Annotated in this window: 78 protein-coding genes, 1 tRNA gene and 1 pseudogene (1 of these 80 running past the window's edge); 17 read left to right on the forward strand and 63 right to left on the reverse strand. The window is 70.3% G+C overall.

Features of this window, described 5'->3' with window-relative positions; all coding sequences use genetic code 11:
• The 3 genes in view from ACIBF5_RS09420 to ACIBF5_RS09430 are tightly spaced (at most 25 nt apart) and all read left to right on the forward strand, a layout consistent with a single transcriptional unit that may run on beyond the window.
• Nucleotides 1-187 carry the 3' portion of a hypothetical protein gene (locus tag ACIBF5_RS09420; protein WP_396809780.1) on the forward strand. 8 nt of this gene lie to the left of the window's left edge, so 187 of the gene's 195 nt are visible here — the last part of the coding sequence; its start codon lies off the left edge, out of view; it ends in the stop codon at nucleotides 185-187.
• Nucleotides 184-393, forward strand: coding sequence for a hypothetical protein (locus tag ACIBF5_RS09425; RefSeq protein ID WP_396809782.1), 210 nt, complete (start codon nucleotides 184-186; stop codon nucleotides 391-393). The genes ACIBF5_RS09420 and ACIBF5_RS09425 overlap by 4 nt, the downstream gene beginning before the upstream one ends.
• A gap of 25 nt (nucleotides 394-418) precedes the next feature.
• Nucleotides 419-1123: a PP2C family protein-serine/threonine phosphatase gene (locus ACIBF5_RS09430; protein WP_396809783.1), complete on the forward strand. Its 705-nt coding sequence runs from the start codon at nucleotides 419-421 to the stop codon at nucleotides 1121-1123.
• 122 nt (nucleotides 1124-1245) lie between these two features.
• On the opposite strand, the gene ACIBF5_RS09435 is transcribed toward ACIBF5_RS09430, so the two are convergent.
• The 52 genes from ACIBF5_RS09435 to ACIBF5_RS09690 all read right to left on the reverse strand — a co-directional run bounded on the left by ACIBF5_RS09435 (nucleotide 1246) and on the right by ACIBF5_RS09690 (nucleotide 32193).
• The gene (locus ACIBF5_RS09435; protein ID WP_396809784.1) at nucleotides 1246-2697 is read right to left on the reverse strand and encodes an ASCH domain-containing protein; all 1452 of its coding nucleotides are present in this window, start codon (nucleotides 2695-2697) and stop codon (nucleotides 1246-1248) included.
• A gap of 2 nt (nucleotides 2698-2699) precedes the next feature.
• Entirely contained in the window at nucleotides 2700-3278 is a 579-nt protein-coding gene (locus ACIBF5_RS09440; protein ID WP_396809786.1) for an AAA family ATPase, read from the reverse strand.
• A complete protein-coding gene (locus ACIBF5_RS09445; RefSeq protein ID WP_396809788.1) occupies nucleotides 3275-4003 on the reverse strand; it encodes a hypothetical protein in 729 nt (242 codons plus the stop codon). Before ACIBF5_RS09445 ends, ACIBF5_RS09440 begins: the two co-directional genes overlap by 4 nt.
• Nucleotides 4004-4527: 524 nt before the next feature.
• Complete coding sequence (locus ACIBF5_RS09450; RefSeq protein WP_396809790.1) at nucleotides 4528-4770, reverse strand: hypothetical protein; 243 nt, start codon at nucleotides 4768-4770, stop codon at nucleotides 4528-4530.
• Between the two features lie 13 nt (nucleotides 4771-4783).
• Nucleotides 4784-5215: a hypothetical protein gene (locus ACIBF5_RS09455; protein WP_396809792.1), complete on the reverse strand. Its 432-nt coding sequence runs from the start codon at nucleotides 5213-5215 to the stop codon at nucleotides 4784-4786.
• Between the two features lie 3 nt (nucleotides 5216-5218).
• The gene (locus ACIBF5_RS09460) at nucleotides 5219-5422 is read right to left on the reverse strand and encodes a hypothetical protein (RefSeq protein ID WP_396809794.1); all 204 of its coding nucleotides are present in this window, start codon (nucleotides 5420-5422) and stop codon (nucleotides 5219-5221) included.
• A 9-nt stretch (nucleotides 5423-5431) separates the two neighbouring features.
• Nucleotides 5432-6016, reverse strand: a complete 585-nt coding sequence (locus ACIBF5_RS09465; protein ID WP_396809796.1) for a hypothetical protein — start codon at nucleotides 6014-6016, stop codon at nucleotides 5432-5434.
• Nucleotides 6016-6648, reverse strand: a complete 633-nt coding sequence (locus ACIBF5_RS09470) for a hypothetical protein (RefSeq protein ID WP_396809798.1) — start codon at nucleotides 6646-6648, stop codon at nucleotides 6016-6018. The genes ACIBF5_RS09465 and ACIBF5_RS09470 overlap by 1 nt, the downstream gene beginning before the upstream one ends.
• 17 nt (nucleotides 6649-6665) lie before the next feature.
• Nucleotides 6666-7352 (reverse strand): hypothetical protein, encoded by a 687-nt coding sequence (locus tag ACIBF5_RS09475; protein ID WP_396809800.1) that lies wholly within the window; start codon nucleotides 7350-7352, stop codon nucleotides 6666-6668.
• A 77-nt stretch (nucleotides 7353-7429) separates the two neighbouring features.
• On the reverse strand, nucleotides 7430-8494 hold the full coding sequence (locus ACIBF5_RS09480) for a DUF5047 domain-containing protein (RefSeq protein ID WP_396809801.1): 1065 nt from the start codon (nucleotides 8492-8494) through the stop codon (nucleotides 7430-7432).
• Between the two features lie 47 nt (nucleotides 8495-8541).
• A complete protein-coding gene (locus tag ACIBF5_RS09485; protein ID WP_396809803.1) occupies nucleotides 8542-9333 on the reverse strand; it encodes a hypothetical protein in 792 nt (263 codons plus the stop codon).
• Nucleotides 9330-11972, reverse strand: a complete 2643-nt coding sequence (locus tag ACIBF5_RS09490; RefSeq protein WP_396809805.1) for a hypothetical protein — start codon at nucleotides 11970-11972, stop codon at nucleotides 9330-9332. The genes ACIBF5_RS09485 and ACIBF5_RS09490 overlap by 4 nt, the downstream gene beginning before the upstream one ends.
• On the reverse strand, nucleotides 11972-12427 hold the full coding sequence (locus tag ACIBF5_RS09495; RefSeq protein WP_396809807.1) for a hypothetical protein: 456 nt from the start codon (nucleotides 12425-12427) through the stop codon (nucleotides 11972-11974). The genes ACIBF5_RS09490 and ACIBF5_RS09495 overlap by 1 nt, the downstream gene beginning before the upstream one ends.
• 168 nt (nucleotides 12428-12595) lie before the next feature.
• Entirely contained in the window at nucleotides 12596-12865 is a 270-nt protein-coding gene (locus ACIBF5_RS09500) for a hypothetical protein (RefSeq protein WP_396809809.1), read from the reverse strand.
• Between the two features lie 12 nt (nucleotides 12866-12877).
• On the reverse strand, nucleotides 12878-13384 hold the full coding sequence (locus ACIBF5_RS09505; RefSeq protein WP_396809811.1) for a hypothetical protein: 507 nt from the start codon (nucleotides 13382-13384) through the stop codon (nucleotides 12878-12880).
• Nucleotides 13385-13423: 39 nt separating this feature from the next.
• Entirely contained in the window at nucleotides 13424-13840 is a 417-nt protein-coding gene (locus ACIBF5_RS09510) for a hypothetical protein (protein ID WP_396809813.1), read from the reverse strand.
• Complete coding sequence (locus ACIBF5_RS09515) at nucleotides 13833-14192, reverse strand: hypothetical protein (RefSeq protein WP_396809815.1); 360 nt, start codon at nucleotides 14190-14192, stop codon at nucleotides 13833-13835. The genes ACIBF5_RS09510 and ACIBF5_RS09515 overlap by 8 nt, the downstream gene beginning before the upstream one ends.
• Complete coding sequence (locus tag ACIBF5_RS09520; protein ID WP_396809817.1) at nucleotides 14189-14440, reverse strand: hypothetical protein; 252 nt, start codon at nucleotides 14438-14440, stop codon at nucleotides 14189-14191. The genes ACIBF5_RS09515 and ACIBF5_RS09520 overlap by 4 nt, the downstream gene beginning before the upstream one ends.
• Nucleotides 14441-14445: 5 nt before the next feature.
• Complete coding sequence (locus ACIBF5_RS09525; RefSeq protein WP_396809819.1) at nucleotides 14446-14784, reverse strand: phage head-tail connector protein; 339 nt, start codon at nucleotides 14782-14784, stop codon at nucleotides 14446-14448.
• Entirely contained in the window at nucleotides 14784-14966 is a 183-nt protein-coding gene (locus ACIBF5_RS09530; RefSeq protein WP_396809821.1) for a hypothetical protein, read from the reverse strand. Before ACIBF5_RS09530 ends, ACIBF5_RS09525 begins: the two co-directional genes overlap by 1 nt.
• Before the next feature lie 3 nt (nucleotides 14967-14969).
• Nucleotides 14970-16307, reverse strand: coding sequence for a phage major capsid protein (locus ACIBF5_RS09535; protein ID WP_396809822.1), 1338 nt, complete (start codon nucleotides 16305-16307; stop codon nucleotides 14970-14972).
• A 193-nt stretch (nucleotides 16308-16500) separates the two neighbouring features.
• A complete protein-coding gene (locus ACIBF5_RS09540; protein ID WP_396809824.1) occupies nucleotides 16501-17100 on the reverse strand; it encodes an HK97 family phage prohead protease in 600 nt (199 codons plus the stop codon).
• A complete protein-coding gene (locus ACIBF5_RS09545) occupies nucleotides 17097-17261 on the reverse strand; it encodes a hypothetical protein (RefSeq protein WP_396809826.1) in 165 nt (54 codons plus the stop codon). The genes ACIBF5_RS09540 and ACIBF5_RS09545 overlap by 4 nt, the downstream gene beginning before the upstream one ends.
• Nucleotides 17242-18462: a phage portal protein gene (locus tag ACIBF5_RS09550; RefSeq protein WP_396809828.1), complete on the reverse strand. Its 1221-nt coding sequence runs from the start codon at nucleotides 18460-18462 to the stop codon at nucleotides 17242-17244. Before ACIBF5_RS09550 ends, ACIBF5_RS09545 begins: the two co-directional genes overlap by 20 nt.
• On the reverse strand, nucleotides 18462-18737 hold the full coding sequence (locus ACIBF5_RS09555; RefSeq protein ID WP_396809830.1) for a hypothetical protein: 276 nt from the start codon (nucleotides 18735-18737) through the stop codon (nucleotides 18462-18464). Before ACIBF5_RS09555 ends, ACIBF5_RS09550 begins: the two co-directional genes overlap by 1 nt.
• 10 nt (nucleotides 18738-18747) lie before the next feature.
• Nucleotides 18748-20454: a terminase large subunit domain-containing protein gene (locus tag ACIBF5_RS09560; protein WP_396809832.1), complete on the reverse strand. Its 1707-nt coding sequence runs from the start codon at nucleotides 20452-20454 to the stop codon at nucleotides 18748-18750.
• Nucleotides 20447-20896 (reverse strand): hypothetical protein, encoded by a 450-nt coding sequence (locus ACIBF5_RS09565; protein WP_396809834.1) that lies wholly within the window; start codon nucleotides 20894-20896, stop codon nucleotides 20447-20449. The genes ACIBF5_RS09560 and ACIBF5_RS09565 overlap by 8 nt, the downstream gene beginning before the upstream one ends.
• A 105-nt stretch (nucleotides 20897-21001) precedes the next feature.
• Complete coding sequence (locus ACIBF5_RS09570) at nucleotides 21002-21406, reverse strand: DUF6221 family protein (protein ID WP_396809836.1); 405 nt, start codon at nucleotides 21404-21406, stop codon at nucleotides 21002-21004.
• Between the two features lie 17 nt (nucleotides 21407-21423).
• Entirely contained in the window at nucleotides 21424-21678 is a 255-nt protein-coding gene (locus ACIBF5_RS09575; RefSeq protein ID WP_396809838.1) for a hypothetical protein, read from the reverse strand.
• Nucleotides 21679-21802: 124 nt separating this feature from the next.
• Nucleotides 21803-21991, reverse strand: a complete 189-nt coding sequence (locus ACIBF5_RS09580) for a hypothetical protein (protein ID WP_396809840.1) — start codon at nucleotides 21989-21991, stop codon at nucleotides 21803-21805.
• A 200-nt stretch (nucleotides 21992-22191) separates the two neighbouring features.
• Nucleotides 22192-22440, reverse strand: a complete 249-nt coding sequence (locus ACIBF5_RS09585; RefSeq protein ID WP_396809842.1) for a hypothetical protein — start codon at nucleotides 22438-22440, stop codon at nucleotides 22192-22194.
• Nucleotides 22437-23531 carry a hypothetical protein gene (locus ACIBF5_RS09590; RefSeq protein WP_396809844.1) on the reverse strand — a complete coding sequence of 365 codons (1095 nt, stop codon included), beginning with the start codon at nucleotides 23529-23531 and terminating at the stop codon, nucleotides 22437-22439. The genes ACIBF5_RS09585 and ACIBF5_RS09590 overlap by 4 nt, the downstream gene beginning before the upstream one ends.
• 152 nt (nucleotides 23532-23683) lie before the next feature.
• A complete protein-coding gene (locus tag ACIBF5_RS09595; protein ID WP_396809846.1) occupies nucleotides 23684-24157 on the reverse strand; it encodes a hypothetical protein in 474 nt (157 codons plus the stop codon).
• A 43-nt stretch (nucleotides 24158-24200) separates the two neighbouring features.
• Nucleotides 24201-24464, reverse strand: coding sequence for a hypothetical protein (locus ACIBF5_RS09600; RefSeq protein WP_396809848.1), 264 nt, complete (start codon nucleotides 24462-24464; stop codon nucleotides 24201-24203).
• Nucleotides 24461-24721 (reverse strand): hypothetical protein, encoded by a 261-nt coding sequence (locus tag ACIBF5_RS09605; RefSeq protein ID WP_396809850.1) that lies wholly within the window; start codon nucleotides 24719-24721, stop codon nucleotides 24461-24463. The genes ACIBF5_RS09600 and ACIBF5_RS09605 overlap by 4 nt, the downstream gene beginning before the upstream one ends.
• A gap of 4 nt (nucleotides 24722-24725) precedes the next feature.
• On the reverse strand, nucleotides 24726-24926 hold the full coding sequence (locus ACIBF5_RS09610; protein ID WP_396809852.1) for a hypothetical protein: 201 nt from the start codon (nucleotides 24924-24926) through the stop codon (nucleotides 24726-24728).
• Nucleotides 24923-25129, reverse strand: coding sequence for a hypothetical protein (locus tag ACIBF5_RS09615; RefSeq protein ID WP_396809854.1), 207 nt, complete (start codon nucleotides 25127-25129; stop codon nucleotides 24923-24925). Before ACIBF5_RS09615 ends, ACIBF5_RS09610 begins: the two co-directional genes overlap by 4 nt.
• On the reverse strand, nucleotides 25126-25359 hold the full coding sequence (locus tag ACIBF5_RS09620; protein WP_396809856.1) for a hypothetical protein: 234 nt from the start codon (nucleotides 25357-25359) through the stop codon (nucleotides 25126-25128). The genes ACIBF5_RS09615 and ACIBF5_RS09620 overlap by 4 nt, the downstream gene beginning before the upstream one ends.
• A complete protein-coding gene (locus tag ACIBF5_RS09625; protein ID WP_396809858.1) occupies nucleotides 25352-25957 on the reverse strand; it encodes an RNase H family protein in 606 nt (201 codons plus the stop codon). Before ACIBF5_RS09625 ends, ACIBF5_RS09620 begins: the two co-directional genes overlap by 8 nt.
• A gap of 2 nt (nucleotides 25958-25959) precedes the next feature.
• Complete coding sequence (locus ACIBF5_RS09630) at nucleotides 25960-27513, reverse strand: hypothetical protein (protein WP_396809860.1); 1554 nt, start codon at nucleotides 27511-27513, stop codon at nucleotides 25960-25962.
• Entirely contained in the window at nucleotides 27510-27791 is a 282-nt protein-coding gene (locus tag ACIBF5_RS09635; protein ID WP_396809862.1) for a hypothetical protein, read from the reverse strand. The genes ACIBF5_RS09630 and ACIBF5_RS09635 overlap by 4 nt, the downstream gene beginning before the upstream one ends.
• Entirely contained in the window at nucleotides 27781-28020 is a 240-nt protein-coding gene (locus ACIBF5_RS09640; RefSeq protein ID WP_396809863.1) for a hypothetical protein, read from the reverse strand. The genes ACIBF5_RS09635 and ACIBF5_RS09640 overlap by 11 nt, the downstream gene beginning before the upstream one ends.
• The gene (locus ACIBF5_RS09645) at nucleotides 28017-28505 is read right to left on the reverse strand and encodes a hypothetical protein (RefSeq protein ID WP_396809865.1); all 489 of its coding nucleotides are present in this window, start codon (nucleotides 28503-28505) and stop codon (nucleotides 28017-28019) included. The genes ACIBF5_RS09640 and ACIBF5_RS09645 overlap by 4 nt, the downstream gene beginning before the upstream one ends.
• On the reverse strand, nucleotides 28502-28840 hold the full coding sequence (locus ACIBF5_RS09650) for a hypothetical protein (RefSeq protein WP_396809867.1): 339 nt from the start codon (nucleotides 28838-28840) through the stop codon (nucleotides 28502-28504). The genes ACIBF5_RS09645 and ACIBF5_RS09650 overlap by 4 nt, the downstream gene beginning before the upstream one ends.
• On the reverse strand, nucleotides 28833-29234 hold the full coding sequence (locus ACIBF5_RS09655; RefSeq protein ID WP_396809869.1) for a hypothetical protein: 402 nt from the start codon (nucleotides 29232-29234) through the stop codon (nucleotides 28833-28835). The genes ACIBF5_RS09650 and ACIBF5_RS09655 overlap by 8 nt, the downstream gene beginning before the upstream one ends.
• Complete coding sequence (locus tag ACIBF5_RS09660; RefSeq protein WP_396809871.1) at nucleotides 29231-30298, reverse strand: hypothetical protein; 1068 nt, start codon at nucleotides 30296-30298, stop codon at nucleotides 29231-29233. The genes ACIBF5_RS09655 and ACIBF5_RS09660 overlap by 4 nt, the downstream gene beginning before the upstream one ends.
• Nucleotides 30298-30657, reverse strand: coding sequence for a hypothetical protein (locus ACIBF5_RS09665; RefSeq protein WP_396809873.1), 360 nt, complete (start codon nucleotides 30655-30657; stop codon nucleotides 30298-30300). Before ACIBF5_RS09665 ends, ACIBF5_RS09660 begins: the two co-directional genes overlap by 1 nt.
• Nucleotides 30651-30779, reverse strand: coding sequence for a hypothetical protein (locus ACIBF5_RS09670; RefSeq protein WP_396809874.1), 129 nt, complete (start codon nucleotides 30777-30779; stop codon nucleotides 30651-30653). Before ACIBF5_RS09670 ends, ACIBF5_RS09665 begins: the two co-directional genes overlap by 7 nt.
• The gene (locus tag ACIBF5_RS09675; protein ID WP_396809876.1) at nucleotides 30776-31330 is read right to left on the reverse strand and encodes a hypothetical protein; all 555 of its coding nucleotides are present in this window, start codon (nucleotides 31328-31330) and stop codon (nucleotides 30776-30778) included. The genes ACIBF5_RS09670 and ACIBF5_RS09675 overlap by 4 nt, the downstream gene beginning before the upstream one ends.
• 17 nt (nucleotides 31331-31347) lie before the next feature.
• Nucleotides 31348-31611 (reverse strand): hypothetical protein, encoded by a 264-nt coding sequence (locus tag ACIBF5_RS09680; RefSeq protein WP_396809878.1) that lies wholly within the window; start codon nucleotides 31609-31611, stop codon nucleotides 31348-31350.
• A gap of 17 nt (nucleotides 31612-31628) precedes the next feature.
• Complete coding sequence (locus ACIBF5_RS09685) at nucleotides 31629-31904, reverse strand: hypothetical protein (protein ID WP_396809880.1); 276 nt, start codon at nucleotides 31902-31904, stop codon at nucleotides 31629-31631.
• The gene (locus ACIBF5_RS09690; protein ID WP_396809881.1) at nucleotides 31897-32193 is read right to left on the reverse strand and encodes a hypothetical protein; all 297 of its coding nucleotides are present in this window, start codon (nucleotides 32191-32193) and stop codon (nucleotides 31897-31899) included. Before ACIBF5_RS09690 ends, ACIBF5_RS09685 begins: the two co-directional genes overlap by 8 nt.
• Nucleotides 32194-32447: 254 nt before the next feature.
• Between ACIBF5_RS09690 and ACIBF5_RS09695 the strand changes: the two genes are divergently transcribed.
• From ACIBF5_RS09695 to ACIBF5_RS09715, 5 genes are all read left to right on the forward strand, one after another.
• The gene (locus tag ACIBF5_RS09695) at nucleotides 32448-32906 is read left to right on the forward strand and encodes a hypothetical protein (protein ID WP_396809883.1); all 459 of its coding nucleotides are present in this window, start codon (nucleotides 32448-32450) and stop codon (nucleotides 32904-32906) included.
• An 89-nt stretch (nucleotides 32907-32995) separates the two neighbouring features.
• A complete protein-coding gene (locus ACIBF5_RS09700) occupies nucleotides 32996-34174 on the forward strand; it encodes a tyrosine-type recombinase/integrase (protein ID WP_396809885.1) in 1179 nt (392 codons plus the stop codon).
• A gap of 314 nt (nucleotides 34175-34488) precedes the next feature.
• On the forward strand, nucleotides 34489-35277 hold the full coding sequence (locus ACIBF5_RS09705; protein WP_396809887.1) for a hypothetical protein: 789 nt from the start codon (nucleotides 34489-34491) through the stop codon (nucleotides 35275-35277).
• Nucleotides 35278-35283: 6 nt separating this feature from the next.
• A complete protein-coding gene (locus ACIBF5_RS09710; RefSeq protein WP_396809889.1) occupies nucleotides 35284-35703 on the forward strand; it encodes a hypothetical protein in 420 nt (139 codons plus the stop codon).
• A gap of 166 nt (nucleotides 35704-35869) precedes the next feature.
• Complete coding sequence (locus ACIBF5_RS09715) at nucleotides 35870-36364, forward strand: hypothetical protein (protein WP_396809963.1); 495 nt, start codon at nucleotides 35870-35872, stop codon at nucleotides 36362-36364.
• Between the two features lie 3 nt (nucleotides 36365-36367).
• Here the strand turns inward: ACIBF5_RS09715 and ACIBF5_RS09720 are convergent, their stop codons facing one another.
• The 5 genes from ACIBF5_RS09720 to ACIBF5_RS09740 form a co-directional block, all read right to left on the reverse strand.
• A complete protein-coding gene (locus ACIBF5_RS09720) occupies nucleotides 36368-37129 on the reverse strand; it encodes a class I SAM-dependent methyltransferase (RefSeq protein WP_396809891.1) in 762 nt (253 codons plus the stop codon).
• Between the two features lie 31 nt (nucleotides 37130-37160).
• Complete coding sequence (locus ACIBF5_RS09725) at nucleotides 37161-37298, reverse strand: hypothetical protein (protein WP_396809893.1); 138 nt, start codon at nucleotides 37296-37298, stop codon at nucleotides 37161-37163.
• Nucleotides 37299-37444: 146 nt separating this feature from the next.
• On the reverse strand, nucleotides 37445-38902 hold the full coding sequence (locus ACIBF5_RS09730) for a M1 family metallopeptidase (protein WP_396809895.1): 1458 nt from the start codon (nucleotides 38900-38902) through the stop codon (nucleotides 37445-37447).
• 185 nt (nucleotides 38903-39087) lie between these two features.
• Entirely contained in the window at nucleotides 39088-39498 is a 411-nt protein-coding gene (locus ACIBF5_RS09735; RefSeq protein ID WP_396809897.1) for a VOC family protein, read from the reverse strand.
• 253 nt (nucleotides 39499-39751) lie between these two features.
• Nucleotides 39752-39841: transfer RNA gene (locus ACIBF5_RS09740), tRNA-Ser, on the reverse strand.
• 76 nt (nucleotides 39842-39917) lie between these two features.
• Between ACIBF5_RS09740 and deoD the strand changes: the two genes are divergently transcribed.
• The 4 genes from deoD to ACIBF5_RS09760 all read left to right on the forward strand — a co-directional run bounded on the left by deoD (nucleotide 39918) and on the right by ACIBF5_RS09760 (nucleotide 42691).
• Nucleotides 39918-40625, forward strand: a complete 708-nt coding sequence (gene deoD, locus ACIBF5_RS09745) for a purine-nucleoside phosphorylase (RefSeq protein ID WP_396809899.1) — start codon at nucleotides 39918-39920, stop codon at nucleotides 40623-40625.
• Between the two features lie 204 nt (nucleotides 40626-40829).
• The gene (locus tag ACIBF5_RS09750) at nucleotides 40830-41459 is read left to right on the forward strand and encodes a TetR/AcrR family transcriptional regulator (protein ID WP_396809901.1); all 630 of its coding nucleotides are present in this window, start codon (nucleotides 40830-40832) and stop codon (nucleotides 41457-41459) included.
• Nucleotide 41460: 1 nt separating this feature from the next.
• Nucleotides 41461-41934 (forward strand): acyl-CoA thioesterase, encoded by a 474-nt coding sequence (locus ACIBF5_RS09755; RefSeq protein WP_396809903.1) that lies wholly within the window; start codon nucleotides 41461-41463, stop codon nucleotides 41932-41934.
• A gap of 55 nt (nucleotides 41935-41989) precedes the next feature.
• Nucleotides 41990-42691, forward strand: a complete 702-nt coding sequence (locus tag ACIBF5_RS09760; protein ID WP_396809905.1) for an NUDIX hydrolase — start codon at nucleotides 41990-41992, stop codon at nucleotides 42689-42691.
• Between the two features lie 54 nt (nucleotides 42692-42745).
• Here the strand turns inward: ACIBF5_RS09760 and ACIBF5_RS09765 are convergent, their stop codons facing one another.
• Nucleotides 42746-44119, reverse strand: a complete 1374-nt coding sequence (locus ACIBF5_RS09765) for an amidohydrolase family protein (RefSeq protein ID WP_396809907.1) — start codon at nucleotides 44117-44119, stop codon at nucleotides 42746-42748.
• 225 nt (nucleotides 44120-44344) lie between these two features.
• On the opposite strand from ACIBF5_RS09765, the gene ACIBF5_RS09770 reads away from it, so the two are divergent.
• Nucleotides 44345-45244: a LysR family transcriptional regulator gene (locus tag ACIBF5_RS09770; RefSeq protein ID WP_396809909.1), complete on the forward strand. Its 900-nt coding sequence runs from the start codon at nucleotides 44345-44347 to the stop codon at nucleotides 45242-45244.
• Between the two features lie 40 nt (nucleotides 45245-45284).
• Here the strand turns inward: ACIBF5_RS09770 and ACIBF5_RS09775 are convergent, their stop codons facing one another.
• From ACIBF5_RS09775 to ACIBF5_RS09790, 4 genes are all read right to left on the reverse strand, one after another.
• Nucleotides 45285-45743: a nucleoside deaminase gene (locus ACIBF5_RS09775; protein ID WP_396809911.1), complete on the reverse strand. Its 459-nt coding sequence runs from the start codon at nucleotides 45741-45743 to the stop codon at nucleotides 45285-45287.
• A 146-nt stretch (nucleotides 45744-45889) separates the two neighbouring features.
• Nucleotides 45890-46426 carry a tRNA adenosine deaminase-associated protein gene (locus ACIBF5_RS09780; protein WP_396809913.1) on the reverse strand — a complete coding sequence of 179 codons (537 nt, stop codon included), beginning with the start codon at nucleotides 46424-46426 and terminating at the stop codon, nucleotides 45890-45892.
• Nucleotides 46427-46567: 141 nt separating this feature from the next.
• Entirely contained in the window at nucleotides 46568-46735 is a 168-nt protein-coding gene (locus ACIBF5_RS09785; RefSeq protein WP_396809915.1) for a hypothetical protein, read from the reverse strand.
• Nucleotides 46736-46850: 115 nt separating this feature from the next.
• Nucleotides 46851-47240: a hypothetical protein gene (locus ACIBF5_RS09790; protein ID WP_396809917.1), complete on the reverse strand. Its 390-nt coding sequence runs from the start codon at nucleotides 47238-47240 to the stop codon at nucleotides 46851-46853.
• Nucleotides 47241-47383: 143 nt separating this feature from the next.
• Here ACIBF5_RS09790 and ACIBF5_RS09795 point away from each other — a divergent pair, with 143 nt between their 5' ends.
• The 4 genes and pseudogenes from ACIBF5_RS09795 to ACIBF5_RS09810 all read left to right on the forward strand — a co-directional run bounded on the left by ACIBF5_RS09795 (nucleotide 47384) and on the right by ACIBF5_RS09810 (nucleotide 50412).
• Entirely contained in the window at nucleotides 47384-48136 is a 753-nt protein-coding gene (locus ACIBF5_RS09795) for a M23 family metallopeptidase (RefSeq protein WP_396809919.1), read from the forward strand.
• A gap of 109 nt (nucleotides 48137-48245) precedes the next feature.
• Nucleotides 48246-48770 (forward strand): annotated as a pseudogene (locus ACIBF5_RS09800) (prephenate dehydrogenase/arogenate dehydrogenase family protein); the annotation flags it as partial.
• 9 nt (nucleotides 48771-48779) lie between these two features.
• Nucleotides 48780-49256 carry a prephenate dehydrogenase dimerization domain-containing protein gene (locus ACIBF5_RS09805; protein ID WP_396809964.1) on the forward strand — a complete coding sequence of 159 codons (477 nt, stop codon included), beginning with the start codon at nucleotides 48780-48782 and terminating at the stop codon, nucleotides 49254-49256.
• A 55-nt stretch (nucleotides 49257-49311) separates the two neighbouring features.
• Nucleotides 49312-50412 (forward strand): PHP domain-containing protein, encoded by a 1101-nt coding sequence (locus ACIBF5_RS09810; protein WP_396809921.1) that lies wholly within the window; start codon nucleotides 49312-49314, stop codon nucleotides 50410-50412.
• Here the strand turns inward: ACIBF5_RS09810 and ACIBF5_RS09815 are convergent.
• Nucleotides 50399-51391 carry a DMT family transporter gene (locus tag ACIBF5_RS09815; RefSeq protein ID WP_396809923.1) on the reverse strand — a complete coding sequence of 331 codons (993 nt, stop codon included), beginning with the start codon at nucleotides 51389-51391 and terminating at the stop codon, nucleotides 50399-50401. The genes ACIBF5_RS09810 and ACIBF5_RS09815 overlap by 14 nt on opposite strands.
• Between the last annotated feature and the right edge of the window lie 72 nt (nucleotides 51392-51463).

The following is a 51463-nucleotide window of genomic DNA, read 5'->3' on the forward strand; positions in this document are numbered from 1 at the left end:
GATGGACGAGCCGGCGACCCGTACGACGGTCTGGTGGGCGGTAGACCAGACGATCGAGAACCACGCGCAGCGGACGTGTCCGCAGTGCAAGCCGGAGGGGTGCCCGCAACTGGAGTGGGCGGTCAAGACCCGCCGCGAGTGGATCGCCATAGGCGAGGTGGACGAGCAGTCGCGGCTGCTCCGGTGACCCTGACGAAGGCGACCGTCAACCTGATCCCGCGCGCAGTCGAAGCCCTCGACGCGGCGTGCGCCCGGACCAGGGACACGAAGACGGACACCATCAACCAGGCACTGGTCGTCCACCACCTGGTGCTCGACCTGATGGAGCGCGGCGGCGGGCACCTCACCACGCAACTCCCGGACGGCCGGATCGAGCGGGTACACCTGTTGTGACGTCATCACGATCGAGAGGAGAGTCATGCCCGTACTTGCCGGCATCGCTACCCACCAGGGCGGCCGATCCGCGAACGCCGACGCCGCGGTGGTACACCGCTACGGCAGCGGGGACGTGACGACGGCAGTCGTGGTCGATGGGATCGGCAGCGATCAAGAGGTGGTCGACATGGTCCTGGTGGCCGCTGAGGTGATCGCCCGAACGGCGGCACGCACCAGCCCGGTCGCGGGAATCATGGCTGCTGCCGCAATGACGGCCGACACCGCGTACTTGGACCCGGGTCCGGACGCGGTCGCGGTCTGCGCGATGGTCGCGCCGGAGCGGGGCACACTGAAGATCGGGTGGATCGGCGACTGCCGCGCGTACGCGTGGACCGGAGAGGAACTGGTCCAGGTCACCGAGGATCACACCATGGGCCGGCGCATGAGGGTCGCCGGCTGGCCCGAGGATGTCGCGCGGAAGGTCGACAACTGGGTACGCGCAACGGTGTCCATGGCGACGATCAGCACGGTCATGGAGGCCCGGATCGAGGACGAGGACCTGCCGATCCTCGTGCTGCTGACCTCGGACGGCGTACACGACGCCCTGACGCACGACCAGCTTGTCAAGCTCGTCCGCCAGCCCGCCAGCCCGCAGTCACTCGCGGACGCCCTGGTGGCCGAGGCGGTAGCACAGCCCGGCGACGAACCTGCGGACAACGCGACCGCCGTGGTGCTGCTGCTCTCGTAGTACCTGCCGGCCGGCCCGGACCACGGCGCTCCGGGCCGGTTCACGTTGGTTACCGAAGGGCTCACAACATCGCCCCGACCCTCGCGTGAACGAGGGCCGGGGCGTGCTTCTGCAGGGCCGGGTCAGACCCGTTCGACCTCGATGGCGACCACGCCGAGGGCTTCCTTCTCGGCCGGGTAGATGAGGCGGATGTTGGCGAGCTGCTCGGCGCGGGTCGCGGTCGGGTTGACGGTGGACACGCTCTCGTGGTCGAACATGTCCTCGAACGTGCGGTAGTGCGATACCCGCTTGATCCGGGTCAGGCACTCTTCGCCCCGGCAGGTGAACTTGAGTAGCTGCCCGGCGGCCAGGCGCTTGTTCGACGGGTACGCCACCCTCACCTCGATGGTCTTGGTGCCGGCGGCGATGAGGTCGAAGTAGCGCTTATAGATGGGCATCTCGCGGGCCCGTTCCCGGGTCGCGAGGTCGGCGGGACGCTGAGCCATGAGTGTTCCCAGTTCGCTGGTGGTGAAGGATCGGTAGAAGTGTTTCGGGTCGGCGATCAGCCCGTTGACGAGCCAGATGAGGGCATCGACGTAGTTGTCGACGGTCCCCGGCCAGGCCGGGGTGGAGAGCATCCAGTCCTCGACTCCGCTGTGGGCCGGGCTGTCCGGTGCGGCGCGCAGCAGGCTCTTGGACAGCTTGCCGCCGGAGCCGGACAGCACCATCGGGGTGAAGATCCGGGCGGGCATCGCGGCCGGCGGAGTGCCGAGGGCCAAGAGGGCACCGTCGACGAGCTGGCAGCCGAATGACCAATCGCCGCCCTTGACCATCACGTACAGCACGTCGACTTCGCGGACCAGGGCGCGTTCCTTGATCACATTGCGGTACAGGGTGGCGAGGTCGAGGTATCCGCCGTCGATCGGGTCGATACACATTTCGTATTCGCCGTGCTCGTAGCAGACGGCGGTGAAGATCGCGCCGTCGCCGTCGACGCGGACCAGGCGGGTCTGCTCGGCGCGTTTCTCGGCCCAGCCGCAAGCCGGGCACGGAAGCCGGGTATGCACGGTGCCGGTAGACGGAGCGAGCCACCACCGCAACGCGTCGAAGTGCTCCAGGCTGCGGAGGAACTCGGACCGGTAGGCGGGGGTAGCCTGCTGATCGGTGTAGGTGTCGAGCTCGTACTCGGTGTCGGTTGCCTCCGACAGCGACTTGAACAACGCCCGGTAGTAGGTCTCGATCAACTCGTCCACGCCGGCCTTGCCGAGGGCGTGGTAGTAGGTCGTTTGGTAGGCCCGATGGGTTTCCGGGTCCAAGATGACCTCGTACGGCGCGTTGTCCAACGCGGCGAACCGCACTGTGGTGTCGACGGAGAACGCCCGGCGGGCGAGCTTGGCGAGCAGGAACGACGCCGTCTGCACGATGTTGGTACCCAGGTGCGGGGCCCCGTTGATCTGGGTGCCGACGACGAACACGATCCGCTTCGGGCGGTTCGCAACGACCTTCGGGCGGATCATGTCGATGGAGCGCAGCAGCGCGTTGGCCAGGACACTGTTGGGTGACAGGAGCTGCGGCGGCTGGTCGGGGGTGGTCATGGTCAGTCCTTCCGGTCCGGTCGCGGCAGACGCAGGTTGGCGCAGATGAAGTCCAGCCGGCTGGCGGGGTCCTCGGCCGGGACGAACACGGGGCTGTAGCCGGCGTCGTAGTAGCCCTGCACGATCAGCTCGTGCACGCGGCGGATCTCGCGGTCCTGTGCCCAGACCACGTCGTTCTCGTCCTCGAACGTGTCCAGGGGGTCGAGTACCAGCACCGCGTCGTAGCGGTACCGGCTGGTGGCCTCTTCGAGTTCGGCGTAGGGCTCCAGGCCGAAGAACCGGTCCCAGCCGTACCCGTCGGGGATGCCGCGGTTGTAGAACCGTACGCCGTGGGTGTGCGCGCGGTACTCGCCGACGAAGGCGTCCAGGACCTCGCGGGAGTAGTCGCGGCGGTCCTCGCGCTGCAGGTGACGGCCAAGTCGTGCCCGGTGGGCGCGGTAGATCTCACGGGCGGCCTCGTCGGGCGAGCACGGCAGTCCGGCCGCGATGACCGCTTCGATGACGGCTTCCTTGCCTGCGGACGGGCCGCCGGTGATGACGTACCGACGAGGCGGGCCGGTGTGGATGTCGGTGTTGGTCATGCGGTGCTCCAGGCGTCAGGGTCGGTGGTGTGAGGATGGGTGGACAGGCGGGCGTGCCAGCGCGCGTGGATACGCGCCCCGGGCTCGGTGGCGGTCAGGTCGCCGATGAAGATGCGACACCGTTCGGCGTCAGGGCCGTGGTGGCACACGATGTCGACGTCGTCCGGGTCGAGCGGCGGGCTCCACCCCGCCAGCGCGAGCAGCGTCTCCGGGGCAATGTCGCCGTGCAGCAGCCGGCCGCCGTACGCGCGCCGGTAGGTACGGATCGCCACGTGCAACTGTCCGACCCGCCACAGTGCCGCGTCGGCCGCGTCTCGTAGATCAGCGGCGGACGGGTCGAAGCTAGCCAGCCGCTCACACGCAAGGAGCTCGGCACGCAGCGCGTACACCCCGGACCACAGGCGGGCGATGTGCTCCTCGTGCTCGACGGCCTCCCACGCCCACATGTCCTGAGGTAGTTCGGCCGGCTCGCGCAGTACCGGGATCAGCCGTGGCGGCGCGGCCCGGGTCGTCGTCATCCGGTCGCTGTCGGCTATGAGGGCCTGGGTGAGGTCGGCGAGGATGCGCGGCTCGATGTGCTTGCGGAAGTGGTCGGCGTCGCGGCCCATCGCCAGTGCCGCGCTCGCCCGGCGGGCCATCAGGCCGTGGCCTGTGGTCGAGGGCACGGCGCCGAACAGCGTGCTCGCGGCCACCAGGAGCGCCGGGTCGGTGATGCGCTGCAGCATTTGACGCAGCAGTGTGTTGAGTGCGGCGACCCGGCTGTTTCGGTCGCGGGTCGTGGCCCGGGCGGTCACTCCGGGCAGATCCAGTAGGCAATCGGCAATCACTTCTGCGGCTGCCGGTAGCCCACGTCTGAGCAGTGGACGGAGATCCTCCGCCGTGGGGCTCCTGCTAGGGGTCATACCCCCAGTAGACCATAGGTACCCAGAAAATACCCACACCCACACCCAATGAATACCCAGCAGGGCCTGCGCGACGTAGCGAGGGCCTTCCTGGAGACACGACAAGCGGCCCGCCACCCTCGGGGTGACGGGCCGCTGTGCGTCCGGGCCCGATCAGTCTGCGATAACGAACCATCCGCAGACTCCGCACACGGCAAGGACTGGCACACCGACAAAAAGTAGGTAGATCCAGAGTTGAGCTGCGGCGAATCGCGCGGCCCAGGTGGCGTGACGATGTGCGTCCTGGGCGGCCTTCATCAGGGGGTCTTGAGACATCCCGTCAGGATGGCATCGCCGCGCCAGGGCAGTTACTCCGCCGGCGCCGCGCCGAGCCACGGCACGAACCGACGCAGCCACGCGTCGACGGCCGGCAGCGCCAGGACACGGGTGATCGCGCCGGCAACGAGGACGACTTGGGCGACCGCCGGCACCGCGTCGACGCCGGCGGTCATGGCAATGGTCGGGACGAGGGACACGGCACCGATGACGCCGGCGGCGATAGTTCGGGCGGTGGCGCGCCACGGGTGACGGGTCTGGGTAGTGAGATCCACGCTGGGTCCTCCGTTAGTCGGTTGGGGTAGTGATGGCTACAGCCTGGGCCTTTGCAAGGTCGGCCCGTGCCGTGGCGAGTTCTGCGCGTAGTCGCTGCACCTCTGCTCGCAGGTGGAGCACTTCTGCTTCGGCGGTGTTCGCGCGGGCCTCGGCCTGGGCAAGGCGCTGTTCGGCGTGGGCGGCGCGGGCCTCGGCGGTCGCAACCCGGGCGAGCAGCGCGAGCAGCTGGGCTGCCTGGTCCTGCACCTGGTCGGCCAGGTCGGCGACGGTGGTGCTGAGGGTGTGCCAGGCGCCGGCGTCCGACTGTCGTGCGGACGCCCGCGCCTGGGCCGCGGTGGCTCGTTCGCGGGCCCGGCCGGCGCGGGCCGCGATCAGCGCGGCCAGCGGCACACCGATCAGGGTGCCGATGGCGCCGATCGCGGCGATAACGTCGGTCAGGGTCACCGGTCAGCCCTGCAGATAGCCCTGTGAGACGCGGGCCTCGGCGATCAGCCGGGCAGCCGCGTCACGGTCCCGCTCTGCGAGGGTGGGAACGTCGGGCTGTTGTTCCAGCCAGGCGAGCTCGGCCTGCCCGATGTGCCGGACCTTGCCGGTGGAGTGAACGGCCAGAACCGGGTTGGGGGTGATCGTGGTGATCTTGATCAGGTACACAGGTTGCTCCTAGTCGTCGATGATCCAGCGGCCGTGCTGCCGCTGGGCCGATGCGGGGGGTCGGATGTCGTCGCCGAGCGCGATCGCGATGATCCGTGCCATCAGGGCGCGGTCGGCGCAGTAGCGTCGGTCCAGGCTCAGGTGCCAGTGCCAGAGGTGCGAGCTGTCCGCCGTGGCTGCGAGGTTCCGAACGTTGTCCCAGCCGTCAACGACGTTGTTGCCATCGACGTTGCAGAAGATCTCCAGGACTTCGTCGAGCAGGCCCGCCTTCATCGCGGCAAGCAGTCGCTGCGACTGGGCGATCATGGCCTCGGTGTTGCCCGGCGTGAAGTCGAAACCGGCGACGTGCCGCAGTTGATCGGGGGTCAGGCCGGTCTGCTTGGTGTACGCGCGGTTCGTGCAGAGCTGGCTCTGCATGATGAATTCTTGCGACCGGTGCGCGCCGCTGAGGTGCAGGTAATCGCCCTTGCTGCCCGCTGCGGTACGGGGCCGGCCGGTGCGGCGGCACAGTTCGTCGCCGAGCCAATCCATCTCGGCGGTGACGATTTCGCGGCGCACCCACTGGTCGGCGTTGAATTGCGTTCTTGTGGCCATCAGATTGTGATCCCGCTCTGCTCCTGCGCGAGGCCGATGTCTTCGACCACGAGTTGTACGGTCTCTTCGTCGTCGCTGTTGTTGAGGCTGACGTTTCCGGTGCCGGCGATCCGGCCGACGCATAGCAGTAGCGACACGGTCTGGTCGCCGGTCGGCCTGTACGTGACCGACATCGCCTTGTCTTCCGAGACGTTGGCGTCCGTCTGTCGGGTGTGCACGGTGGCACCGGGAACGGCGTTGTTCGCGATGGTGGCGGCACCGGCGGTGCTGATTCTGATCCGTGCACGTATTTCGTCGTTCGTGACGGTGCTGTCAAGTGGGAGCGGACTGGTCCAGATCCGGTACTGCCGACCACCGACCATGGGGATGTTGTCGAGCCGGAGCACGCCGAGGTCAGCTGCGGTGGTGGTGGGACTCGGGGTTGTCCGCTGGGCCCACTTGACGAGACCTCTGGGTCGGCTGTTCGTGAGGTTGGTCAGGTTGGTCAGGTCGGTGTCCAGGTCGTCGGCCGCGCTATCGATCCGGGTGAGTTCGGTCTCGATCGCTTGGGCTAGCGACTGGATCTGAGTCGGGCCGTTCGGGGCGTCGGCGGCCTCCGGATATGGCAGTTCGTAGGTTGACGTGGCTCCCACGGGATCACCTATTCAGGTCAGAGAGGCAGGGTCGACAGAATGGGGTAGTCGAATCGGACATACGAGCCGGCTGATCCGGCGACCAGGGCTCGGTATTTCATCGCGACCTTGTAAGCGCCGGGCGTGAGGTGCTCCACCAGAGCGAATTTGGAGCCGCTGACTTCGGTCCAGCCGGTCGCGCCGGTCCCACCGGCGGGTTCTCCGAATGCAGCTGACACGGTGAAGGAGTCGACATCGGATCCGTATCTGACGGTAGCGCCAGCGGAGTTGTAGATCGCAAAGCCAGCAAAGCCCATGCCCGAATCGAAGCTGAATCCGGTGCCGCCGATGAAAACGCGGACGCCACACGAGACGATGACGAGCAGGCGGCCCGAGCCTCCGACGGTGACGTCTTCCAGTGCCGGTCCGGGCTCCGCGCCGGGCAGGTCGACGAAGTCACCGACCGAGCTGGTGAACGTGCCACTCTGCGACCCGGCCTCGGTGCGTAGGGCGAGTGCGGACAGGGCTGATGCGGCTTCGGGGGTGCCGGGGATGACCAGCCGGCCGAGGATCGCCCAGGAGCCCTGCCAGGTGATGAGGCTGACTACCGATCCCGGTTGCAGGAGCAGCGCCTCGGTGCTGTTGAGGATCGGCAGGTTCGTCAGGGTTCCGCCGGCGACGGCGACGGTGTTGGCACATGTGATCCGGTTCCAGGCGACGATCACGCCCTGGCGCAGGCCGAGCGATGCCGTCGGTGTCTGGGCGAGCAGTGGAGTCAGGTCGTCGGAGGCGTACGAGGCCATCAGGGTCCTCCGGTCAGGACACGGGGTTGCTCACGGGTGCTCGCGGCGAGTGGGTCCTCGGCGGTCAGCGGCACGGTGAGTCGGTCGACGACGTGGGTTTCCACCCGGCCCGGGTAGCGGACGCTGATGGGGTCGTAAGGCTCCAGCGCGGGGTTCGGAATCGCGGTGAAGTCGACGGCGTAGGGCAGGCCGAGGTACTGGCGTAGCAGTTGTCTCGCGGCGCTCGTTGCCTGGGTGTTGGTGGTTAGGAACGGGCTGGTGTAGAAGCGGGGTACCTGGCCGAAGGGGCCGCTCCAGTAGGTGGGGCTTTCCGGGTTGTCGTCGACGGCGATGCCCCGGGGTGGTGGCAGCGAGTCGGCGGCCTCACCTGTGGCCACCACGGCGTTGTAGACGCCCTTACGGGTGAGGCGACGGGCCAGGGAGACGAGCACCCCACCGGCGCCCGCGTCGACGGTCCAGACGGGCTGGGTCGGGTCCGGAGCGGTACGGATCACGAGCACGCCGCGGTGGTCCCACCACCACGATTTCGCGGCGCTGGTGACGAGCTCTTTCAGGAACCCGTGTCGGTCTTCCTCAGCGATCAGCGCCCGGCCGACGGGGGTGTCCTCGGTGTCGTCGTCCCACTCGATGACCGCCTCGGGGTAGACCTCGGTGACGAGTTCGTCGACGACATCGCCGAATGTTGCTGTGGCGCTGAACTGCCGGGGGGCCAGTAGTCGGCCGTCGATCAGTCCGGCCATGCGGTCGGACGCGGCGATCTGGATGGAGCCGCGCGGCGCGTCGGGCTGCTCAGGAGTGTCGATGCGGTGGTACCCGAGGCTGACCCACTCGGTGGTGCCGTTGCCGTAGCGGATGCCGCGGCGTGCCCACAGCTCGTTCCCGTACGGGGTGAGTGGGTCGTCGGCGCGGGTTGGCCAGTGGGCGCCGATGGTGGTCAGGTCGAGGGTGGACCGGATGTCGGCCGAGCCGTTGATCTCGACGTCGCCGCCAAGGATGGGGATGGTCATGCCGGCTGGGTTCGTGCCGGTCTGGCCGGGGGCGACGATCCGCGCTTCGGTCACCATCTGGTGTGACCCCCTCAGTGTGCGGAGGAACTGGTCGGAGACGGGTCTCATGGCACGATCACGTCCTCCGGGTCGCCGACTAGCTGCAGCAGGTCGGCCCACGTCGGATGGGCGGACCCGACGAGGGCCCAGGTGCTGTACGTGGTGGTGACATCGGCCCAGGTGACGGTTGCGCCGACGACATCCGGGCCCGGGGTCGCGACCTCGGTGCACGGCAGGCTGGTGATGCGCCGTGTGGTCCGGCGGGCGGTGCGCCGCTGGGTGGTGTCGCCGACGATGACGTACCCGCCGGGGACGCCCGACCAGGCCGGCGCGTGGACAAACATGATGTCGCCGGCGGCGAGGATGAAATCGAGGGTGGCGGCGTCGGCCAGGGTGTCGGTGAGGAGGTCCAGGGTCCATCTTCGCGAGCCGGCGACGTCGGTTACCGCGACCGGCAGGGTTCGGCCCACGACCTGGAACGCGGACGCTCGGGCGGGTCGCTGGACTTCGGAGTAGTCCTGGACGACGACGGGCCGGTTCAGGTACGGCCGGGAGATGGACTTGAGCCAGACCTGGGCCAGCTCGGGCAGGACCGTCGCGGTTTCCTCGTCGACGATGGCGAACGCGCCGTTGAGCGCCGTGACCCGGTAGTGGTTTGTCTGCCCGTTGACGAACTCGTAGTCGTCCAGGGCGACCGTGCCGGCGGACACGGGCACGGAGGCGCCGCCCCGCACGACGGTCCACTGCGCGAGGTCGGTTGACCGCGCGATCACTGCCCACGCCGGGGACCCGGCCAGGCCGGTCGCGGTCAGCCGCACACGGGACAGGGCGGCGTCGTAGGTGGCGGTCAGGCTCATGCGGCAGCTCCTGCGGTCACGCGCCGCTTGAGGCGGCGGTCGTGGTCGCGCAGGTTGATTCGGACGACCTGCCGGATGCCCTCGCCGAGGTCCACGTGCAGTTCCACCACTTCGGGGCCGCCGAGGTGGTGGTTCGGGGTCATGGTGCCGACGCTGTCGGGTGTCCAGACCTCCGGGCCACGCTCACCGACCAGGTACGACCGGCCCGGGTGTGCCCGGCCGCCGGCGGCCAGGCGGGGCAACTGCGGCAGACTGAAACCACGGCCGCCGATACCGGGCACCCAGTCCGGGGCCTGGAATCGCAGCCGGCCCACGGTGCCGTTCCACAGGTCCGACACACGGTTGAAGGCTGCCCGGAACGGGGCCGAGACGATCTCCGTAACGGTCGAGAACGCCGACTTGATCTTGCCGGGTAGGTCGCGCAGGTACGACACGACGGACCCGGCCGCGTCGATCACCCACCGAGTACCAGTGACGATCGCGTCGAACGCGGGCTTGATGCCCTTCTGCCACAACCACGTCGCGCTGGTCGCGATCGCCTTGAAGGCGCCGTCGACGATCGCCCGGAACGTCTCCGACCTCTTGTACGCCAGGACGATCGCGGCGACCAGGGCGACGATCCCGACGATCACCAAGCCGACCGGGTTCGCGGTGAGCGCGGCGTTGAGTAGCCACTGACCGGCGGCGTAGGCGCGGGTCGCCGCGGTGACGGCAACGGTCGCGACCCGCTGGGCGACCGTGGAGACGACAGCCCGCCCCCGGGCCAGGATCCCCACGTTCGTCGCCGCGGTGTCGGCTGCGGTGGCGCCGGCGGCGATCCGGGTGGCGGCGGTGTTCTGGAGCAGCGCCGCTGTCTGGGCCTGCAACGCGGCCCTCATCCCCCAGTTCGCGGCCACCTCGGCCGCTTTCAGCGGAAGGCTGACGACCGCGGCGACGTTGGCGCCGGTCTGCGCGACCTTGGAAATGACGTAGCCGGCGGCGATGACCGGTAAGAGCTTGGCCAGGGTGTCCAGGTGGTCGGCGGCGAACCCGACCACGGCACCGGTGACGTTCATCGTGTCGCGGAAGGCGCCGGCGTTGCCGGTGACGACAGGGATGATCTGCCCGACGCCGGTAAGGATGCTCCGCAGCTTCTCCAGGCCGGCGGACACCTGCTGCTGACCCTCGGACGACTCCAACCACGCGCGCATCGCCGCGGACCCGCGCTCGAGGGAATCGATCGTGGATCCGCCGTCGTCACCCGCACGGAAGAACGCGACGAACGACGCGACGACGTTACCGACGATCCGGCCGAGCTGGCGGGTGACGTCCAGGGCCGTGCTGATCCACGCCGCCGCCCGGCCGCTGTCGGCCATCGCCGTCGACCACCGTTCGAACCGCTCGGCGACCGACAGCCCGCCGGCGGCCAGGCCGGGCAGAAACGCCGAGCCGACCGCCGCCCACCGCAACATCCCGTTGACGATCGGGCGGATCCACCCGGCGAGGACCTCGGTAGTCGATGCGGTGTTCGCCAGGACCTGGTCGACGTCCCTGCCAGTCTCGGCGGTCTTGCCCCACGCTGCCACGTCCCGCAACGCGACGTTGAACGCCCGGCCCATCCGGCCCAGCCACCCGGTCGCCCGGGGCAGGTAGATGCCGGACAGGTCCCGCAGATCCCCCGACACCCCACGCCAGGTTTCCTGCTGGGCGCCGCGGGCCGCCGCCGCCCACCCCGGGCCCAGAGCGCGCAGCGTACGGATGACCGATCGGCCCGATGGGGCGAGTTTGTTCAGGGCCTCGGCCGCCGGGGCGATTCCCCCGGCCGCCGCCGTCCGACCCGCCTCGGCCACGGCCCGCTGCGCGTCGGCGAGCTGCCGGGCCGACTCTGTGACCCGTTCCTGTGCCTCCCGCTGCCGCTCCAGGGCGTCGGTGACCGCGTCGGACCCGTCGACCCCGTCCCGTTGTCCCTTGGCTTGTTCCTGTTGCAGGTCCCCGTACCGGTCGGCGACCTCTTCCAGGGTCTGTCGCGCGTCCTGCCAGGCCAGGTTCGCGTCAATGATCGCGCCGGCGTCGCCGGACTCGGTGGCGGCGATCAGGTCCTGTTCGGCCTTGGTGACGTCGCGGGCCGCCCGCTCTCGGGCGATCCGGGCACCGTTCACCGACCGGTCCAGGTCCTGCAGCCGCTCCGCCTCTTCGGCGCGGGCCCGGGTCACGGCCCGCTGCGCGGCCAGGGCGTCGCGCTGCGCGGTCGCGAGCGACTTGGTCGCGGACTCGACCTGCCGTTGCGCGGCGGCAACCTGCCGGGACGTGTCGGCCACCGCTTGACCGCCGCCGCGTACCTGTTTCCCCGTTGCCTGCCACGCCGCGCCCATCCCGGCGGTCGCCGCCCGCAACGCTGCCGCCTGCAGGGCGGCGGCGGCCAGGAACGCGGGCAGCAACGCGACCGCCCCGGCCGCACCGGAAACAGATGCTCCGAACGCCACCGCGTACGCCGCGGCGGACGCGAGCGCCACCCCGAACGCCGCGGTGGGGGCGACCGCCCGGCTGATCCGGGCCGCCTTCGCCGTGAAGCTCTCGACGGCCTTCTCGGCCTGGGCCGAGGCCCGGGTGACGCCGGCGGCCGACCCACCGAAGCTGACCTTGATACTCCGCTCGGCCATCAGCGCGGCCCCCCGCTGCCGAACGCCCGGACCACCCGGTCGGCGGCGCGGTTCCACTCCGCCGACATGGTTTTCTCGTTCTCGCTGATCGTGCGTAGCGCCCAGTACGAGTGGGAACCCAGATGTGGCCGGAACTGCTTGAGCCGGTTCGACCCGAACTCGCTGCCGAACAGGATCTTGTACGCGGGCTTGCGCTTGCGGCCGACGCGCGTCGAACCGCCGATGACGATCGCCGGGAGCCGGTCGCGGACCACCCGCACCGTCGGACCCATCAGCGCGGCCTGCCGGGAGTCCGACCGGGCCGCTCCCTGGACTCGCACGGCGAGGGTCGCCGCGAGCTTCCCGGACGCGTCACGCAGCGCCTGGTCGGCCTCACGCGGCAGCCCTCGGAACGCCTGCAACACCTGGCGGGCCCCGTCGATCCGGACGGTGACGGTCATGCTGTTTCTGGCCACAACCGCCTCCTCATCCGCTCATCTGTGGTCCACCGGTGGTGCCACCGCCGCCGCGCCGGGCCTGGTCGGCGAGAATCTGGGTGGCGGTGACGATTGCCTGCTCTCCCTCGTCGGCCCACACTGCCGGGGGGATGCCTGTTGCGATCGCCAGGGCGATCAGGGTCCGGCTCAGGGAGCCGGCCGGGTAGGGTCCGGCTCCTCGCTCTCGGTGAAGATCAGCTCGCACCCCGCCTCGAACTCGGCCTGGGTTCCGGTGAACAGGCCGAGGCGTCGCGACGCGATCCAGGCCAGCTTGTAGAGCGGCACCATCTGCATCCGCTCGGTCAGGTCGGCGAACACAACGCCCTTGGTGGTCTTCTCCAGGACCAGCACGTCCCGAGCACCGGCGGTGACCTCGTACGGGTCGCCGTTGTCGGGGACGACGCGGAAATCGAACATGGTTGCTGCCTCTCAGGCGCTCGCGCCGATGATGACGATGTCGTAGGTGACCGAGCTGCCCGAACCGCTGTTCGCGATCTGCAGCTGGTCGGCGGTGCCGGCGGTGACCGGGTACGCCACCGCGTCCGGAGCGACGAGCAGCAGCGCGCCGCCCGGCCGGATGACGATCTCGTTGTCGGCCGCGCCGGCCCAGGACGTCCACGTATTCGCCGCCGCCCCGCCGACGAGCAAGTTGTTGACGTTCGTCGCCGCGGCGGCGACGTAGAGGGCCTTGACCCGGGCCATGGTGATCACGGCGCCGAACGCGTCGACGAGGACGCCTGCGAGGTCCAGGGCGTCGGTGCCGGACGCGACGATGGTGCGCCGGTCGGTGAAGAGCCGGTCGGCCTGGCCGGCGCCGGTCCCGTCAACGAGGTCGACCACCACGCCGGCCGACAGTGGGTAGTTGGCGGAGCCGAGGTCGAGCGGTGTCGAGTGGCGACCGGTCAACCTGGCGTTGAGCCTGGCGGACAGCGACATGCGGATCTCCTCGTACGGTCGGATCAGGACAGGAGCCGGTCAGGCCGGCCGGGAGTAAAGCGGCTTGCCCTTGATCGGCATCGTCACTTCGGTCTGCTCGGTGGTCCGGGCGTCACCGCCGACGTTCGGCGCCTTGATCCGGACCTCGCCGGTCCACCGGACGTGCTCACCCGGAATGTCCGGGTGGTGGTCGAGCTGGAACTCCACCCACACTCCGTCGTTGAGCACGAGGTAGTCCGAGACGCCGTTCTCCCGCCAGTCCGCCAGGAACGTGACCTCCAGGGCGTAGTCCGGGTCGGTCTCCTCGCGGGTCTCACCCTCGGGGCACTGGGTGAACAGCCGCTCGCCGTCTTCGGTGTTGTTGGCGATGTTCCAGTTCTGTACCTGGCACTGGAACGCCTCACCGCCGAGGGTGAATTCGATCTGCTTGAGCCTGCGGTTGTGCGGATCAGCCATTGAGAGCCACCTCGATCGTGAGTTCGTAACAGGGCAACTCGGCCCCGGACAGGAAGGCGCCAGGGTCGGCCCGGATGACCACCGCGTCGGGCAGCTGGTCGATCGCGGCGGCGACCAGGGGCACGAGTTCCCAGAGCCGGTCGAGAGCCCGCTCTTCGGCGGGCACGACGATGTACACCAGCCAGCGAGCCGACGTCGGCGACGCCGACAGGCTCTCCCACGTCAGCGCTGGCGGGCCGAGCACCGTCGCCGGCGGACGCACCGACTCCCCCGGGTCGCCGTACGCGACGACATCGGGAACGGTGCCCAGCGCCGTGAGCAGATCCGCGGCGGCCTTGGTAACCGCGTTCACGGGCGCGTTCCCTCGGCTACCGCCTGCCGGACGAAGCTGTCCTTAGCCTGCAGCAGCAACCGCAGACCGTCGGTGAGCTCCGGACCGTCCGGCAGGGCCCGGATCATGTACGCGGCCAGGTCGGCGCACGGGCCGCTGATCTCTCGCAGGTGTGGCGGCAGGTGCGTGTCCGTGAAGAACTGGGCGATGTGGACGGTGGACGGGTGCCGCTCGGTCAGGTTGACGTCGAGCACGGGGGTTCCTCTCACGCGATTCACGCGATCACGGGGGGTGCGTACTTCGGCCCGATCCGCAGCAGTCGGTCGATGTCGACGTCGAAGCTCGGCACTCGGGACGCGCCCATCTCGGCGAGCTGGATCAGGGCGTCCGGGGACCGGCGCCGGGTGTGCCACCGGGCCGCGAGCCGGTACGTACCGAGGACCAGGGCGGCGTCCGGCACCGGGAGGTCCGGCTCGTCGCCGGCGTAGTTGAACGCTGGCCGGACCTGCTCGACGAACGCGGTCGCCGCGTCGAGCACCTGGGACAGCTTCGCGTCGTCCCTGGTGTCCGTGATGCCCATGTCGAGCTTGAGCCCGGCCAGCGTCGCCCACATCAGTTGTCCGCCACCAGGCCGTACGCCTCCAGGCGGGTGATGATCGCGTTGATCGCCGCCCGTGCTTCAGCGTCGACGGTGGCGCCCCCGGTGGGGGCGGTGATCGCTGCCTGGGTTGCCGCCGGGTTCTTGGTTGACGCGCTGAGTCGCTTGACGCGTAGGAACCGCCATGATGCCGCCATGACTCAGCCGGCCGTGTTGATTCGGATGAGCTTGACCGGCGCGGTGCCGTACCGGACTTTGACGGCCGTGTACGCCCAGATGCCCAGCTTGATCGTCGACGGGCCGAGCGGCTGCTCGTACCGGAACCGCATCATGTTGGACTCGAACAGCAGGACGTCCGAGGCGCGGATGGCCGCGTACGTCTCCTGGTCGACGACCCCGTCATCCATGCCTTCGGTGACGATCGCGGGCAGGTCCTCGATGATGCCGTCGGCGTTGACCGTTCCGACACCCAGCACGTTGACCGGGCCGGCCGTCGACGACGGCACGATCTGCCGGCCGCTGGCGTCCTTGAGCTTCTTGTATCGGCCCCAGGTCGCGACCTCCATCGCGAGGATGGTCGCGGGGAGCTTGCGGGCCTGCCGGACCGCGAGCGCGGCGTTGACCGACAGGTCGATGCCGTTGGTCTCGTCGGTGCCCAGGTCGGCGAACTGGGTCGCTGTCGCGAGCAGCGGCGTACCGATCGCCAGGATCGCCGCGCCGACCTTCCGTTCGACCTTCAGGTTGTAGGCGGCGATCAGGTCGCCGTAGATGAGCACGTCGACGGCCGGGGACGACATGTCGAGCATCTGCCGGGACACGTTCTGCGTGCCCGAGGTGGGTTTCGGTGCGACGGTGTCGACGTCGGAGTCCCACGCGTCGTCGCCGTCGACTGGGTCGTTCTCGTTGGCCTGCTCGGTCACCTCGGCGTCCGTGCCGCCGGTCTGCTTCGGCAGGGTGATCGGGCGCGGGTCGTCGCCGAGCGGGATGTTCCGTACCGCGTTCGCCAGGGCCCGTCCCTGACGGGCGAGGGGGGCGAACTCGTCGACGAGCCACTTCGGGGCCACGATGCCCACACCCTCGGTTCCCGTGTCGAGCGCCCGGGTGTGCTCGACGAGCCGGCGGGCCGCCCCGTCGTCGCCGTGCCGCGACCGGTACAGGTCCCGAAAGAACGAGTTCTGGCCCCCCTCCGACAGTGACCGGTAGTGACCGGGGTCGCGGTCCTGGGTGGTCGCCCCGCCGAGCCGGATCGGCCCGTCCTGCGGGTCCAGGTTCGGCCCCCCGCTGCCGTCGCCGTGCATCGCCGTGTGGATCTGGGCGGCCATCTGGGCCACCTTGGCGTTGCGGGTCTCGATCTCGGTCAGGTCCTCGATCTGCGTGTAGAGCGTGGCGGCCTTGTCGCCCTGCTCCTTGATCGTGCGCAGCTCGTCGGGGGTCAGGTCGCGCTTCGCCTCGACCGCCCGAGCCTGGAACCCCTCGATGTTCTTCTTCAGGCCGTCGTACTGGTCACGAAGGCCCTTCAAGTACACGTTCTCCGACACCACTGATTCCTTCGGTCACGAGGATAGGGATCTCCTGCGAGTGACCGAGGTGCCGGCTACGGGCTACGCCGGGTGTCCGCGTCGATGAGCGGCGGAGGTGCGGCGGCGGTAGGCGGGGTGTCGGTATCGACGTTGCGTAGATCAACTTTATACCCCAGCAGGGTATGTTGCCCAGCGGTTGCCGGGCGGCGTGTCACGGAAGTGCGGGCAGCCCCGCCAGGACGAGACGCGCTTCCTCAAGCCCGGCCGCGCGGCAGCACAGCCGCTCGCACTCGAACCCCGACTCGGCCGGGGCTGCCTGTTCGGCGGCCGACCGCACGCCGGCCGCCGCCGCCAGGTCCCCGTAGGCGCCCTGGACCGTCACCGCGACCTCGCGCAGGTCGGCGGTCACCCGCTCCACGATGTGACCCAGGCGCCGGTTCTGCCGCTCTCTGAACGCCACGCTCAGGTGCGACAGGGCCCCGTCACGGACGAGTTCCAAGGTCTCGTCACCCAGCGGGGTTTTGCTCGCCCGCAGCTCGACGTAGAGCCCGGCCGCGTCGTCGCGCATCAGCGTCGGCGACCCGATCAGGGCACCACCGAGCGCGATGTGCTCCCGGGAGAACCAGATCCGGTTCGCCGCCCGGATCTGGTGGTTGAACGCACCCCGGGCGAACTGCTCGGTCAGGTTCGCGTCGATGCGCTGAGGCGCGGCCCACGGCACCGCGATGCCGTAGATCGTGCGGCCGTCGCCGCCCTTGGCGGCCGACCGGACCTCCAGGTCCGGAGTGAAGGTACGCAGCAGGTCAGTCACTTCTTCGGCTCCTTCTTCGCGTAGCCACGGTGGGTGGCGTAGTGCGGGTCACAGACCCCGCGGGTCGTCGGTGGCCGCTTGCACCGGAGAACGTTGCACTCGGCCGCCGGGGTGGTGTTCTCGCGCTGGGCGGGTGTCGCCTTACGGGCGCGTGCGGGCATCGGGATCCTCCGGGTCGGGTTCCGTCGCACCGCCGGCCGGCGGCAGGGCGACCTGTTCGGTCTTCGGCTTCGGCGGCAACGGCGCGCGCTTCTCGACCTTCCGGATCTCGTCCAGGGTCAGGAAGCCCTTGTCCAGGCCGATCGCGTACGCCTGGTAGCGGGTGAGGGTGTCCGCGCGCAGCACGTGGCCCAGGTCCGCCTCGACGACCGTGCCGCGCGGGAACTGCAAGCTGAGCGCCTGCTCGAACCGGGCCAGGTGCCCGCCCAAGGAGAACTTGAGCAGGTTGACCGCGTCGGCCTCGATGTTGCTGTACTGCTTGCTGCTGTGCATCCCACCGAGCCACCCAACAGGCAGCCCGAAGATCAACTCCAGGTCGGTCAGGGTGTACCGGCGGGCCTCGACCAGTTGGAGCTGTTCCGGGTTCCAGGACAACGGTTGGAACTTGGTGGTGGCGTTGAGCACGGCGATGGTGCGGTCGCGTTGTGATTCCATCCACTTCGCCTTGAGGCCCTTCGCTTCCGCCTCGTTCAGGTCCGGATTCTCGCTCTGTAGCACGCCGGTGGGGACACCGTGGCGGGACAGGGAGCGGGCCTGCCGGATCTGCTCGTGCGCCAGGTCGAAGGACGCGAAGTGCGCCTCCAGGACGCCCATGCCGCGCAGGCCCCCGGGCGCGGCCGGGCCCTTGATGTGGATGACGTCCTGGGCGCCGAACGTCTGGCCGCCGAGGCTGTACTCGATCGCACCGATCGGCAGGGTACTCATGCCCCGCTCGGTGATCCGCCTGACGCCCATCATGGTCGCCGGCACCGCGACGGCCGCGGTGGGCCAGCCGGACGAGCTCCGGGCGGCGATCAGCCCGATCGCGTTGCCGTGGTAGATCAGGTCCAGGCCCCAACCGCTGAACGTGTTCATGCGCGTCTCGGGTGGGTTCGGCTGCTCCAGCAACCAGGGGGTCGGCGCGATCAGCTCCACCGGCCGGTTCGGGCCGATCCGGTACGCGTCCCACGGCACCATGCCGAGCAGGTCCGACAGCAACACCGACGCGCGCCAGGCCCCGGGGATGCTCATCCCGCCCTGGTAGTCGTCTGCCGCCCAGTCCGGACGCAGGTTGTCGACGATGGTGAACACCTGAGTCTCACCGGTCACCGTGTTCTCGGCGGTGTACCGGGTCGACCGGTGGAGCAGGCGGCCGAGTCCCATCAGCGACCACCGGCCCGGGACGACGTCGGCGCCGGCTCGTCGGCCAGCTCGGCGAGCGTACCGACGGCGCCCAGGGCGACGCCGCCGACAAGCAGCGTCCAACCGCTGCCGGTGAGCACGTACAGACCAGCCAGGGCGGCACCGCCCCCGGCGAACTGGGCACCGAGCTTCCACCCGGCGCCGATCGATCGGGTCGTCCACGCCGCAGCGGTGCGCACCCGGTCCCGTACCGGTACACGCACCTTCGCGGGCGTGGGAGTCTTCTGGGGGTCCATGGTCCTCATCTCAGAACACCTGGGATCGCGGACGTTCCGGCTCGGCCGGCTCCGGATCGGGAATGGTGGTGGCGAAGATCGCGCCGGCGAGGGCAGGGCCGGCATCGATCCGCTTACCGAGCCGGCCCTTCTTCAACGTCCAGCCCCTGTCCGTGGAGTGCGGGGCAGCGCTCGCGATCTGGTCAGCGAAGTCGGGAGCGCCGTCGTGGACCAGGCCCCGGCTGGTGATCGACCTGTAGGTCTGGGCGTAGGCGATCACCATGTTGCGCCCCTGCTGTGGCATCCGGAAGATCGGCAGACCCTCGCGCTCCAGGTCAACCAGGGTGGGCCACCACGCCTCATCGCCGGCGATCCACACCACGTTGTAGTTGGTGTGGATGGACCGGATGTAGTCGTCACACTCGGTCTGATCGATCAACGCCCCGTCCGGAAACCAGATCCGGGCCCACGCCTGGAGACGGCCGTCCGGCAGCTCCTGGACGACGACGACAGCGGCCGAGTCTCGCTTGAGTGCCATGTCGGCGCCAACGTACGTCCGCAGCGACGGGTCGATCACCAGGTCGCCCTTGCACGCGTCCCACGCCCCGGCCGGTAGCCAGCTCTCGCCGGCGCTGGTCCACCGGTTCCAGTAGTAGCGAAGGGCCCGCCACATCGGCATGCCTTTGAACTTGCTGACCAGCGAGGGGATGTTCGCCACGCCGGCCGCCGCGAGCGGGTTGGCCTGGCGGATGCCCTCGGCGATGTCGTCGTCGTCCAGCGGGTTCAGGTGCCCGTCGGCGCTCATATAGAGCACCAACTCGTGGTCGGCCTTGTCACCCCGCCGGAACCGGGAGATCAGCCTCCCGAACAGGGTGTTCAGGTTGTCGCCGGCGGTGCTCAATAACAGGGTGAGACCGTCCTCGCGCTTCGCGGTACCACCGGAGGCAACGTCGTACGCCGTCTCCTGCCGCTCACTGGTCATCTCGTGGACCTCGTCGACGAGCAGCGTCGTCGCCTTGGAACCGTCGGCCTTCTTCGGCGTGGCCGGGATCCGGCGGGCCTTGCCCCGGGCGCCTTTGAGCTGCACCAAACCCTTCATTGCCTTGGCGTGCTCGGCGAGCGGCCCCTCCTCGAACGTCACCCGGATCTCGTCCAGGATCAGGTCCGCCTGCTCGTACGACGACGCCATGTTGATGACGTCGGCCGACGCCCGGCGTACGGCGTGCGGGATACCGTCCGTGCGGAACCCGCCGGTGCACTGCCCGCAGCCCTTGCACGTCACACTCGGCCCGGCCAGGTCGACCGATCCGATCCAACCGCCCAGCGGGCTCTTGCCGCCGCCCTTTCCGAACGAGACGAGCGCCCACGAGTAGCGGCGGCGCCCGGCGGCCCGGATCTCGGCCAGCTTGTGGATCAACGCCCGCTGTTCGGGGATCAGCACCGGTGGGCAGCCGAACGCGTCACCCTCGCCCATCCGGCAGTTGGTCTGGATCCAGCGGACCCACTGCGGGCCGAGAGTCCGCTCCGGCAGGGGGATCGGCCCGTTATGCGCGGTCAGCGCGCGCAAGAACCGCTCGGAGACCTCGCCGACCCACGCCATACGCGGATCGGTGCGGTAGTACGACGGCTTCGACGCCCGCCAGCACCCGAGGCACGGGCCACCCGCCCAGTCGTCGGTCTCCCCACCACACGACGGGCACGCCCGCTTCTCCTCGTACGACGGAGCCGGTTCAGCCATTCGCGTCCCCGGCCGCGTCGTCGAGCGACCCGGCCGTGCCCTTGGCCCCGGCCATCAGCGCCAAGCCGAGAGCGAGCCGGGACCGAGGCGACATCCCGAGCTGGGCCTCGATCAGCCGCGTCTCGGACGCGACCCGCAGTCGCATCGCCATCAGCCGGTCGTCGACGTGCGGGACCGGTGCGTCCGGGTCCGGGTCGGGGCGGGTCATTGCCTCGAGGTAGGCATCCATGTCGGCGGCGACCGCCGCGTCCAGGCGCTCGCCGAGCTGGTAGAGCGAGAACAGCCTCGTGACGGCTGGCATGTCGGTGTCCGGGTCCAGCAGCCGGGCCACCGGCGACGTCCACATGCCGTACCAGGTCCGGTGTAACTGCGGCGAAAGACCGCCGGGCGCCGGCGGGATCTCCCGGTCCGCCGGCGGCCCTCCATCCAGGACTGCGGGCATGTTCCGGCGCTCGCGGTCTTCAATCGCTTTCGGGTTCGACACTGCAGCTCACCCCCATGTTGATCATAGTGGAGGAAACCCTCCGGGGGTATCGAGCCACACGTCTCAGGGGCGCCACTCCTCGCGGTACCCGGGCCAACCGGCGTACGGCAGGGCGAGCAGACGCACGGTGTCTTCCGTGATCGCGGCGGCATAGCCGGCCGTCGCTCCCGCCGACCCTTGCGTCCAGGCCCGAGCCTTGTCGACGAGGTCCAGAATCCGACGGTCGGCCGCCACTCGCGCCAGTACGACGGCCGGGTCGTTCAAGGCAATGTGCTCGCCGTCGACGTCGTTCAGGGGCTCGTGTCCTCGGTCCTTCCGGGCGGCGATCACGTACCCGCCAGGTCCATCGCTGGAGACGGTGAACGTCTCTCGGTCGTAAGTCCAGGTCGGGTTATACGCACCGGCGCGTTGTGCCACGTACTCGATCCGGTCGAGCACGGCGCGGAACCACGTGATCAGTTCATCCATGGGGTCATCCTTCCTGGTCATGGGGTAGCCCTGTCGCCGAGCAGGGCCTCGCCGTCGCCACGAACCCGGCCGCTGCCGGCGCCCCGGGTCGGCCGCCGGGGCGGGTCGATCTCGTCAGCCTTCGCGCGCAGCCACGCCGCGGTGGTCGCTGCCGATCCCGTCGTCGTCTCTTCCAGGAGGCCAGGGCCGGTAACCCGCGTGATCACGGTTACCTCGTAGAGCGGTTGCATCTGCGGCCTCGGAACGTCGATGACCTGGAGCCTTTCAGCCATTGCTGCCTCGCTTCGATAGGCGACGGCGGCCCGCAAAACCGGGACACCGTACGCGAAAAAGAACTGGAGGTACGCGGATACCCCTGGATCGGGATGACTCGGAAAAAAGAGACATCGATTGGGTTCACTGATTGTCGTGCGCCGCGTCGACCAGCAGCTGCCGCGCGGCGGCCGGCGCAAGCCCGGACGCAACCCACTCGGGCAGCGTCCGCTCACCCTTGCTCGTGTTGCACGTCGCGCAGGCAGGCAGGAAGGCAGGCAGGCCCGGCACCGGTGGCGCGTGCGGCCGAGACAGCGGCGTGACGTGGTCCACAGTGGTCGCCCGCACCTGGGCGCAGTAGGCACAGGGGGGACGGCCGGTCAGCAGCCGCGCGAACAGGGCACGCGTACGGCGCCGAGGCACGATGTCCGGTCGGTTCGGTCGGTACCCGCCACGGGACCGGGGATGGTCCGGGCACACGCCACCAGGGCGCGGCACACGGCACAGCCAGCACGGCCGCAGCGGCAGGGGGGTCACAGGTAGCCGCCCGGCGCACCGGCCGACTCGGCGGTCATCCGGTCGCGCGCGTTCGCGAGCAGCCGCTCGGCCATGGCGGCGACCATGGGCAGCTCGGCGTGGGCCTCGACCGACACCGAGACGCCCGGCGTCGACATGACCACCTTCGCCATCGGCAGCTCGTACTCCTGCTCCGGAGCGGGTTCGGTGGGCTGGTCATCGTCCAGGTCCTCGTCCGAGGCAGGAGTGAGGGTGGCTTCGGTCATGGGTGCTCCCGGGGTGGGGGTTGCGGTTGGGCTGGTCGTGGCACTGAGGGTTGCGGTTTGCCTCGTCGGCCCCGTCGTCCTCGCCTGCGGTTGGTCGGGGGCTGGGATATGGGACTGCCCGACCCGACCCGACCCGACCCGACGAATCCGGATTCCGGAGGCTGGCGATCTGCCGGATCTGCAGGTCGCTGTTGATCTTGCGTGATGGGTGTGCGCGGGGTCGGGCGATGTGCCTGGTCGCGCTGGTCGCGGCGGTCTGGCCGTGGCCGGGTCGCGCTGGGCGTGGTCCGGCCGGCTGCCGGGTCGCCGGTGGTGGTGCGGGGCGTGGTCCGGCTGGCGGCCGGGTCGCCGGGCGCGGTGTCTCGCGGGTCGCGAGGTCGCGCCGGGGTAGTGGTCGCGGGGGCCGGCTGGGTGTCGGGTCGCGGTTGGATCTGCGGTACGCCGGCGACCTGGGTGGTCGGCCGGGTGGTGCTCAGAGGTACGGCGATGTCCTGTGCCGCGAGGAACGCGACGGTGAGTTCGCTGTAGTACGGGGTCGTCGGGGCGGGCAGGAGTACCCACGCGTCGGGGTGGGGGTGCTTGCCGCGAGCGGCGTTGCAGCGGTTGCAGGCGACGACGAGCCCGTCCGGCGAGCCGGCGGCCTGGCCGGGCGTGCGGTGGTCGTAAGTACCGGCGCGGTTGCCCCGCCGGGCCGCCCAGTTGACGATGTGCCCGCAGTAGCGGCACCCGTCGCCGTCACGTAGCCGGACCGGGACGGTCAGCGCGCTGTTGGAGTTGTCCGCCTTGCGTTGCCGTTCCCAGTCCACTTCGGACTTGCGGCGGATGTGCAGGAAGTTCTCGGCGTCGTCGATGAGCTGCCAGCCGGTCTGTACCCGGGTCCAGTACCCGGCCCGGGCCGCCTGCTCGGCGCGCAGCTGCCACCGGGGGCCACCCATGAGCGCCACCACGGCGTCGCCGATGACGTAGTCGTCGGTGCCGTAGCCGGCGGCGTGGAGCGCGCACCGGTTCACCAGGCCGAACAGCAGGTTCACGAGGTCGGGCGCATCGAGCCCGCCAAGGTCCTCGGCGGACCAGGTTAGGGGCGAGGCCACGACGGGGTGGAACCCTGCCGTGTCGGACGACTTGAGCCACGTCACGCGGCCACTACCGAAATGATCAACATCTATGTGCCCCCGGGGATGTTGCGGCGCGGCCACCCTGTAGGGGTGACCGCGCCCGGTTGAGCAGGGTCAGGTGATACGGGTCAGAGGCAGTGCCACCCGGCCGGCGCTCGACGTGCCTCCCCCGCCCTCGGCATGGCCACGTCGAACACGACGGTGACCGGGCACCCGTTCGGGCACTCGGCGCCGAACGCCATCTGCTCGACCTCGGTCGGTGCCGATGCGGCCGGCTCGGGGGTCGACGCGTACTCGGTGTACTGCTCCAAGGCGCGGCTGAGACGGCGCATGGTCCGCCCGGGAACGAAACTGTCGCGGAACTCCTCCAGCACGGCCTGGGCCGCGTCGGCGAGGTCACCAACGATCCGGGCCTCGGTCGCGGTCGGGGTCGGGGTCGGGGCGCCGTTGGTGATGAAGTCGGCGACGGCGTTGGCGCCGACGATGACGGCGGCCAGGTGCTCGGGCAGGTCGACCGGGAGGACGTGCGGCGTGGCGGTGCCGATCACCCGGTCCAGGGCGTACGCACGGATCTGCTCGGGCGTGGAGTCGGGAGCGATCATGGTTCTCCTAACGTGGTGATGGGGATGCGGCTGGCCTTGGTGGTCAGTCGCAGTCGTCGTCCAGGTCCACCGGGACAGGGACGATGACGGGGACGCCGCCGCGGTGCTCGGTCCGGTAGACCGTCGGTTTGCGGGCCGGCGGGGCGGGGTTGACACGGGCGGGTGCCGGCCGCTGCACGGCGGGGGCCGGCCGCGGCGGCGGTGCCGGGGCTCCCGGCTTGGCGCACGCGTCATCGGGTCCGCACGCAACGACCACGGCCGCCGCCGCGACGGCTACGGCCGCGACCGTCACCGCACGATGTTTCATCTGTTCTCCCTCATTCGGGCCCGGGCCAACGAGGCGGCCCGGGCGTCCTCGATCTCGATCCGGATCTCCCGGCACCGGCGGCGCCAGGCGGCCGGGCTGATGGGGCGCGGCTCGTCGTCCGCCTGCTCCGCTGGTGCCGGTACCGGGGCGACAGGGGCCTGCGATGCGCCGGCGAGTGCGCGGTTCCACGCCCGTTCGACCGCGGCGTGAGCGGCGGCGTAGGCGGCCCGTTCGCGGGCGGTGCGGTGCTGTGCCATCTGGTCAGCGCCCCCTGGCCGGGAGACGGCCCGGCGGTGGCGGAAACACCGCGAGCAGGTCCTCGCGGTGCCGGGCCTGTTCCTCGGCGAGGGTTTCCTCGCGCGCCGGCGGCGGCGTGCGGGTGTCCTGCTCCCGGCTGATCGCGGCGAGGTCGTACCGCTCGGCGAGCACCGGGCCGTGGTCGGGGATCTCGCGGCTGCTCACGTGTCGTCCCGGTCGACACGGCGACGGTGCTCGGTCTGCGCCGCGGCCACAATGGCGGCCTGGTGGCGGGCGTGGCGCAGCGGCAGGTGGCACCGGCACGGGGCGGCACCGTCCGGGCCCGGGGGCACGGACGGGTCTGCCTGGTACGTGCACGGCTCGCTGTAGACCGGCGGCGCCGGCGTGGGCCTGGTCCGGCGGATCACCGGGCATCACCCCGCACGTGAACGCGGTGGTAGACCCGCCACCGGCCCCGGGGGCCCTTGGGCATCGGGGCCGGCTCTGTCGGGTCCGGGTCGCCCTTGGCGGTGGTCGGGACGACGACCAGGCCCATCGCGGCCAGGTGCCGGCCGAGCAGGTCCAGTTCCGCACGGGTGCCGTGCGCCCAGACCTCCATGCCGAGGTTCTTGTCGGGAGCCTTGGTCGGGTCACCCATGGCCGACCTCCCGTAGCAGATCCGGAAGCCGGTGGTCGGCTAGGAACCCGGCGGCGAGCCAGGCGCCACGCACGCGTACGGCGTCCTCGTCCAGGTGGTCGGCCAGCCACCGGCGGCCGAGCAGGGCGAGGGAGTCCGCGCACTCGTTAAGGACGTGGCCGGCGTGACCGCGCACCCACCGCACCCGGAGGTTGGTCGGGTGCGCGGCCACCAGCTCGGCCAGGCGGGTCAGCATCGGCACCCGCCAGGCGGACCCGAGATACCCCTCTGGCATGCGGAGGTGGCCGCGCGCCCAGTCGTTCAGGTAGCTGATCGCGGACTGGCTGTCGAGCAGGACCGTGACCGGGCCGGCCGGAAGGAGAGTGGTGATCGCGTGGGACACGGCCCGGAGCTCGGCGACCGCCGCCCGGTCAACGCCAGCGATCGCGGTCGGTTGGGGGCAGTACCCCACGCCCCACCCGCCGGTAGACGACAACCACCCGAACCCGGTCAGGTACCCAACCTTCCGGACGGCCCGCTTGCTCGCGGACCCGTCCGTCGCGATCACCGACGGCAGCCCAGCGGGGGCACGGACAACACCGGTCACGACCTGGCTCACTGCTACTGCCCGCCCAGGGCGGGGCGGCGGTGCTCGGCGCCGGCGACAAACCCGGCCAGGTACGCGGCCGAGTGGTCGATCGGCAGCACACCGAGCGCGGTCAGGATGTCCAGGGCCTGGTCGACGCCGTCAACGCCGATCTCGTCCTCCGTACGGAAGGCATCGCCCAGGCGGGGGCTGGTGAGGTAGCCGACGCTGACCGTGGGGCGCCAGGGGTCGGTGTCCCACCAGACATCGGTCAGCACCCGGGTGCCGCGCGCCGGGGTGGGCACGTCCCGGCGCATGCCGGTGTTGTAGCCACCGGGTTGCCCGTCCCACCGCCATCCGGCCGCGTGTGCGTACTCGACTGCGACGCGGACCCGGCCGAGCTGCACCAGGGTCAGCACGGCCGGCGCAGCGGCCGGTTCGTAGACTGCCTCGGCCGCCGCGTCCTGGGCGACGCGGACCGCGTCCGGGTCGACGTCGTCCGGGCCGGGTCCGGGGTCGGCGGGCGTGGCGTCGCCTTCGACCGGTCGGCAGATCTGCACCGGGTGGTCCCACGCCCAGCCCCACGAGTGCATCCCGCCCCGGCCGTCGGGTGCCGACGTCCGAGCCCGGACCACCCACCCGCCCGGGGTGTCCGGGGTCGGGTCGATGGTGACCTCTCGAACGATCTCCTCCAGCTCGTCGTCGACGAGCGCGACATCGCCGCGGCGGATCCGGGCGGCCGGCACGATCTGGTGGGGACCGGGCACCATGTGCGGCTGCTCGGCGGCCAGGGCCTCGCGCAGCATGTCGTAGTGCTCGCCGGGGGTCAGGCAGGCCGGGCACCGGTCGTTGTACGTGATGGCGGCCGGGGCCTGCTCGTGGCACGTTGCGCAGGCGACCACGCCGCCGGCGGCGTTGGTGCGCCCAGGCGCGCGGCGGATCCGTACGTCGTCGCGGGCCGCCCGGTCCCGGGTGCACGGGCCGTCCTCGGTGAGCGTCGACACCGTGACCGCCGCCGGGCGTGCGGTGCTGTCCAGGCGGGCGGTGGTGATCAGTTCCCACGCCTGGATGGCCCCGTCGGCGCCGAGCCACGTCTCCAGGTAGTCGCCGGGCAGCAGGGTGCCGACCGGGACGATCGTGGTCACATAGCTGTCGGGCGGCACGATCCGGGTGGCCGGGGCGGCGGCCGGGCGCTCGGCGGGCCGAGAGCGGCCGTCGAGCCCGGTCACCCGCTCGGGCAACTGAGTGGATCCACTCAGACGGGCACGGGTCAGGTCGTCGCGGACGGTGCTCTGCGGGATGTCCAGCGCGGCGGCGATCGCGCGCTGGGACATCTGGGCCAGGCGGAGCCCGGCGACGGCCCGCTGCCGGTGCTCGGCCGGCAACCGTAGCCGGTCGGCCCCGAACTCGACGGCGACGTAGGCATCCCAGGTGGCGTAGCCGAGGGTTTCCCAGTCGCGCCGTTCCCACGCGAGCGCGATCTCGGCGACCGTTTCCAGGTAGTCGCGGATGCCCTGGCGGATCCGGGCGGCCCGGTCGCGGGCTACCTCGGGGGTCGACCGGTCGGGAACCGGCAGGTCAGGGGTCACAGGGGTCGCCCCGTCCGGTGCGCTGTGCCGGCCCAACGCCGGGCGCAGGAGCACCACCACGGCGACGGCGACGAGCACCGCTCGGCGCCGTACTCGCCGTTGACGTACGCGGCCCAGTCGGCGTATCCGAGTGCGGCCCAGTCCCGGCGCTCCCACGCCAGGGAGACCTCCGCCATCGTCTCCAGGTAGGAGCGGATGCCAGCGCGGAACCGGTCGACGCGGGCCCGGGCCGCCTCCTCGGTGGACTGCTCGTGGACGTTCAACTCGTCACTCGACATCAGTGATCTCCTCGGTGGTGAACAGGTCCGGGCCGTCGAGCCCGGCCGTGCTGGTCCGGACCGGCCCGGCCGGCGCGGCGGTGGCGGCCTGGGCGGCGCGGAGCCTGCGGCGGTACTCCCGCCAGCACTGCTCCCCGCGCCCCCGTGCCTGGCCCTGGGCGGACTTCAGTGGCGTCTTGCAGTCCCGGCACGGCACCGGCGGCCGGTCCGCGTCGGGTCCGGTCGTCATCGGGTCACCTGCACACGGGCGAGCCGGTCGATCTCGGCGGCGAGCAGGGACGCGGCCCGGACGAGGTCGGCGAGCCGGTCACCGCGTCGGGGGCACTCCGCCTCCCACGGCCATTCCAGGCCGGCCGCGTCCGGGTCGGCGTACCAGCGGGCCATGTCCGCCAGCTCGTCATGGGTGTGTTCGTCGTCGTGGGCCGCGTCGTAGCCCTTGACGTCCAGGTGCCGCATCCGCTCGGCGGCGATCAGGGCGAGGGCCGGCGACCGGTCCCACCCGGCCGCCGGGTCGACCTGGCAGCGGGCGGCGAGCATGGCGAGGACCTGCTCGGCCGCGTGCCCGTTCGGCCCGACCGCGAACGGGGCCTCGCCGGCGCGCCAGGCGTCGCGGGCGGCAGCGATCGTGACCTCGATGTCGTCGACCAGGACGCCGGACAGGATCAACGCCCGGGTCGGCTCCGGGACGCGCAGCATCACCACGGGCCGGTTCATCGGGCACCGTCCCGGCGGCCGGCACCCGATCGGGTCCGCTCGTCGAGCAGCCGGCGGACCAGGTCGACCAGGTGCGGCACGGCGGTCCGGGCCGCGCGGATGAACGCCGCGTCGGCCATGGCCATGGTCGGGTTAGGGGCGTCAGCGAACCCGGTCAGCGCGATCGGGACCGTCTGCCCGTTGACGATGGCGAGCACGGCCACGTGCGGGCGGCCGTCGCTGTGGAATCGCCAGACCGTGTCCGGGTCGTGGGCCCATGGGCCCTCGGTCGCGGCGGCGGCCAGGCGCTCGATCCCGTCGACCAATTCCAGGTCGGACAGGGTGATGTCACGCACGGCGGTACCTCTCTCGCTTCTTGGCCTCGTGGAGGCAGATCTCGGCCAGAGCGGCCTGGATGACGTTGTCGTCGTGGCCGGCGGCAGCCCACCGGGCGAGCAGCTGCGGGGCACCGGGGCGCACACCGCCGCGCGGGTCGCAGCCGGTGGCGAACAGCGGGCAGTGCCGGTCGGATCCGGGCCGGTGAACGGCGATCCGGTCGGCCAGCAGCCGGTCGCCGTCGGGGTCCTCGACCGCGCTGTGCAGGTACGGCATGCCGGCCGGGACCACCAGGGCGGTCAGCGACACGGCCACCCCGGGGCGGCCGATCACCCAGTACCGCGTGGTTCCGTCGATGTGATCGAGGTGCGTATGGGTGGTCGCCGGGTAGTCGACGACGAGCCACGTGCTCACGCGGCCGGCTCCTCACCGGACAGGACCGCGTCGACGTGGGCCTCGGCGCACAACTGGCACCACCGGCCCTCCAGCAGCGGCCCGGGGGCACCGCAGATGGTGCGGGTACCGGGGAGCAGGGTCGGGCAGGTGACCGGGCCGGCCGGGTGGTCGTCGGCGGCGATCAGGTGCAGCAGGCGCAGCTCGGCGGCCACGATGCACAGGGCCGGGTCACCCGCCGGGCAGGGCACGGCGTGCTGCCGGACCGTCCGGTCGTAGCGCCAGGACGCCTCCCGTGCCCGGACGCCCAGCCACTCGGCGTACCAGACGCCCAGCTCGTCGCCGGGCGCCTGGTCGGGGGTCCAGGTGGCCTCACCCGGCCGGACCAACGGGAGGATGTCCTGTTCGCCGATGCCGGTCAACGCGGACCGCAGCCGCTTGACGTGCCCGGCGCCCCAGGCGATCAGGCGCCGGCCGGTCAACGACTTGAGCCGGGGGGCGACGTCGCCGATCAGTTCCGGGCCGTCGCCGGTCACGGCCTCCGGGTGCTCCTGGAGCGTGGCCCAGTGCGGGAGGATCCACGCGTCGACCAACTCCGCCCCCGTGACGACGTCGGCGGCGGCGACGGTCCAGGAGGCGCCGGGCGCCTGCTCTTCGTGGATCAGCACCGCACCGGCGTCGATCACCTCGGTCGCCCACTTCACCGCCGCCGCGCGGGCCTGGTTGCGCTCGGCGAGCCAGGACGACTTCGCCTCGGCCTCGGCGCACCAGGGGCAGACCCGGCGTCGGGTGGTGTGGTCACGGGGCCAGGGGGTGGCCTTGTGCGCCCGGCACCGGGCGCACAGCCGCACCTCGTCGTAGCGGGCCTGCCGCCCCGGCGACAACGGCGGCAGAGTCACCGCGTCGACGACCCGGTAAAGCGGGGTGTAGTGGTTCCCGAGGGAGTACAGGAGGTACGCGACGCATGCCTGCCCGTCGGCCAGGCGGCGGTGCTGCTGGCCGAGCATCGTCACCGTGGCCAGGTGCTCGGGGATCTCGCCGGGGCGGAAGACCGGCAGGCCCTGGTGGTCCGTGACGCGGCCCATCAGCGGGCACCCGTCACGACGGCCAGGTACGCAGCGAACGCCGGGTTACACATCGGCCGGACGCGTTCGGGGACCGGCGCGCGGCCCGGCGGGTACGTCACCGGCTCGGCCACCGGGGTCTGGTCGACGGCAGTGGTCGGGGCGGGCTGCTCTTCGCCGTCCTCGTCGACGTCGACGGGTTGGTCGGGGCCGTAGTCGGGCCACGTGTCCCGGGCGAGGTCCGGCAGCATGCTCCCCGTGTCCAGGGTGGGGGCCTCGGCCACCAGCTCGGGGACGCGGTGCCGGCCGGGCATCGGCCGGACCGCGTGCCACACCAGGGCGGCGAGGACGGTCAGTACGACGGTGACGACGATCAGCACGGGAACTCCTCGTCCTGGACCAGGGGCTGGTACGGGGGCAGCAGCAGCGCGACCACCGCCGCGCAGAACAGGCAGGCCGGGAACCCGGCCAGCAGGACCATCAACAACCAGTCGGGAATCACGCGGGCACCTGCTCTCCGGCCACGACCGGGCCGAGGTCGGCCTCCAGCACGTCCAGGGCCAGGGCCTCGTCGCAGTCCTCGCAGCAGTCGGGGACGGGGCCGTACCCGTCGCCGTAGTCGTCGGGGAACTCCGACAGGGGCATGTCGCCGGTGATCACTGGCCCCGCCTCGTTGATCTGGCGGGCGATACCCTGTTCACGCATGGGGATCTCGCTCCTCATGTAGGTATGTGGTAAGTCCGGCCCGGGTGTTCCAGCACCCGGGCCGTACCTGTTCAGGGGCAAATGGGCGGGGGCGGCGGTGACGTCGACGCCGCTCAGGGGTCGCGCCGCCCCCGCCTCCAGCTCGACGAGCTGGAGCTGACGCTCCTCACGCATCTGCGTGAGCAACCGATCGACCTGCCACCGGTGGACCTCGACGGGCGTCGCCGCCCGCCAGGTCACGTCGCCGTCCCACGCCGCCCCGGACTGGCCGGCCATCAGGTACAGCAGGCCAAGCAGCACCAGGACCGGTGTCGTGATGGCGAGCTGGATCGGCAGCCAGGGGCGCACGGGGACTCCTCTCGGGGCTAGTTGCTGGGCGGCGGGACCGGGGTGGTCGGCCGGGGGCGGGGCTGCGGCTGGCCGTCCGGCGGGGTGTACCGGGCCGTCACCAGGCCGGCGAGGCCGGCGCGGTTGGCCTTGTGACGGATCCGCCGCTGCTGTCGCGGCGTCGGGCTGTCGATCCGCCGCCCGGTCTGCGTCGCGTAGTTCCACGCGCGGTCGGCCACGCTCATCGGCGTGCTGGTACGGCCGGGGCCGCTGGGCGGTCCGCCGGTCTCGGGACCAGTCATGCGGGGTACTCCTTCGGTTAGGCGACGCGGGCGCGCTTGTCGGCGGCCTGGTCGCGGGTTGGAACGTGAGCCACGTCTACGAGCTGGCTCGCGATGAGGTCCTCCGCCTGCCGACGGGTGAACCGGATCTGACCGCCGGCACGGGTCCACCGCACGGACCTGGCCGCGCAGGCCTTACGGATCCAGTCCTCGCCGGTCTGACAGAGACGGGCGAGGTCGGCAACGGTGAGGAGCGCCAGGGGGTCATCGAGGGCGCCGACCGCAGCGACCGAGGCAGTCAGGTCTTCAGTCACCGACGCTCACCTCGAACAGGCTGTCCAGGCTGGCCTCGATGCCGATCTCTGACAGGAGACTGCGGTACTCCTCCTTACGGAGCGCCGCGATGGTGCAGGCCATGAACTGCTCCCCGACCCCACCGCCCTTCAACGCCGAGTAGATCGATTTCGGGTCGAGGCCGGTCTCGCGGGAGCGCGCCAGGTTGGAGGAACAGCCGATGGCAGCGAACGCAGCCAGGTAACGCGACCGCCGGACACGTACCTTGGCATGCGTTCCGGGGTTCGCACTCCTGGGTTCGGATTGCATTCCTGGGATCACGTTCCCGACTTTAGTCCCGGGAACGCGCTCCGGACAACTCCACCGAACGGATGACTAGTATCGGGAGTGCGTTCCCGGATACAGTCCATGACATGCCACAGAAGAACATGACCCGCCGTCAGGCGGCCCGATGGGAGGGTCGGCGGCGCTGGGTTATTCGACCGGACAGCCCTGACTCACGCGTGCTGACTCGGGATCGTGTTCCCGGGAACTCGGTAGCACATTTCCCGTATGATCAGCTCGTGGCGACCGGCGAGGTGAACCGAGCAGAGTGGGCGAAGATCGTGCGCGCGCTCCTCACCGAGCGCACGAAGAGCAAGAAGGCCCCCCTCGCGCGGCTGATCTCGAAGGACCCGAAGACGATCGACAACTGGCTCGCCGGCTCGGTCAAGGTCTCCGAGGAGAGCATCCGCAGCGTCGCCGAGCTGACCGGACACAGCGCCATGGAGTGGCTGATCCAGGTCGGGTATTACCAACTCGGTGAGCTCCCCTATCAGCCCACCGAAGAAGAGATCGACGAAGAGCAGCGCCAGGTGCTCGAGTCGGACCTCCCGGCCGATCAGAAGGCCGCGATCCTCGAACAGCTGGAGTCCATGCGCGCCGACGATGAGCGACTCATCGTCGAGCAGCGCGAGCGCGACCGGCAGCGCCGGATGCGCGAGTTGGCTTGGCGCATCGAGCAGGCACGCCGCACCGCGTAGTCGCGCCGCGTAGCCGCTTCCCCCTTCTTTCCCCTTCACCCGCCGTTGCCTCGTTGCCGGCGGTGTGCTGACCCTGCCGGGAGCAACTCGTGTGGATCGAGAAGAACGGCCCCACCTGGCGCGTACGCGAAAAGATCGGAGACAAAAAGGTCACCCTGGCCGGCGGGTATGAAACGAAGACGGCGGCCCGGAAGGCCCTGACGATCATGAGGGCCGACGCGCTCCGGGGAGACCTGCTCGTGCCGCGTGGCCGCGAAATGACCGTAAGCGAGCTGTGCGAGACCTGGTGGCAGGACATCGGCCCCACGTTCACCCGCATCAAGACACGAGAGAGCATGCGCGGCGTGCTCAACCGGTACATCGTTCGCCTGCTTGGTGACCACACCCTCGGCTTCCTAGAGGACAATCCCGCAGTCGTCCAGGGCTGGGTGAACGACCTGTTGGCGGGTCGCACGAAGCCGGCGCGAGGTGCGCCGCGGCGACTCGCGCCGAAAACCGTTCGCAACGCGCACGGGCTGCTATCTCAGGTGATGAAGTGGGCGATCACCTCCCGCAAGCTGATCCGGTCCAACCCGTGCGGAGGCACGCGGCTACCGGATGAGGTCTTCACTGAGCACTACTACCTGACGCCGGCGGAGGCCGACCGCCTCATCGCGGCCCTCCCGGAACACTGGCGCCCGCTGGTGCTGTTCCTGCTCGCCACCGGGTGCCGCTGGAGCGAGGCGCTCGGCGTGCGCGCGAAGCACCTCGCTGCGGTGCCCGGCAAGGTGACCTTCGTCAAGAAGCGGATCGAAGACGAGCACGGTCAGTTCCACGACGAGGACATCAAGTCGCGGCGCGGCCGGCGCACGGTGTCCCTGACGGAGCTCCTGAATCAGGTGCTCGTGCCGCTCGTGATGGTCGAGGGCGATCGTGACCGGCTGATCTTCCGAGCGATCATGGGTGGAGACATCCGCCACAAGGAGTTCTACGTGGTCTGGCATAAGGCCACCGAGGCGGCCGGGCTGGCTGGGCTGCGGGTGCACGACCTCCGGCATACGCACGTGGCGTGGTTGATCGCTGGGAACGTCCATATTTCGGCCATCTCGCGCAGGCTCGGGCATAAGAACATCTCCGTCACGGACGGCACCTACGGCCACCTCCTGGACATGGTCGACGTCAGGCTTGTCCAAGCGTTGGAGGAGGCGATGCAGGTGATCGACTTTAGGGGACTGATAGGGGACACCGACCCCCTTGACCCCCGTCGAACCCCGTTAGTCCCCGCTTGATCCCGCAGGTAGCGAGGGGTGTGGTTCTCTGACCAGGGGCTTTAACCGAGTTCGAATCTCGTATCCTCCGCTCTAGTGAGCAGCCACGCGCCGGACGGTCCCACGGGGACCGTCCGGTGTTTTCGTAGGTGCGGGTGGGTGCGTGGGTCCCCCGGACCGTACGGCGCGCCAACGTACGTCAGCGGGTTGCCGAGACCTCCTACCGTGATCGATGGCCGCCGAACCGGCATTCGTGGCTGATCACGCACGAACCCGACTCGGGCCGCCGAAGGTCCTGGCAACCAACGCCACCTGGTGACCGGAGAGGGGTGGTCATGGAACTGGCCCGGCTCTGGCTCGGACTCATCGTCGCCGTGTGTCTGCCGATGAGCCTGCCGTTCCTGCGGCGTAACTGGGTGGCAGCCATCTTCTGCGCCAGCTATGCCGCGTACGCGATCTTCCCGGTGCTCGACGGCTGGGCCGCCGTACTCACCTGGTGTGTCGCGATGGTCGCCGGACAGGGCGGGAATCTGCTCGCCCAGCGCCTCGACCTCCGTCGACTACTGCGACGCCCCGGCACGAGGGGGGACACGAGGGTAGACCAGCGGGAGTCGCTCACCCTGATCCGGAAGATGGGGGTGGCGGCGCAGTCCGGACGTACGGCGCTGCTGCTCGCAGGGACCCTCATGATCTCCGGGCTCACCTTCGCCGGCAGTCACGCCACCGACGTCATCCGGGACCTGGTCCTGCGGGACGAATGGGCGGTCATCCTCTCCGGGTTCCTGATCGCCGTGTTCACCGGAAACGAACTCGTGGTGCTCATTCTGCGTCCGTATCTCGGCGCCCTGACCGAACACGGCGAGGACGTCACCAAAATCATTCCGTTGGGGGTCTACCTGGGCTGGGTGGAACGGGCGTTGGTCTTCATCTTCATCACCGCGGGCCAGCCCGAGGCGGCGGCACTGGCGATCGCGGCGAAGTCGCTCGCGCGCCTGCCAGAGGTGCATCGCCACGATGGAACAGGGTTCGGCCAGTACGTCACCGTCGGTACACTCACTAGCCTGCTCGTCTCCGTCGCCACCGGACTGACCGTACGGGTGGCGCTGGGACTGTCACCTCTGTAGGGACCAGTGGCCACCATCCTCGATCACCCGTTCATGCGCCTGCTGCTCTCGCTCGACCTGCCCCGCGAGGACTGTGCCGTCGCCGGGAGCGGACCGCTCTTCGCCCGCGGCTGGATCACGGACCCCGGTGACATCGACGTGGTCGCACGCGGGGCCGCCTGGGAGATCGCAACGAAACATGGTCGACCCGCCCCGGCGCCACAGTGCGACGTCCAACTGATCAGCCTCTTCGATGGGTCGATCGAGGTGTTGGACGGGTGGTTCTGCGAGGACCGGGACGCACTCATCGACTCCGCCGACGTGATCGAGGGCGTCCGATTCGTCACACTCGACGTGGTGGCGAGGACGAAGAGCCATCTGAACCGGCCACGGGATGTCGAACACCTGAAGGTCATGCACGCACGCGGCTGGGACTGGCCGATCTGACCAACCCGGCGCCCCGGCAAAGGGTCCGCTGGCCGTAACCTGATCGGTCGTACACATGTTCTATCCACAGGATGTGGATAGAGGCAGCAACCTTCTGGCGTCCACTCCGTTGTGTTCCCGGAGGGAAAATATGAAAGCCCGCAAAACGGTACTCATCGGATGGCTGGTGGTCGCGCTCGTCGCTTCCGCCAGCGGAAGCACCCCAGCCCCGCCGACCAGCGGGAACGCGGGGAGCTTCGGGCCCGACGTGGTCCACCTGTCCGGGGTACGCAACATCGAGTTCGGCGACACCGAGACCGAACTGACCCGACGCGGCGTGCTGGAGCCGGAACCCGCGTCGTGCACGCCCAACCTCAACGGGCTCGCCACGGTCGGACCGGTCTTCGACCACGACCGACTCGTGCTGATGTGGGTGAGCCCACCGATGCACACCCCCGAAGGCGTCACCGTCGGCACTCCCGTCAACACCGTGCACGCCCGCTACCCGGCTGCGACCGAGCTGGCCGCTCCACAGGGGACGTACCGGTTCGACGGGCTGTTGGCCCAGGAGGGCGACCGCGCCTTCCTGTTCCTGCACGACGGGCGGGTGGTCCGCAAGACCATCGCCGGCTACGCCGACTACGCGCACAAGCTCTTCGACGAGGGCTTCGGCCTCTGCTGACGGCTACCCTTCCCGGTCGGGCCTACGGGCCTCGATCAGGAAACGTCGGGAGTGCGCCACGAACGGCCCACCCGACTCGATCGCCAGGTGCAGCGCACGCAGCCGGTCCCCGTACGCCTCGACGGTGAAGTCGGGCACCGTCCAGAGCACCTTGCGTAGGAACACGATCACCGCGGCGACGTCGAAGAACTCCATCCGCAGCGCCTCGGACCGCAGGTCCACCACCTCCAACCCGGCGGTGGTGGCGGCGGCAACGGCACGATCAGGGTGACGGACCGTGCCCATCGGCTGGGCACCCATCATGAAGTCGATGAGTTCCCGCACCGAACCGGCACCGACCTGCTGCGAAAAATAGGTTCCTCCGGGCGCCAGCACCCGCGCCACCTCGTCCCACCGTGTCGTCACCGGATGACGGCTCGCCACCAGGTCGAACGAATGGTCGGCGAACGGCAGATCGGCCTCCTCCCCCACCTCGACCACGGCGGCGCGCAGCGGAGCGAGCCGCCGCCGGGCGAGGGCCACATTCGGCGGCCAGCCCTCGGTCGCCACCAGCACCGGCGGGGGCTTCGGCAGGCCGGCCAGCACCTCACCGCCACCGGTTTGCAGGTCGAGCGCCCGACTGGCGGCGGCCATCCGCTCACCCATCAACCGGGCGTACCCCCAGGACGGCCGCTGCTCGGTGGCCCGCCCGGAGAACCAGGAAAAATCCCAACCCGCCACCGGTACGGCGACGCCCTCGGCGACCAGGCGCTCGAACTTTCCCATCCGGCGAGTCTGCGCCCGTCGGCCCCCACCCTCAACGCAACACACCCGGCACCGGCACCGAGGCGGCGAGCATGGCGGCACCGGTGAGCGTGTCGAGCAGGTCCACCACCCTGCTCTTCTCACCGCCGAGCAGGCGTACGGCATCGGCATAACTGAGTGTCTTGGGCACGTACGCCGCTCTCCTCCGGTGTCGACAACGCGCGCCCAGCATGCCGTCCCGTGGCAAACCCCGATGTCGGGTACGCGACCGAAGCCAATCCAGAGGCGGACGTCGTGGGGCACGAACCAGGGGTACGTGCCCCACCCGCCGGCCGGTTACTTCGGGGTGGACTTCGAGTCGAGCCAGGTGTCGATCAGCTTGGTGAAGTCCTTGCCGGTCTGCTTGTTGACGAACGCGATGAACGAGGCCCGGTCCTGCTGGGTGTTCTTCTGGTCCTGGACCCATGCACGGGCGAGGGCGAAGAACTTCTCGTCACCGAGGGCGTCGTTGAGTTCCTTGAGCATCGCGGCGGGGCAGATGTAGACGTTCGACTCGGCGAAGTTGGCGGCCCTGGGGCTGCCGGGCGGTCCGAGCTTCTTACGCAACTGGGCGTCGCCCTCACGCAGGGACCGCTCAAGATCAGCGTCGCTGAACTTGTAGACCTCCTGCTCGTACAGGCGCTGGATGTAGGTGGCCCAGCCCTCGTTGAGCCACAGGTCACGCCAGGACGTCGGGGTGACCGTGTTGCCGAACCACTGGTGGGTGTACTCGTGAAGCAGGTCGGCCTCGAAAGCCTCCCGGCCCATCTTGGCGATCCCGCTGCCGATGGTGACCATCTGCTGGGTCTCCATCGCTGATTCGGAGGGCACGATCACCGCACCGGCGGTCGGGAACGGGTACGGCCCGAACCGCTTCTCCAACCAGGTCAGGTACTTCGGCGACTCCTTCAGCCAGGGCAGGATCTTGTCGTCGGTACCCGGCCGGTACCAGTAGCTGAGCGGGATGCCGTGCGGGCCGGTGGCGGTGACCTGCTTGTACTTCCCGATCGCGAGCGTGGTCAGGTACGTCGCCACCGGGTCGACGCTCTGGTAACGGAAGGTGTTGCCGTCCTGCCCCGCCGGGGTGCCGCTGGCGATGGCGGACCAGCCCGCCGGCACGGTCACCGCGATGTCGTACAGCGCCTTGTCCGATGGCTGGTCGTTCGAGGGATACCAGGTGAGCGACCCGAAAGGCTCCTGCATCGTCCAGAGGCTGCCGTCCTTGGTGAGGGTCAGTCCTAGGGGTTCGGTGTCGGCGCGCTTCGACGGCATCGGCGTGGTCACCGGCTTGCCGTGGTAGCCGACGACCAGGGTGATCGGCTTGTCCGCGATGACCGCCGTCGCGACGGTGAGCTTCTCCTTGGCGACCGTCCCGGTGGCGGTCGCACCGTCGACCGTAACCGCGTCGACCTGGTACGGCATGAAGTCAAGGCTGAACGAGGGGGCGTCCTTGGTGGGCCGGATCCGCAGGGTCGCGGTGCCGGTCAGCACACTGGTGGACGGGGACCAGTCGAGCACCAGGCCGTAGTGCAGCACGTCCAACGCATCGGTACCGCGAGCGGGGTAGATCGGATCCGCGACGGGCAACGATCGCCCGGCCTGCCACGGGCTGTAGTCGACAGCGGGCACCGTGGGAGTCGGTGGAGAAGTCGGGGCGTCGGCTTCGGCCGACGGGGGCGTGGTGGGCGGCTTTGCCGCACAGCCCGTGACGAGCAGTGCCGGCAGAGCCACGGCGAGAAGTACGGCGCGGCGCATGACGGGCAACGTACCGGATCTTCAAGTTCGCCAGGGAAGCATTATCTTCCGGCGGAATCGCCGGATCGGAAACAGCAAGCCGAACAGGCGAAACGCTCGGTTCGTCCTTGCGGACCACCGAGCGTCTCGTTCTGCTGGTCCCGCGTGAGAAACCGTACGAGGCGCAGCACCGGATGCGGAGGCCCCTACGACTTCGGCTGGGTGAAACGGATGCTGTTGCCGAAGGGGTCACGCAGGCCGCAGTCGATTCCGTACGGGCGCTCGGTCGGTTCGTCGGTGAACTCGACACCCAGAGCCCGCAGCGTCTCGTACGTCTTGCGGCAGTCGTCTGTGGTGAGGATGAGCCCGCCACCCATGGCTCCCTTGGTCACCAGCTCACGTACCTGCTGCGCCGTCTCCTCGGACATCATCGGACCGCCCGGCTTCTCCAGCAGGATCTGGCGCTCGGGGTGGCCGGGGATGCTGACGGTCAGCCAGCGCATGAAACCCATGTCGACGTCGGCGTTGACCTCCAAGCCAAGCTTGCCGACGTAGAAGTCGAGGGCCTCGTCCTGGTCGAGGACGTAAATCTGTGAGTGCGTGATGGCGTTGAACATGTGCATCACAGTATTGGTCGCGCCGGACGAAAACTTATCCAAAACTGCTGAGTCGGCGCACGAGGCGGGCCTCAGGTGCGGTTGGAGCGACGGATCGCAGAGGCGACAACCGGCTTCGCCCTCGTACAGGTCGTGCTTCGGTAGCGGTATAGCGGTTGGCCATGGCCGGAATGCTCTCACCGGGCGAACGATCTTGGAACGGCGAAACGCCCGGTTCGTCCTTGTGGACGTGCCGGGCGTTCTGCCTGCTTACTGGCGGTGGCGGCGGGATTTGAACCCGCGGAGGGCGTAAACCCTCACACGCTTTCGAGGCGTGCTCCTTAGGCCACTCGGACACGCCACCGCCGAGAAGGCTACCGGATGCCCGGGGTGGCCGTCGCGCCGGTATGCCTCGCCCGGACCTGGCAGGATCATCTGCCATGAGTACGCACATCGGCGCGAAGCCGGGCGAGATCGCCGAGCGGGTCCTGATGCCGGGCGACCCGCTACGGGCCAAGTGGATCGCGGAGACCTACCTCGAGGATGCCAAGTGCTACTCCTCGGTCCGGGGCATGTACGGGTTCACCGGTACCTGGTCCGGAGTACGGGTATCAGTGCAGGGTTCCGGCATGGGAATGCCGTCGGCCTCGATCTACGCCCACGAACTGATCAACGAGTACGACGTACGGACGCTGATCCGGGTCGGCTCCTGCGGGGCGCTCAGCGAGGACCTGCAACTACGTGACGTCCTGGCGGCGAACGGATCCTCGACCGACTCGAACATGAACCGGGCGCGCTTCGACGGGCTGATCGACTACGCCCCGGTGGCTGACTTCGGGCTGCTCCGTACGGCGGTCGAGGTGGCCGAGCGGCGCGGCATCACCATGCGGGTCGGACCGGTACTGGCGGCGGACGCCTTCTACACCGACCGCCCGGACCTCTACGACACCCTCGCCCAGTACGGCGTCCTGGCGGTGGAGATGGAGTCGGCGGCGCTCTACACGATCGCGGCCCGTTTCAAGGCCCGTGCGCTGACCGTGCTGACCGTCAGCGACCACATCAAAACCGGCGAGCGGACCACCGCCCAGGAGCGCGAGCAGACCTTCGGCCAGATGGTCGAGATCGCCCTGGACACCGCGATCGCCTGACCACTGCCGCAGTCGCCTCCCCGCCATCCGCTCCACGAGCAGGGCGCATGGCGGGGAGGCGACTGCGTGTCACCTCTAACCTGGCGGAAAACGGGGTCGGTCGATGCCCGGCCGCGCGAGAGCGGTGGCCTGGTGGTGAGCGTCACGCTGCCTCTCCCCTGAAACTATCCGACCGATCGGTCGGATAGTTGTACGCTCGCGATCATGACGGTGGATGGGCGGGTGCTCCGGGGCGAACGCACCCGGAACCTGGTGCTCGGCACCGCCGTCGCGCTGGCGGTCGAGACCGGCCTCGACGGGCTCTCCCTCGGCCACCTCGCCGACCACCTCGGCATCAGCAAGTCCGGCCTCTTCACGCACTGGCGCTCCAAGGAGGAACTCCAGCTCGCGACCATCGACTGGGCCCGCGAGCAGGTGACCGACCTGGTGATCCGCCCCTCCCTACGGGCACCCCGGGGCGTACGGCGACTCTGGGCCCTGCACGAGATCCGGCTGACCTTCTGTGACGGCCGGCACCCCGATGGCCGCTTCTTCACCCTCGCCGAGTTCGAGTACCGGTCCCGCCCGGGTCCGGTGCGGGACCGGCTCGCCGAGGCACTCGACGAGTGGCTGGCGATGGTCCGGCGGCTCGCCACCGAAGCGGTCACCGCCGGTGAACTCCGCCCCGACACCGACGTCGGTCAACTCGCGTACGAGATCGAGGCGCTCGGCATCGCCGCCGCCCTGCAATCACGACTACTACCCACCGAGCCAAGCCACCGGTACGCCCGGCGGGCGGTGCTCGACCGACTTCGTGCTCTCTGCCCCCACCCGGAACTGCTACCCGAGGACTGACATGACAGCGGTCAGTAACACCGTCACCCTGCCCGAGGTTCCGTTCGGTCACGCCGAGCCGGTCTCGGTGCACTTCGACGACCTGGACCCGATGGGCATCGTGCACAACGCCAAGTACGCGCTGCTGTTCGAGCGGGCGCTCACCCCGTACTGGGCCGAGCGTGGGTTCCTCTTCGAGAACGGGAGGATCACCGAACCGGACATGTTCCACGCGGTGATCGAATTCTCGATCAGCTACCGCGCGCCGATCCGCGGCACCGGCCCGATCCTCGTCCACTTCTGGTTCGAGCGCTTCGGCACCAGCAGCGCCGAGTACCGCTTCCGTCTCCTCTCCGCCGACGGCAGCACCCTGCACGCCGAAGGCCGGCGGGCGATCGTCCGGCTCGACCCGGCGACGCTGCGTCCGACCCCGTGGACGGAGGCCGCTCTGACCGTCGGAAGGGCGTTGCTCCGCCCCGAGTCGGCCAGCTTGTAGTCGGCCAGCTTCTCGGAGGAAACCACTCCGGGGCGCCGGGTGGCATCCTCGACGGATGCGTCCCTCGGTTGCGGTGGTGCACGACCTGGTCGGCGGTGTCCGGCCAGTGGATCAGTTGGAAGCCGACCACCAGGCGGAGGTCCTACGCTGGTTGTGGGAGACCGACGACGTCTTCCGACGAGTGAAGCCCGCCTTACCGCCCCGGCACCTCGTCTCGTACGTGGTGCCGATCGACCCCACCGACGGGGCGATCCTCCTGGTCGACCACGTCAACGCCGGGCTCTGGCTGCCGCCCGGTGGTCATGTCGAGCCGGACGAGCATCCGGCCGGTACCGCGCTGCGGGAGGCCCGGGAGGAACTGGGCATCAACACCGAGCGGTTCAGCGCCCCGGACGGGTCGGTTGGTGCGGAGGGCTTCGATGGACGGCCTGCCTTCCTGACCGTCACCCGTACGGTCGGGATTGACCACGGCCACACCGACGTCAGCCTCTGGTTCCCGCTCCCCCTGCGCCGTACGGAACCGCTCACCGGGGACCCGGGTGAGTTCCGCGAGGCCCGGTGGTGGTCACCGGCCGAGATCGCGGGCACCGATCCCGGCCGGTTTGATCCGCACTTCGGTCGGTTCACCGGGAAGATCGGGACGGGATCGGACCGGTTTTCCACCCGCCCGATCCCGTTGTCCACAACTACAGGCGCTTATCCACAGGCCATATCCACAGCCGATCCGGGTTATCCACAGGCTTTGTTCACAACCTGAACGCCTGAGCGAAGGTCCTGTGCGCACACCCCGGGTGTGGGCGAAGACCCCGGCTCAGGCCGTCCAGCTCGGGCCGAGTACGTCAGCCAGGTTCGCACGGCTGAAAAGCCGGGAGCGCGACTCCATGATGAGCTCCCGGGCCCGTTCGGCGAGCGGGCCGACAAGCCGACCGTGACGCTTCACGACCACGCCGTCGACCAGGACGGTGTCGACGTCGCGCGGACCGGCGTTGAGCACGATCGTGGTGATCGGGTCGTTCAGCGGCGAGAGGTGGGCCTGGTCCACGTCGACGAGGATCAGGTCGGCCCGCTTGCCGGGACGGAGCGAGCCGATCTGATCCGCCATGCCCCACACAGCAGCACCGGCGGTGGTCGCGAAGCGCAGGACGTCGCGGTGGTCCAGGTCGACCGTTGCCGGCGGCTCGTCCCGAGCCAGGGCCTCCGCGTTGGCACGGGCCCGCTCCGCCGCGAGCGTCAGCCGCATCTCGCTGAACAGGTCGGTGCCGGCTCCGGCGGCGGTGTCGGTGGCAAGTGCGGGGGCGAGGCCCTGGGCCACGGCCCGGCCGGTGATCGGGAAGGTGCCCATCGCCATCGACATGTCGACGGTCGGGCACGGTGTCACGGCACCGCCGGTGGCGGCGATCCGGGCAAGGTCGGTGTCGCTGAACTGCGCCCCGTGGACGTGGTGCACGTCCGGGCCGAGCAGCCGGAGCCGGTCCAGGGTCTCGATCGTGCGGTACTTGAGCAGGTAGCCGGGAATCCCAGAGTGGATGCTGATCGGAACGCCCAGCTCACGGGCGAGGTGGAAGTCGTACTCGGTGGTCTCCGGGGTGGCGAACTCCGGTCCGCGCAGGGCGAGCCCCATGGTGACGCGGGCACTGTCGTCGGCGAGTTCGGCCCGCATCCGGCGGACGTCGTCCGGGTGCCGCTCGGTGCTCTCGTGGAACCAGCGCATCACGCCCTGGCCGACGGGCGGGCCGTAGAGGAACAGCGCGCGGATGCCGGAGTCCCGCAGCGCGCGGACGTTCTCGTCGGCGTGCGCGGGGGTGGTGACGATGTGTGACCAGTCGGCGACGGTGGTGATACCGGCGTTGATCGCCTGGAGGGCGCCCCAGAGCACGCCCGCGTAGACGTCCTCGGGCTCGTACTTGTCGAGCAGGCCGGCGAGTACGACGCCGAAGTAGCCGCCGAGGGAGACCTTGCCGCCGGCACCGCCGATGGCTCCCTGCCAGACGTGCCGGTGGGAGTCGACCAGGCCGGGCAGTGCCACCTTGCCGGCGGCGTCGATGACGGTCGCGCCGGTGGTGTCGAGATCGGGGCCGATCGCGGCGATGGCGCCGTCCTCGATGCGGATGTCCGCACGGGACAGGTCACCGAGGCGGTCGTCCAGGGTGACGACATGGGCGTCACGGATGAGGATGCTGGGCACGAGAAGGACTCCACTTGTGCGGGGAAACGGGCGAAGCTATCGGAGCGGTCCGGCCATGGGCCCGGGTACCGGGCGCCGTCCGACCCGGTCGGAACGTGCGACGGCGATCAGCACGAATTCGACCCGGTGGGTGGCCGGAACCACGTGCCCGAGTCTGGCCCGCAGAGTCATCCCACTCCAATATAAAGATCGGATGTAGTTATCGGCTTCTGAGATAGTTGACTGGTGGACATCCGCAAACTCGGCGTCTTCGTGACCGTCGCCGAGGAACGAAGCTTCACCAGGGCCGCCGAGCGGCTGCGCATCGCGCAGTCCGGTGTCTCCACCGCCGTACGCGCTCTCGAACGGGAGCTCGGCACGCCCCTGTTCGACCGGACCACCCAACGGGTCGAGTTGACCGACGCCGGGCATGCCCTGCTGCCCGAGGCGACGCGAATCCTCGCCGCCGTCGAGGCGGCACGCGAGGTGGTCACCCAGGTCGGGCAGGGGCTGCGCGGCCGACTTCGCCTAGGCATCCTCTACGGTCTCACGCCCGGCCAGGTCCGCGAGGCGCTCGCCGCATTCCGGGCCGAATTTCCGCTGGTAGAACTCTGGTTGACCGCCCCGGGGTCGGCCGGCTCCCTGGATCATCTGGAACGCCTCCGCGAGGGTTCCCTGGACCTGGCCATCGTGATCACCCACGGTCCGGTGCCCGGAATCCGTCGCCAGGTGCTGACCACGGACGAGGTCGTCCTGGCCTGCACCCCGGATCACGCCCTGGCCGACCGGGACGGCATCGACCTGGCGGAACTGGCCGAGGAACCGTTCATCGAGTTCCCGCCGGGCTGGGGCGTCCGGAGCGCGGTGGACCAGGCGTTCGCGTCGGCCGGCGTCCAGCGGCGGATCACGGTCCAGATGAACGACCTCTCGACCATCCTGGACCTGGTCCGACTCGGGCTCGGGGTCGCCTTCGTGCCACGGCCGATCAGAGACCAGAACGCCGACCTGCGTTTCCTCCGGGTGCGACGGACCCCGCCGACGTACCAGATCGCGATCGCCGCCGCGGCCGACCGTCCGCTCGGTCCGGTCGCCCGGCAGTTTCTCCGCGTCACCCGAGCAGACAGCGGAGAACGGACAACCGGGTGAACCAGACAGCCGCCGTGCCGGCCACCGACGAGACGCGGGTTCAGCGGAAGAAGGCGCGCAGCAGCGCCGCCGACTCGGTCGCCAGCACGCCGCCGTACACCTCGGGGCGGTGGTTGAGCCGACGGTCCCGGACCACGTCCCAGAGTGAGCCGACCGCGCCGGTCTTCGGTTCCCAGGCACCGAAGACGACGGTGGAGACCCGCGCCAGCACCAACGCCCCCGCGCACATGGTGCAGGGTTCCAGCGTCACCACCAGCGTGCAGCCGTCCAATCGCCACTCGCCCCGGACCGCTGCGGCGCGGCGCAGCGCGAGGACCTCGGCGTGCGCGGTCGGATCGCCGGTACGCTCCCGCTCGTTGCGCCCGACCGCCAGCTCGGCCCCGTCTGGTCCGTAGAGGACCGCACCGACGGGGACGTCATCGGAGACGTCGCCGGCAGCACCCGCCTCGACGCCACTCCCGATCAGAGGGTCGGCGGCCACCTCAAGGGCGCGGCGCATCCACCTCTCATGCCGTTGCCGACGGTGAAGCTGGTTCGCTGGTTCGTCGGACCGGTTCGCGGGCTCGGTGGGCCGGTTCGCGGGCTCGGTGGGCCGGTCCGACGGCTCGTGCGGGCTGACGGGCCCGGCCGCGGCGCCCGGCTCGCTCACGCCTCGCGCAGTTCCTCGACCACGTCCCCGCAGCCGATCAGCTGGCAGACCTCGGCGGTCACGTCGGCCGGGAGATTTCCCTCCTGGGCAGAGAGGGTGAGCAGACGGTGGGCCGAGACACCCAGGTCGGCGAGGAGATCGGCGTCCCCGATCGGGTCGGCGTCGGGGTCGGCGGCGGGCTGCTCGCTCTCCTCCGTCGCGGACGTGGACGCCTCCGCTGCCGCCGGCTCGACCACATCGTCGATCTCCAGGGCGGGCGCCTTGATGTCGCCGAGCAGCAGCGCGCCGAGTCGGGACTCCTCGGCGAAGGCCGAGTCCGACCCGAAGATTCGCAGGTCTTCGCCCTCGTCCAGCCGGAGTACGGCCAGGTACGCGTCATCCGACTCGACGAAGAGCAGCGACAGCTCAGCGTCGGGATCGACTTCGCGGAGCAGCTCCCCAACCTCGTCTATGTCCGCAACACCACCGAGGTCGAGTTCGGCTGCGTTCCAGCCGTCCGAGCCTCGCACCACGGCCGCCGCGAAGTACGACACCGGTCCCCCCAATAACTCGCGGCGCTTCCGCCGCCCACCACTGTCGACTGCCTGTCACGCGTGACGGTATCCGGTCGGGTCTGCGGTCGAGCACGCAACGCCCCGAAGCAGGATGAGGGAATCGGCCGGAGCGGTGGGCGGTCAGCCGGCCAGGCGGCGACGGCTCGCGATCAGCTCGCGCAGGCGGTCGATGCGGACCCGTCGTGGCTGGGTCCGCTCCCGTACAGACTTCGCCCCGGCCAGCTCGGCAAGGAGCTGTAACCGCCGTCGGCTGCGCTCGGGGTCGAGCCGCTGCTCTGTCCAGGCCATAGAGGCGAGCGTGCCTAGTCTCACGTCGTTCGTCAAGCCCGGTGGCGGTGTGCCACCGGGCCCATACCCACCGCCCTAGATCGACTACCAGGAGGAATGATTCGCCTACGAATTGTCACCAGAGTGGCCAGCCGGCCGTCGACCAACGCACCGCGACCGCCGCTGCGGCGATCGCCCAACCGAACGCCGTGACGAACGCGACACCGACCGCGGCACCCCGGTCGCCGAAGCGGACCAGAAGCAGCGCCGCCAGCCACGCCACCGCACCGGCCAGCACCGTCCACCACACGTAGCCGCGCAGATCTCCGCCGAGCAGTCCGAAGAAGAGCAGCCACGCGGTCGTCAGGCCCGCGCCGGCGGCAAGCGCGCCGGCCTGGATCGGATGCGGTTCCCGGTACGTCGGCCGCGTCGGTCCGGGAACAGGCCCGGACGGGAACAGACCCGACGGGGCACGGGGCGGCTGACCCGCGTCGGGCCAGGTCCGGAACGTCGGCTGCTCGGCCATGACGGTCACTCCCCGCGCCTGCTCACACCGGTTCCCCACCTCGGGGCGTGCCCGCAGCGTACCCGCCAGGGACGCCGCACCCGGCGCCTGCGCGCGACGTGGCCGCCGCCCAGGGCGGGCAACGGTTCTGCCAGGATGACCCGATGGCACGGGATGAATCGGGTACGAGACGCGAGATCGGGCGCCGCCTCACGTACCCGTTGGTCCTCCTGCTGCTCTCGGCCGGCGCCACGGGCTGCGCCCAGTCCCGCCCCGCCGTCTGGTCCCCGGCCCCTTCCCCCGTACCGGCCGTCGGCGCCCCGACCGCCGCGAGCAGCCCGGCCAGCCCGAGTGCCGTACCCCCGTCAGGCAGCCCGTCCGCCGCGCCCACCAGGCCGGCGGCACCGCGCTACGTCTTCCCGGTACGGGCGGCGAACGCCTCCTACCACCCGACCCACTCGGCGTACGCGGCCACGGACATCTTCGCCTCCTGCGGCACACCCGTGCTCGCCGTCACCGACGGGGAAATCCTCGAAGTGACCCTGGTGGACAAGTACGACAAGCAGGGCCCGCAGGGACCACTCAACGGCGGCAAGGCGGTCTCGCTCCTCGGCGACGACGGAATCCGCTACTACGGCTCGCACCTGTCCGAGGTGGCCGCCGGTCTGGCCGCCGGGGCGCGCGTCCGCGCCGGTCAACAGGTCGGCGCCGTCGGTCGAACCGGTAACGCCAACAACGTCTGTCACCTCCACTTCGGCATCTCGCCTCCGTGCGCGCGGGTCGACGACTGGTGGATCCGGCGGGGCGTGGTCTGGCCCGCGCGCTACCTGGACGCCTGGCGTCACCAGACGAACCGGTCGCCAGTGGACGACGTCACCGGTTGGTACCGACAACACAGCTGCCCACCCGCGCCCTGACCCACCGGCCGGGGGTCGGGGGCGCCGGCCCGCCGGAGTCGACGCCGCCCGCACCCGCAAGCCCAGGGCGAGCCTTGCCGGCACGGACGTACCCGGGTGTGCGAGAGTCGCTGACGTGAATGTCGCGGTTATCGGCCTCGGTCTCATCGGCGGTTCCGTGCTGCGCGCACTGGCCGCGGCCGGACACCGGGTGCTCGGCTACGACGCCGACCCGGCCACCCGGGCCACCGCGCGGACCGCCGCCGCCCAGGCCCCGGCCGCCGCCCGCTGGCAGGTGACACCGACCGTACGGGACACCGTGGCCCAGGCCGAACTGGTCGTGCTCGCGGTGCCGCTGCCCGCCGTCGGTGGCGTACTGGACCAGCTCGCCGACGTCGGCTACGCCGGCCTGGTCACCGACGTCACCTCGGTCAAGTCCCCGGTCCAGGCCCTCGTCGAGGAGCGCCTGCACCGGCAGCCGCAGCGGCTCGCCGGGTACGTCGGCGGCCACCCGATGGCCGGGCGTGAAACCTCCGGGTTCGGTGCCACCGACCCGACGCTCTTCGCCGGCTGTGCCTGGGTGCTCTGCCTCGAACCCCGGGGCACGTCGCTCGCCGACTGGCTGGAACTGGCGGCGCTGATCACCCCGCTCGGCGCCCGGGTGGTGCCGGCCACCGCCGCCGAGCACGACCGGGCGGTGGCCGAGGTGAGCCACGTACCCCATCTGCTGGCGGCGGCGATGGTCGCCGGCGCGGCGGACGACCCGCTCGCCGGCACCCTCGCCGCCGGCTCGTTCCGGGACGGCACCCGGGTCGCCGCCACCCGTGCGGAACTGGTCGCGGCGATGTGCGGCGGCAACGCGGACGCGGTCGGCCCGGCACTGGACGCGGTCCTGGAAGCGCTGCACCGGGCCCGGGCGGCGGTCGACGCCGACGACCCGATCGCCGCGCTGCGGGACTGGCTCGCGCCGGCCTCGGCCGCCCGTGCCGCCTGGCCACACCGGCCGGGGACCGCACGGGAGCTGCCCGTACGAGTTGACGACCTGCTGGCGCTGGGCCGGGCCGGCGGCTGGGTGACCTCGGTCGCGCCCGATCGTCGTACGGTCACGGCGGTCCGACCGGTCCGCCCGGCGCCGGCCTGACCCGGATGAGGCGTCGGTACGGGCAGCCGACGGGTGTGCCGGCTACGGTGAGCTGATGACCGCTCGGGACGCGCTCGCCGACCTGCGTCGGATCGCCTTCCTGCTGGAGCGCGCGAACGAGGCCACCTACCGGGTGCGGGCGTTCCGCTCGGCCGCGACGACCCTGGCCGCGCTCCCCGTCGGGGAGTTGGCCGCACGGGCGAAGGCGGGCACGCTGACCGAGCTGACCGGGGTGGGTGACGTGACCGCCCGCTGTGTCACCGAGTCACTTGCCGGCGAGGAACCGGTCTACCTGCGGCGGCTCCACGCGACCGAGGGGATCGACCTGGACGAGGCGGCGGCGGCGCTGCGGTCGGCGCTGCGCGGCGACTGCCACACCCACTCCGACTGGTCCGACGGTGGCTCGCCGATCGAGGAGATGGCGTTGACCGCGGTCGAGCTGGGTCACGAATACCTGGTGCTCACCGACCACTCGCCCCGGTTGAAGGTGGCCCGGGGTCTGACCGCTTCGCGACTGCGTCGTCAGATCGAGCAGGTGGCGGCGATCAACGCGGCGCTTCCGGAGGGGTTCCGGCTGCTCACCGGGATCGAGGTGGACATCCTCGCGGACGGCTCGCTCGACCAGGAGGACGAGTTGCTGGCCCAGCTCGACGTGGTGGTCGGCTCGGTGCACAGCGGCCTGGCCGACGAGAAGGCGAAGATGACCCGGCGGATGCTGGCCGCGGTCGCCAATCCGCACCTGGACGTCCTCGGTCACTGCACCGGTCGGATGGTCGCCGGTCGGCCGCCGGGCGTGACCGGTCCAGGCGACCGGGGGCACCGGTCCCGGACTCGCCCGCCGAGCGACTTCGACGCCGACGCGGTCTTCGCCGCCTGCGCCGAGTACGACAAGGCAGTCGAGATCAATTCCCGGCCGGAGCGGCAGGATCCGCCGAAGCGGCTGATCCGGGTCGCGGTCGAGGCTGGCTGCCGCTTCGCGATCGACACCGACGCGCACGCGCCGGGGCAGCTCGACTGGCAACGCTTCGGCTGTGAACGGGCGGCCCGGTGCGGGGTGCCGGCCGACCGGGTGGTCAACACCTGGACCGCCGACGAGCTGCTGACCTGGACCGCCGGGCACACCGGCTGGCGCGTCGGCCCGCTCAGCCGGCGGTGACCCGGGGGACGGCCGGCTCGGTGGTCTGGTGTGGCGCCACGGCCGGGTCGGGGTCGGGCCGGGAACGGCGGCGGACCAGGAGCCGCTGTGACACCGCGACCCCGGCCAGCACGATCACCGCACCGACCGGCTGGTACCAGGCGAGCTGCTCGTCGAGGGCGATCACTCCGATCAGCACCGCGAAGATCGGGATCAGGTAGGTCACCGTCGAGGCCGTGCTCGCCCCGGCCAGTCGAATCGTCCGCAGGTTGATGACAAAGGCGAGGCCGGTACCGAGCGCCCCCAGCGCCAGCACGCTCACGACCACGTCGAACGAGAGGCTGGTCGGTGCCGGCGGCGCCCCGGCCACCAGCGGCGCGACGATCACCAGTTGTCCGGCGGCGACCAGCAACTGCGCCGCCGAGAGTGCCACGCCCGACTCCGACCGGCCGGCGACGAACCGCTTCTGGTACGGAATGGAGAGGCCGTAGCAGGCTGCTGCGGCAAAGCAGAGGAGCTGGCCGGTGAACTCGGCCCCGCCCAGTCCCCGCCACGCGCCGAGCACCACGAGCACGCCGAGGAAACCGAGGGTCATGCCGATCGCCCGGCGGGCGGTCATCCGTTCGGTGCGGAAGACCAGCACCGCCATCGGCAGCACGACCAGTGGCGTGGTGGCGTTCCAGATGCCGGCGAGAATCGAGGAGACACGCTGCTCGCCGTAGCCGAAGAGGGTGAACGGCAGGGCCACCCCGACGGCGGCGACCACGACCATGTGCAGCCACAGCTTCGGGTCCCGGGGCAGCCGGTCGCGCAGTACGGCGAGCGCCACCAGCAGTGTCAACGCCCCGGCGACGACCCGACCGAGCGCGACGTACATGGGGTGGAGTTCGCGTACACCGATCTTGATGAAGAGGAAACTGGCCCCCCAGATGACGGCGACGGCGAGAAAGCCAGGCAGCCAGGCGCGTACGTTGCTGTCAGGAGCGGTAGGGGCGTTCACTCCTGACACTCTGCCGTACCGGTCGGACAGAATCGCGCGACTTCCAGACGTCGAGCCAGGCCAATCCCGCAA

This window comes from Micromonospora sp. NPDC050417 (assembly GCF_044458865.1).
Taxonomy (GTDB): domain Bacteria; phylum Actinomycetota; class Actinomycetes; order Mycobacteriales; family Micromonosporaceae; genus Micromonospora_G.

Coding starts and splice junctions, on each gene's coding strand:
- ACIBF5_RS09430 (WP_396809783.1), top strand. CDS start 419: ATGCCCGTACTTGCCGGCATCGCTACCCACCAGGGCGGCCGATCCGCG.
- ACIBF5_RS09435 (WP_396809784.1), bottom strand. CDS start 2,697: ATGACCACCCCCGACCAGCCGCCGCAGCTCCTGTCACCCAACAGTGTC.
- ACIBF5_RS09440 (WP_396809786.1), bottom strand. CDS start 3,278: ATGACCAACACCGACATCCACACCGGCCCGCCTCGTCGGTACGTCATC.
- ACIBF5_RS09445 (WP_396809788.1), bottom strand. CDS start 4,003: ATGCTGCAGCGCATCACCGACCCGGCGCTCCTGGTGGCCGCGAGCACG.
- ACIBF5_RS09465 (WP_396809796.1), bottom strand. CDS start 6,016: ATGGCCACAAGAACGCAATTCAACGCCGACCAGTGGGTGCGCCGCGAA.
- ACIBF5_RS09480 (WP_396809801.1), bottom strand. CDS start 8,494: ATGGTGACCGAAGCGCGGATCGTCGCCCCCGGCCAGACCGGCACGAAC.
- ACIBF5_RS09485 (WP_396809803.1), bottom strand. CDS start 9,333: ATGAGCCTGACCGCCACCTACGACGCCGCCCTGTCCCGTGTGCGGCTG.
- ACIBF5_RS09490 (WP_396809805.1), bottom strand. CDS start 11,972: ATGGCCGAGCGGAGTATCAAGGTCAGCTTCGGTGGGTCGGCCGCCGGC.
- ACIBF5_RS09500 (WP_396809809.1), bottom strand. CDS start 12,865: ATGTTCGATTTCCGCGTCGTCCCCGACAACGGCGACCCGTACGAGGTC.
- ACIBF5_RS09505 (WP_396809811.1), bottom strand. CDS start 13,384: ATGTCGCTGTCCGCCAGGCTCAACGCCAGGTTGACCGGTCGCCACTCG.
- ACIBF5_RS09510 (WP_396809813.1), bottom strand. CDS start 13,840: ATGGCTGATCCGCACAACCGCAGGCTCAAGCAGATCGAATTCACCCTC.
- ACIBF5_RS09525 (WP_396809819.1), bottom strand. CDS start 14,784: ATGTGGGCGACGCTGGCCGGGCTCAAGCTCGACATGGGCATCACGGAC.
- ACIBF5_RS09530 (WP_396809821.1), bottom strand. CDS start 14,966: ATGGCGGCATCATGGCGGTTCCTACGCGTCAAGCGACTCAGCGCGTCA.
- ACIBF5_RS09545 (WP_396809826.1), bottom strand. CDS start 17,261: ATGCCCGCACGCGCCCGTAAGGCGACACCCGCCCAGCGCGAGAACACC.
- ACIBF5_RS09550 (WP_396809828.1), bottom strand. CDS start 18,462: ATGGGACTCGGCCGCCTGCTCCACCGGTCGACCCGGTACACCGCCGAG.
- ACIBF5_RS09555 (WP_396809830.1), bottom strand. CDS start 18,737: ATGGACCCCCAGAAGACTCCCACGCCCGCGAAGGTGCGTGTACCGGTA.
- ACIBF5_RS09560 (WP_396809832.1), bottom strand. CDS start 20,454: ATGGCTGAACCGGCTCCGTCGTACGAGGAGAAGCGGGCGTGCCCGTCG.
- ACIBF5_RS09565 (WP_396809834.1), bottom strand. CDS start 20,896: ATGCCCGCAGTCCTGGATGGAGGGCCGCCGGCGGACCGGGAGATCCCG.
- ACIBF5_RS09570 (WP_396809836.1), bottom strand. CDS start 21,406: ATGGATGAACTGATCACGTGGTTCCGCGCCGTGCTCGACCGGATCGAG.
- ACIBF5_RS09575 (WP_396809838.1), bottom strand. CDS start 21,678: ATGGCTGAAAGGCTCCAGGTCATCGACGTTCCGAGGCCGCAGATGCAA.
- ACIBF5_RS09585 (WP_396809842.1), bottom strand. CDS start 22,440: ATGACCGAAGCCACCCTCACTCCTGCCTCGGACGAGGACCTGGACGAT.
- ACIBF5_RS09595 (WP_396809846.1), bottom strand. CDS start 24,157: ATGATCGCTCCCGACTCCACGCCCGAGCAGATCCGTGCGTACGCCCTG.
- ACIBF5_RS09600 (WP_396809848.1), bottom strand. CDS start 24,464: ATGAAACATCGTGCGGTGACGGTCGCGGCCGTAGCCGTCGCGGCGGCG.
- ACIBF5_RS09605 (WP_396809850.1), bottom strand. CDS start 24,721: ATGGCACAGCACCGCACCGCCCGCGAACGGGCCGCCTACGCCGCCGCT.
- ACIBF5_RS09620 (WP_396809856.1), bottom strand. CDS start 25,359: ATGGGTGACCCGACCAAGGCTCCCGACAAGAACCTCGGCATGGAGGTC.
- ACIBF5_RS09635 (WP_396809862.1), bottom strand. CDS start 27,791: ATGTCGAGTGACGAGTTGAACGTCCACGAGCAGTCCACCGAGGAGGCG.
- ACIBF5_RS09640 (WP_396809863.1), bottom strand. CDS start 28,020: ATGACGACCGGACCCGACGCGGACCGGCCGCCGGTGCCGTGCCGGGAC.
- ACIBF5_RS09645 (WP_396809865.1), bottom strand. CDS start 28,505: ATGAACCGGCCCGTGGTGATGCTGCGCGTCCCGGAGCCGACCCGGGCG.
- ACIBF5_RS09660 (WP_396809871.1), bottom strand. CDS start 30,298: ATGGGCCGCGTCACGGACCACCAGGGCCTGCCGGTCTTCCGCCCCGGC.
- ACIBF5_RS09680 (WP_396809878.1), bottom strand. CDS start 31,611: ATGACTGGTCCCGAGACCGGCGGACCGCCCAGCGGCCCCGGCCGTACC.
- ACIBF5_RS09690 (WP_396809881.1), bottom strand. CDS start 32,193: ATGCAATCCGAACCCAGGAGTGCGAACCCCGGAACGCATGCCAAGGTA.
- ACIBF5_RS09705 (WP_396809887.1), top strand. CDS start 34,489: ATGGAACTGGCCCGGCTCTGGCTCGGACTCATCGTCGCCGTGTGTCTG.
- ACIBF5_RS09720 (WP_396809891.1), bottom strand. CDS start 37,129: ATGGGAAAGTTCGAGCGCCTGGTCGCCGAGGGCGTCGCCGTACCGGTG.
- ACIBF5_RS09730 (WP_396809895.1), bottom strand. CDS start 38,902: ATGCGCCGCGCCGTACTTCTCGCCGTGGCTCTGCCGGCACTGCTCGTC.
- ACIBF5_RS09735 (WP_396809897.1), bottom strand. CDS start 39,498: ATGTTCAACGCCATCACGCACTCACAGATTTACGTCCTCGACCAGGAC.
- deoD (WP_396809899.1), top strand. CDS start 39,918: ATGAGTACGCACATCGGCGCGAAGCCGGGCGAGATCGCCGAGCGGGTC.
- ACIBF5_RS09750 (WP_396809901.1), top strand. CDS start 40,830: ATGACGGTGGATGGGCGGGTGCTCCGGGGCGAACGCACCCGGAACCTG.
- ACIBF5_RS09755 (WP_396809903.1), top strand. CDS start 41,461: ATGACAGCGGTCAGTAACACCGTCACCCTGCCCGAGGTTCCGTTCGGT.
- ACIBF5_RS09760 (WP_396809905.1), top strand. CDS start 41,990: ATGCGTCCCTCGGTTGCGGTGGTGCACGACCTGGTCGGCGGTGTCCGG.
- ACIBF5_RS09775 (WP_396809911.1), bottom strand. CDS start 45,743: ATGCGCCGCGCCCTTGAGGTGGCCGCCGACCCTCTGATCGGGAGTGGC.
- ACIBF5_RS09785 (WP_396809915.1), bottom strand. CDS start 46,735: ATGGCCTGGACAGAGCAGCGGCTCGACCCCGAGCGCAGCCGACGGCGG.
- ACIBF5_RS09790 (WP_396809917.1), bottom strand. CDS start 47,240: ATGGCCGAGCAGCCGACGTTCCGGACCTGGCCCGACGCGGGTCAGCCG.
- ACIBF5_RS09795 (WP_396809919.1), top strand. CDS start 47,384: ATGGCACGGGATGAATCGGGTACGAGACGCGAGATCGGGCGCCGCCTC.
- ACIBF5_RS09810 (WP_396809921.1), top strand. CDS start 49,312: ATGACCGCTCGGGACGCGCTCGCCGACCTGCGTCGGATCGCCTTCCTG.